Here is a 56,605-nt window from a genome sequence, read left to right as displayed (position 1 = left end):
GGACGTTCAAAAAGATACCCGAAAAGATCACAGCGGCCCCCAGCAAGGTCCAGTGATCCAGCGGTTCGTGATACAGAACCATGCCGACGACGGCGATTGTGGGTAGGCGGGCAAAGTCAAACGGCACCACCACGGTTGCCGGGGCGATGGCAAGCGCGTTTGTGATGCAGTAATGCGCCAGCAGCCCGGCCAGTCCCACCAGCAACAAAAACGGAGCTGTGCTTGCCGAGGGCAGGGTGATTTGTCCGTCGATACCCGATGCGATCAGCCCCAGCACGGCTTGCATTACTGTCAGCCAGAACATGATGCATCCGATGCTGGCAAAACGAGTGAGGGACTTTGTTGATATCGTTGTTAAGGCAAAGAAAATAGCGGACATAGCAGCGGTCATCACACCTGCACTGAGAGGCACGGAGCCCGGCCGGGCGACCAGTAGAATTCCGGCAAATCCGATCAGCGCCGATAGCATGCGCACGGTCGTCAGGCGCTCTTTCAATAGAAGTGGAGACAGCAGTATGACCCATATGGGCTGAGTAAACTCCAGCGCAAACACCTGTGCCAACGGAATGACGCTAACCGCATAGAACCAGAGGTTTTGCCCGGTGAAATGCAATACGTTCCGGATTCCGTGCAAGCCGATCCGTTCAGTCGAAACCTGGTGCCACTTTCGCGTCAGAGTCAGGATCAGGGCGACCACGCAGATGCCGACGAGGCTGCGGTAGAACATGATCTCGAACGTGTCGTGGGTCACGCTTAGTTCGCGGCCCGCAATTGCCATGGACGAGAAAGAGGCAATCGCCCCGGTCATCCAGAGCGCTGCCTTGCCGATCTGTGGTCTGGCGGTTTCCATCCGGGCGCCTGTAGATTTTGGTTATACCAATTTGATTGCTATCGATTTTTTCACGGCGTGAAAAACAAAAAAGCCGGGACAGAGCCCGGCTTTCGCATTATTCCCACTCGATGGTTCCGGGTGGTTTTGATGTGATGTCATAGGTGCATCTGTTGATGCCTTTGACCTCGTTGATGATCCGTGTGGCCGTTTCGCTCAAAAACTCATGGCTGAAAGGGTAATAGTCTGCGGTCATGCCATCCACGGATGTCACCGCGCGCAGGGCACAAGCGTAGTCGTAGGTGCGACCGTCGCCCATGACGCCAACAGTACGCACGGGCAGGATGGCCACAAAGGCTTGCCAGATGTCATCGTACAAACCGTGCTTGCGAATCTGGTCGATATAGACCGCATCCGCTTCGCGCAGGATATCCAGCTTTTCACGGGTGATCTCACCGGGGCAGCGAATCGCCAGACCGGGACCGGGGAAGGGGTGGCGGCCAATAAAGCTCTGGGGCAGGCCCAACTCGCGACCCAGCGCGCGGACCTCGTCCTTGAACAGCTCGCGCAGCGGCTCGACCAGTTTCAGGCCCATCTTTTCGGGCAGGCCACCAACGTTGTGGTGCGATTTGATCGTGACCGAGGGGCCGCCCGAGAATGACACCGATTCAATCACGTCGGGATACAGCGTGCCTTGCGCCAGGAATTCGGCGCCGTCGATCGTGTCAGCGTGTTTCTGGAACACGTCGATGAACAGCTTGCCAATAATCTTGCGTTTGGTTTCGGGGTCGCTTTGACCTTCGAGTTCACCAAGGAACAGATCGCTTTCGTTCGCGTGGATCAGCTGGATGTTGTAATTATCGCGGAACATGCCGACGACTTCTTCGGCCTCGTTTTTGCGAAGCAAGCCATGGTCCACGAATACACAGGTCAGCTGATCGCCGATTGCCTCGTGGATCAGGATCGCCGCGACCGAGCTGTCGACACCACCGGACAGACCGCAAATGACCTTTTTGTCGCCGACCTGCTCGCGGATCTTTTCGATCATTTGTTCGCGATAGGCACCCATGGTCCAATCGCCCTTGAACCCGGCAAGTTTGACGAAATTTTCATACAGCTTTGCACCCTTTGGGGTGTGGTGCACCTCGGGGTGGAACTGAACCGCGTAAAAGTGACGGTCGCTGTCCGCGGTAATCGCGAAAGGTGCGTTTGGCGAGGTGCCGTAAACGGTGAAGCCGGGCGCGATTTCGCTGACGTGGTCGCCGTGGCTCATCCAGACCTGCTCGTCACCGTTTAAAAACCAGCCTTCCAAAATATCCAGCTTTGCCTGCGGGGTAACAAAAGCACGCCCGAACTCGGCCGTGCCATGTCCGCTTTCAACCTTACCGCCCAGCTGGTGCATCATCACCTGTTGGCCGTAGCAGATACCAAGGATCGGAACGCCGTAATCAAAGATCTCCTGCGGTACACGGGGCGAACCCTCACGTGTCACGCTGTCAGGACCGCCCGAGAATATCACGGCCTTGGGGGCCATTTCCCGCACAAAGTCCATCGTGACTTTTTGATAGGGGTGGATTTCGCAATAGACATTCAGCTCGCGCAGGCGGCGCGCAATAAGCTGCGTAACCTGGCTGCCGAAGTCGATGATCAGAAGGCGGTCATGGGTGTCTTTGGTCATGGTTGGCTATTAGGTCGCAAGACTTGCATGTGCAAGCGCTATGACGTCATTTGTGCAATTGAGCCTCAGGATAATACAGAAAGAGCGCGAGATGCCCGAGATCGTACTACGCCGCGCAAGTGCTGCTGATACCGAAGCGGTCGCAACCTGCATTGCGGCGGCCTATGCGGAGGCATTGCGCGATATTCCTGATCTGCCCGATGTCACGGACGGCGTTGGCGACGACATCGTCGCGCATCAGGCCTGGGTTGCCACGCAGGATAAAGACATCGTCGGGTTTATTGTTTTTGACCAGGTCGATTCTGCGGTGATGATCTTTAACCTTGCCGTATCGCCAAAGGCACAAGGGGCAGGGTTGGCGAGGCGGTTAATCGGAATAGCTGAACAAGAAGCCAAGGGAACGGGCACCGCTAAGCTCAGGTTGCGAACGCATAAATTGATGCAAACGACAGTCTCCATGTACCTCTATTTGGGGTGGCACAAGAAAGAAGTGAGCGGAAACACAATCTTGATGGAGAAGGAACTTCCCTGATCAGAGCAAGTGCCTGACGGTTTTGGTTTATGCAGATGTCGCTTTTCCCCCTATAGCGCCGTAAATTAGATGCATTGCCCCAAATGCTTGCTGTAACAAACTGATCAAACCAACCAATAGACGGGATCTTCTCATGGCAGAGGCAAACACCCGGCGTCGGGCAAGAGGTGGCGGTGGCGCCGCCCGCCGGGCCGAACGTACCGCGGTTCGCATCGAAACGGCGAAATACATCGAACGGAATATTCCGAACTTCGAGGTTCTCAACGAAGAAGCGTTGGAAATCATCGAAACCAACGCGGAAACCATTCTGGCCGAAGTCGGCGTGAACTTTGTCGACAACCCAGCGGCGTTGCAGCGCTGGAAAGATGTCGGTGCCGATGTCGATGGTGAACGCGTCCGCATTCCGCGCGGTCTGGCACGTCAGCTGATCAAAACCGCGCCCAGCGAATTCACGCAGCATGCCCGTAACCCCGAGAAATCGGTTGTCATCGGTGGCCGCAATCTGGTTCTGGCCCCGGTGTACGGCCCACCCTTTGTGCGGGACGCCCAAGGTGGCCGTCGCTATGCGAACATGGAAGATTTCAACAAGTTCGTGAAACTGGCGTATATGTCCAAGTGGTTGCACCATTCGGGCGGGACCGTGTGCGAGCCGACAGATATTCCGGTGAACAAGCGTCACCTTGACATGCTGATGGCGCACATGACCTTGTCGGACAAGCCGTTCATGGGCTCGGTCACCGATCCCAGCCGTGCGCAGGATTCGGTTGAGATGTGTGAGATTCTGTTCGGCAAAGAGTTCGTTCAGGAAAACACAGTGATGACCTCGCTGACCAACATCAACTCGCCGATGACCTTCGACGACGTGATGATGGGCGCGCTGGAAGTTTATGCGAAGAACAATCAGGCCTGTATCATCTCGCCCTTTATCGTGGGTGGTGCGATGGCGCCTGTTTCGATTGCAGGGACACTGACGCAGGTTCTAGCCGAAGTTCTGGCTGGTGTAGCGTATAGTCAGATCATCCGTCCGGGCGCGCCTGCGATTTTCGGTGCCTTCGTGTCATCGATCGATATGAACTCTGGCGCGCCGACATTTGGTACGCCCGAGGCATCGATGGTTACCTACGGTGCGGGCCAGCTGGCGCGACGTCTGAACCTGCCGTTCCGCTCGGCCGGGTCTTTCTGCGGCTCAAAATTGCCTGATGCACAGGCGGCTTATGAGACCGCAAACTCGCTGAACATGGGGCTGATGGCCGGCGTGAACTTCATGCTGCATTCCTGCGGCTGGCTTGAAGGCGGTCTTGTTGCAGACTTCGAAAAGTTCGTCATGGATGCCGACCAGTTGGGCGTTCTGCACGGTCTGGCCAAGGGCGTGGCCTATGATGAAAACGCGCAGGCGATGGATGCGATCCGCGAAGTTGGCCCGGGCGGTCACTATCTGGGCTGTGCCCATACGCAGGCGAATTTTAAAGAAGCGTTCTGGAAGTCCGAGGTCCTGGATTACAAACCCTTTGAGACCTGGGAAGACGAAGGCGGGCGCGACACACGCCAATTGGCCACGTCGCGGGTCGAGCATCTGCTGGCCAATTACCAGCAACCGCAACTCGACCCCGCCGTCAACGAAGCATTGAACGCATACGTGGCGGAAAAGAAAGCATCCATGCCGGATGCCTTCACCTGATCATTGATATTGCGAGGCGCGACTGGCTTTGAACAGTTGCGCCTCGCCCAACAGCGCGATCAGCAGGTCCAGATGGCGGACCAGCGAATAGGCGGCGTCTTCGGCCAGCCTTTGGGCGTTAACCTCTCGTTCCAATTCCAACAGACGAACCAGCGCAGACCCTGTGCCGGGCAGTGATCCGTAACCCATAACACGCTGAAGATGCCGGTCCCGATCATACTCCTGCGCCCCAATTTTTGCGGCCCGAGCCAACAGGCGTGGGCGGCGGAGCGTTGTAATCATGGTCATCAGGTCCTGCATTTCGGTGATCCCTTGGTTGAACAGAAGATAGCCATTTGTCACGCAGCCTAAGCGAGTGTTGCCCTGTGCGGATTCTCTCCGAACTCTGATTTCATGAGTGTTTATGATTTTGAATCAAATCTGGTTGTTGTCTCTCCCGGTTGACGAACGAGTAACGAAAGCGGCTCTAGTTAGGATTGGTTAACACATTCACCGGGGGCGATTGAGAACCGATTGTTTTGTCGACGAGGGCAAGTGACTATGCAAGAAAACATGGCTTTCACCATTCCGGCGTGGGTGCCTGAAGGGGCGCAGAGATACCTGGCGCATACCGAAACCGGTCAATCGATCCGCGACATCGCGCGATCCGCGGGGTGCCATGCGTCAACCATACACAGACAGATCCGACGTATTGAAATGCGCCGGGACGATCCGTTGGTGGATGCTGCGCTGCAAGCGTTGGCAGAGGTCCATTTCACGGATCAACAAGGGCGCGCTGGGTCTTTGAACGAGCCTTTGGGGATTCAGGCCAACGATGCAGCAAGCAAGGACGATGAGTTTAACCGTGAAGCTCTTCGAATACCGCGCTGCCATTGCGAAACCGGCGCGGTCCTGGCCGTGGCGGTAGAGATGAACAAGGCCGTGGTCGTTCGTGACACCGGCGACAGCGGGACCGCAAGAACTGCGGTCGTCAATTGCACGATTGCGCAAGCGCTGGCTTTGAATGATTGGATATCCTGCGATAATCCTGGACGTATTTCCCGGTATCGCATCTCTTCCTCTGGGCGGTCGGCCTTAAGCCAACTGATCGCCGAGGCCGAGAACAAAGCGCGCGCCAGAAACGAGTTCGGCATGGCCGAGGCGCAATCGCCGTTTCAGACGCATCGCAAACAAAGACAGGACGGGTCGTCGCACGGCGCCAGACGTATTCGGTACAGTGCTGCCGAAAGTCCGCTGATCGCGTTGGCGCGCTGGCGGGACAAGGACGGAAAGACCTTTCTCGACGAAACTCTGGTCGGCGCTGGCGAACGGCTACGCGAAGACTTTGAACTGTCGCAGATCGGTCCGCAGGTTGCCCAAAACTGGGATCACTTTCTAACGGCCGGGGGGCGGGGAAGTTTCGCAAATGGAACGTATACAGGCCAGGGATCTTCAGACGCGCGCGCTCGGGTTGAACGTGCCCTGTCGGATCTGGGACCGGGGTTAAGCGACGTGGCACTGCGGTGCTGCTGTTACCTTGAGGGGCTCGAATTAGCCGAAAAACGCATGGGGTGGTCGGCGGGTTCCGAGAAGATGGTGTTGCGCATCGCCTTGCAACGCCTCAAGCGCCATTACGAAGATCAAGCAGAGAAAACTCGCCTGATTGGGTGGAAATTCCATAATTCTCAGTTGAGGTTTCAGGTGGTAGTGATAGAAATTGCCTATGAATTTTACCCTCAGACAGCTTCAGTATTTCAATGCGGTGGCAGATCAGCGCAATTTTGGTCGTGCGGCTCAGGTCTGCCATGTCTCACAACCCGCGCTGTCGGTTCAAATCAAAGCGTTGGAAGAGACTTTGGGCGGGCCGTTGTTCGAACGTCAGGCGCGCGACATACTGCTGACGCCGTTGGGGCGCGACGTGCTGGACTACGCCCGTCAAGTCCTAGGGGCAGCGGACCGTCTGGACCAGTTCGCAAAGGATCATTCCGTTGGGCATCGGTCGTTGGCAATTGGGATCATTCCGACGATCGCGCCTTATCTTTTGCCTGGTGTGCTTGCCGGGCTGCGCACAGCCGACGTCTCCTTGCGGGTGCAGATCCGCGAAGCCCGGACCGAGCGCTTGCTTGCCATGCTGCGGGCCGGGGAAATCGATGCCGGTTTGATGGCCTTGCCAGCCGGTGGCAGCGAATTGTTCGAATTGCCGCTTTTCGAGGATCGTTTTCTGCTTGCCGGAAGCGCGGGGCGGCTTGGGACAGTACACTCAGACCCGGATGCCTTGCGCCCAGTGGATCTGCAGACCGCGCAGTTGATGTTGCTGGATGACGGGCATTGCCTGACGGATCAAGCGCTTGAGGTCTGTGGTCAGGACAGAAGCAGCGGTTTGATCAATATGGGGGCGTCCTCATTGGCGACTCTGTCGCGACTGGTTGCCGAAGGGTTTGGTCTGACACTCATGCCTGAACTCGCGGCCCGCTCGGAGACCGAAGCTGTTTCGGGGCTCAAGCTCATGCGGTTCGGGGCACCGCAGCCAGCGCGGACGGTGGGGTTGGTCCGGCGCCTTTCGACGGGACATGAAGACTGGTTCGACAGTCTTGCGGAAGTCATCCGGCGTGTTGGCGATGATATCGTAACCGCGACCCGTCATTAAAAAAGGCCCGCCAAAGGCGAGCCTTTGATACGTCAGCCTGACAATTCTTATGCCAGTGCCGGTTCTTTGGCTTCTTCCAGGTGCTTCATCAGGGTTTCCGGGGACGAAACGCCATAGGGGTCTTCGGGGCAGTTATCCATCAGGCCGGGCTCTTCGAACCAAGCTTCGACTACACCATCGGTTACGATGGCAGCGTAGCGCCATGAACGCATGCCAAAGCCCAGGTTTTCCTTGTCGACCAGCATGCCCATTTTGCGGGTAAATTCGCCCGAACCGTCAGGGATGACTTTGACGTTTTTCAGGCCCTGATCCTGTGCCCATTTGTTCATGACAAAGCTGTCATTCACGGACATGCAGTAGATTTCATCGATGCCCTTGGCAGTGAAATCGGCATACCCGTTTTCGAAACCGGGCAGTTGAAAGGTAGAGCATGTGGGTGTGAAAGCACCGGGCAGGGAAAACAGGATGACGCGCTTGCCTGCGAAGTAATCCGCGGTTGTTTTGTCTTCCCAACGGAACGGGTTGGATCCTTCGATTGCTTCGTCGCGGACACGGGTGTGGAAGGTAACGGAAGGCAGTTTTGCGCCGGTTTTCATCTACGGGCTCCTGTGATTCACATTAGAATTAATGGTGACTTAAAACAGTTCTAAACCGCCTTCAACGCTAGAAATGCTGCATTTGCGATATAACTTTAAGTAACAGTAAACATAAGATAAATCCTGCTACTATGTTTGAAGCGCGGCGCGGCTTCTTCGGTTGCAAACCTACTATGCATGGCGGGTATGCCCGGGTGGCATAGTCTGCGCGGGCGTATTATGTTAGGGCAAAGCAAATTGACCCAAAGTCAGGAAAGCCAGCCGTGCGTGATCTGAAGATCCCAGAACAACGTCATCCCGAAAAAGCGCATCGTCCAGACAATGCGCAGCCCAAAAAGCCCAAGTGGATACGCGTCAAGGCACCCGGCGGTAAGGGCTATGCTGAGACGCACAAGATCATGCGCGAGAATAATCTGGTCACTGTCTGTGAAGAGGCCGGATGCCCGAATGTCGGCGAATGCTGGAGCCAGGGCCACGCCACCATGATGATCATGGGCGAGATCTGCACGCGCGGCTGTACCTTCTGTAACATTGCAACGGGACGTCCGGACACGTTGGATGCGTTTGAACCAGGGCGCGTGGCGCATGCGGTTGAAAAGCTGGGTTTGAACCACGTCGTGATCACATCCGTTGACCGCGACGATCTGAAAGACGGCGGTGCCGATCATTTCGCACAGACGATACGTGCGGTGCGGCACCGGTCGCCGAAGACGACCATTGAAATCCTGACACCTGATTTCCTGAAATGTGACTCTTCCGTTCTTGAAACTGTCGTCGAGGCCAAGCCGGACGTGTTCAACCACAATCTGGAAACCGTACCCGGCCTGTATCTCGAAGTGCGTCCCGGTGCGCGTTATTTCCACTCGCTGCGGCTGTTGCAGCGCGTCAAAGAACTGGACCCGTCTATTTTCACCAAATCGGGAATCATGGTCGGCTTGGGTGAGAATGAGCAAGAAGTTCGGCAGGTCATGGATGACATGCGCGCCGCCGATATCGACTTTCTAACCATCGGTCAGTATCTGCAGCCCACGCCCAAACACCATGGTGTGGATCGGTTCGTGACGCCGGAAGAATTCGCATCCTATGAAAAGGCAGCTTATGGCAAAGGGTTCCTGATGGTGTCCGCGACACCACTGACCCGGTCGTCCTATCACGCGGGGGATGACTTTGCCCGGTTGCGTGAGGCTCGCCAGAAAAAGCTGGAACAGGGGTGACACCCGAAGCGCACGCGCGGCTGACACGCCTGCGCCACGACCTGCATCAATATCCCGAACTTTCCGGGGACGAGCGTGAGACCGCTGCCCGCATGACAGAGCTTTTGCGGGGATTCGGTGCGGACCGTGTGCTTACCGGACTGGGGGGGCATGGCGTTGCCGCGGTTTTTGACAGTGGGCAGGCCGGGCCAACCATTGGTATCCGGTGCGAATTGGACGGGCTGCCGATTCAAGAACTTGGCGCGCACCCCTATGTGTCGAAGGTTCCGGGCAAAGGGCATCTGTGTGGCCATGATGGGCACATGGCGATGGTGCTTGGCGTTGCCGAAGACTTGGCGCGCCACCGCCCCCAAAAGGGCCGGGTGGTATTGATCTTTCAACCGGCTGAGGAAACCGGGCAGGGCGCTATCGCCTTTCGCGCGGACCCCCAATTCGCGCAAATCGCGCTGGACTATGTGTTCTCTTTGCACAACCTGCCGGGGTTGGAACTTGGTGCAGTTGAGTTGTGTCAGGGTTCGGCCAATTGCGCCTCGCGCGGGATGAAAATTATCCTGACCGGCAAGACATCCCATGCGGCTGCGCCTCAGGATGGGATTTCCCCGGCTGAGGCGATGTCCAAACTGGTTTCGAAGCTGGCGGGTTTAGGCGCAGGCGGCGCGTTAGATGCCGATTTTGCGCTGACAACTGTGACGCATGCCCGTTTGGGAGAGCCGACTTTCGGCGTCGCTCCGGGGCAGGCCGAGATCTGGGTAACTTTGCGCACTGTTTCAGACGCTCGGATGCAAACGCTGATGACCGAGGCCGAGGCGCTGGCGCGCCGCGCCGTATCCGCCGACAGTCTGGGGGTTGAGATCACCTATGACGATGTCTTCGAGGCCTGTGTCAATCACAGCGACGCGGTGAACATCATCGCAATGGCCTGCGCCGAGCGTGGAGCACCGTTCCATTCAACAAAGACACCGCAAAAGTTCTCAGAAGATTTCGGGCAATTCGGCAAAGGCGCGAAGGCGGCGATGTTCTGGCTGGGCGCAGGGCAGGGTCACCCGCAATTGCATAACCCCGACTATGATTTCCCGGACGCGTTGATACCTGTTGGAACCGGGGTTTTCCTGTCGGCTATCCGACAGGTTTTAGGCGACGCCCAAGCCTGATCAGAGGTTGCCCGGTTCAGTCTTCGACAAAACGAACTTTGCCAATGAATGGCAAGTTGCGATTGCGCTGCGCGTAGTCGATCCCGTAACCCACAACAAATTCGTCCGGAATTTCAAAGCCGATCCAATCGGAACGGAAATCGACCTCGCGCCGGCTGGGTTTGTCCAGCAAGGCAATGGACTTAAGTCGGCTTGGCTTGCGGCTGCGCAACAGTTTTGTGACGTGGTTCAGCGTGTGGCCGGTGTCGACGATATCCTCAACAGCCAAAACATCGCGCCCTTCAATCGCGCCACGTAAGTCTTTGAGAATGCGTACTTCCCGGCTGCTTTCCATCGCGTCTCCATACGAGGATACTTCGAGGAAATCGACTTCGATCGGCAGGTCCAGCTCGCGTACCAGATCCGCGATGAAGACGAAACTGCCGCGCAGTAGGCCGACCACGATCAGCTTGTCGGTATCTCCGAATTCTGCCGTGATTTCGCGGCATAATTCCTCGACTCGGGCTGCAATCGCCTTGGCCGAGATCATCGTATCTATCACATATGCGCGGTCGCTCATCGCTGCCCCCTTGATCTTTGGCGCGCAACATACGACATGACGCGCCATTGTCACCTGAAAAACCGGACGCCATGCCTACTCATTCGGAAACACGTCACCTTCCTTACACTGCGCAGCAGATGTACGAGCTGGTCGCGGACGTGGCAAAGTATCCCGAGTTTCTGCCTTGGTGCGCAGCCGCCCGCATTCGTCGGACCTATGCGGCGGGTGAGGCGCAGGTCATGGAAGCGGATCTGGTGATCTCGTTCAAAGTGTTCCGCGAACGGTTTGGTAGCCGGGTGACATTGTTTGCCGATCAGAAAAGAATCGACACTGAATATCTGGACGGCCCATTCAAATACATGAAATCCGACTGGCAGTTCGCCGACGCTGATGATGGCGGATGCAACATCACGTTCCACGTGGATTTCGAATTCAAGAACGCGATCCTTCAGGGGATCATCGGCGTGGTCTTCAACGAGGCTATGCATCGGATCGTTCAGGCCTTTGAGACCCGCGCGAAGGACTTGTACAGCTAGGTCTTTACCCCGGGTTGGCGGTCGCTAGACTGCGCCCATGACCGATTTCACCACATCACTGGCAGCCTTCGCGGCGGGGCCTATCACGACGACTTTGCAGACGCGGGTCGTTACGTCTCTTTCTGTTTTGGACTGGATTGCTGTCGGGCGTGCCGGAGTTGATGAGCCTGTTTCCCGGACAGTGCGCGACCTCGTGCTTGGCGAAGGAGGTGCGGAACAAGCACGCCTTTATGGTGGAGGTGGGGCACCCCTGCGCGGTGCTGCATTGGTAAACGGCACCGTGTCGCATGCCCTGGATTATGACGACACGCATTTCGCCCATATCGGGCATCCATCGGTTGCCGTCCTTCCGGCGGCGCTGGCCCTAAGCGAATGGGACGATCGTATTCTGGTCGATCTCCTTGAAGCCGCGCTGGTTGGGATGGAGACGTCCATTCGGATCGGCCTCTGGCTGGGGCGCGATCACTATCAGGCGGGCTTTCACCAAACGGCAACGTCCGGTGCGTTTGGTGCGGCTGTCGCTGCAGGGCGCATACTGGGGTTCGACGTCGAACAGATGCGAAAAGTTCTGGGCCTGACGGCGACTAGGGCTGCCGGTCTAAAGGCGCAATTCGGAACGATGGGAAAACCTTATAACGCGGGTCTTGCGGCCTCTGCCGGGGTTGAGGCAGCTTTGTTGGTGGCATCGGGATTCGATCCCAATTCAGACGCGCTGGAAGGGTCCTATGGATTTGGCGCGACGCATAAAGGTCAGTCTGACATTGCAGCCTCATTGGATGGGCTGGGCGAGGAATGGCTTTTTGAAAGCGTCAGTCACAAGTTTCATGCCTGTTGCCACGGATTGCACGCCGCGCTTGAGGCCGCGCGCGACCTGGATATCGCCGAACCGGAAGTCGCCGAGATCAAGATCAAGACGCATCCAAGGTGGATGAGCGTCTGCAATCAGACATCCCCGACAACTGGCCTTAGTGCCAAGTTCTCATATCGGACGGTGATTGCGATGCAGGCGCTTGGCTATGATACGGCCCTGCCAGGCAGCTATTCGGACAAGATATGCGCCGACCCGCGGCTAGTATCCTTGCGGGACCGAGTCTCTGTCGAAGCGGATAACAGTTTGTCAGAAACGCAGGCGCAACTGACCTTGTTGCGCCGGGATGGGGCAAGGCGCGAGGCCACGCATGACCTGTTGGCCCCGATGACGCTGTCGGACCGTGAGGACCGGGTGCGCGGCAAAGCCAACAAGCTGATCGGAACAGATGACGCGGACGCGATCTGGTCGATGCTGCGCACCGGAGGCCGCGCCCGCGATTTATCTGCGTTGCTGGAGGGTTAAGTCACGCGCCAGTGTAGCGGGAAACCCGGTTCAAACACTGTGACCGGACCTTCGTCGCAGTCGATCTTGTCCGGGTATTCCAACGGTTCGCCCTTGGTCAAGGTGATGGTTTCCTCATTCACCGGAAGGCGATAGAAGGCCGGGCCGTTCAGAGACACAAAGCCTTCCAGCTTGTCCAAAGCGCCCTCGCGGTCAAACATCTCGGCCACAAGTGACATTGTATTGGTCGCCGTGAAACATCCCGCACACCCGCAGGCCATTTCCTTGTTGGCGTCGGTATGGGGAGCGCTGTCAGTACCCAGGAAATACCTCGCATCGCCCGATGTCGCAGCCGCCAGCAGAGCCAGTCGATGTTCTTCGCGCTTGGCGACAGGCAGGCAATAGTAATGCGGCTTGATTCCACCAACGAGGATATGGTTGCGGTTGATAATCAGGTGGTGTGCCGTGATCGTTGCACCCAGATCCTTGTCATTGGATTTGACATAATCGACACCGTTCGCGGTCGTGATGTGCTCCATCACCACACGCAGTCCGGGAGTGGCCTTGCGGATCGGATCCAGAACACGGTCGATGAACACAGCTTCGCGGTCAAAGATGTCGATCTCGGCGTCGGTAACCTCACCATGCACGCACATGGGCAGGCCAATCTCGGCCATCTTTTCCAGCACCGGACGCACTTTGTCGAAATCCTGCACGCCGGAGGCAGAGTTGGTCGTCGCGCCCGCCGGGTACAGTTTGACGGCTTTGACCAGACCGCTGGCGTGGGCTGCTGCCATATCATCGGGGTCCGTATCTTCAGTCAGGTACAGGGTCATCAACGGCTCGAACGTCATGCCTTCGGGCAGCGCGGCCAATATGCGGTCGCGATAGGCGGCGGCCTGATCGCCGCGCACGACGGGCGGCACAAGGTTCGGCATGATGATCGCGCGGGCAAAATGACGCGCGGTTTCGGGCAGGACGGCCTGCAACATCGCGCCATCGCGCAGGTGCAGATGCCAGTCGTCGGGGCGGCGGATCGTGAGGGTATCGGTCATGGCCTTCCGCTAGCACAGCGGACCCGGCGGTGAAAGACCTTCAATTCGGTCCCAGACCTTGTCAATCAGTCCGAACGTCGTAAGTCCCGGAAAGAACACGGCCTTGACGCGCGCGGGTGGTCATGACCTGTTGTGCCAAGGGAGAGATCGAAACATGACACAGCCAGAATCCATCGACGCCGTCCAATCCATGTTGGGTTCACAGGGCTATGTCTGCGGGCGCGCGCTGGCGACGGTGGTGTTTCTGTCCCTGAAACTGGGCCGACCACTGTTTTTGGAAGGTGAGGCCGGGGTGGGCAAGACCGAGATCGCCAAGGCCCTTGCCGCCGGTCTGAACCGGCGCTTGATTAGGTTGCAATGCTACGAAGGACTGGATGCCTCTTCCGCTGTTTATGAATGGAACTTTCCGGCGCAGATGGTGGCGATCCGCACGGCCGAAGCCTCGGGCGGGGCGGATCGGGGCAGATTGCAGACCGAACTATTCTCGGACGAGTACCTGATCGAACGCCCGCTGCTGCAGGCAATGCGCCCGGATGAGCATGGTGCGCCGGTCCTGTTGATCGATGAGCTTGATCGCACAGACGAACCGTTCGAGGCGTTCCTGCTCGAAGCGCTCAGCGATTTTCAGGTCACGATTCCTGAACTGGGCACGGTCAAAGCACCGGAGCCGCCCATCGTTATCGTCACCTCGAACCGCACACGTGAGGTGCATGATGCACTAAAACGACGCTGCCTCTATCATTGGGTCGACTACCCCGATTTCGACCGAGAGATCGAAATCCTGCACGCGCGCGCGCCGGAAGCTGCCGAAGCGCTTAGTCGTGAAGTCGTGGCCTTTGTTCAGCATCTACGCACCGAAGACCTGTTTAAGAAACCGGGTGTGGCTGAGACGATAGATTGGGCCAAATGCCTGCTTGCGCTGGACGTCATTAACCTTAGCCCCGAAATCATCGGAGATACTCTGGGTGCGATCTTGAAATACCAGGACGACATCCAGAAATTGCAGGGGTCGGAGGCGAAACGAATACTGGATCAAGCCAAAGCGTCGCTGGAACCAGCCTGATGGCTGAACAGCTTCCGATCGACATTCCGGACAACCCCAAGCTGGCGCAAAACATCACCCATTTCGCACGCGCATTGCGTAAGGCCGGGCTACCGATTGGGACGGGTCGAGTGGTGGATGCCATTCGCGCGGTGCAGGCGGCGGGGTTCACGGAAAAACAGGATTTCTATTGGACATTGCACGCCTGTTTCGTGAACCGCCCGGAACACCGCACTGTATTTGCGCAGGTCTTTCGCCTCTATTGGCGTGACCCCCGATATCTTGAGCACATGATGTCCATGATGCTGCCGGCTATTCGCGGCGTACAGGAAGAACGCAAGGCTGACGCAGCCGAAAAGCGCGCGGCCGAGGCGTTGTTGGACGGGGTTGAACGTGATCTGCCCGAGGTGGCTGAGCAGGAAGAAGAAACCGAGTTAGAAATCGACGCCTCGCAAACGGCGTCCTCCGAGGAACGTCTGCGCAGTCTGGACTTTGAGCAGATGAGCACCGCCGAGATCGCGCAAGCTAAGCGCATGCTGTCGCGGCTTGCTCTGCCGGTGAAGCCCATTGATTCCAGACGTGGTCAGGCTAGCCATCTGGGGCATCGCATCGACCGGGCGCGGACATTGCGCGCGGCGATGCGTCAGGGTGGAGAGTTGCGCGATATTGCTAAGCTCAAGCCGAAACCTCGATGGCCCAATCTTGTCGTGCTTTGCGATATCTCGGGGTCGATGAGCCAGTACAGCCGGATCGTCCTGCATTTCCTGCATGCGGTGTCGAACGCCAAAGGGGCAGGCTGGGCCAAGGTTCACGCATTTACCTTTGGGACGCGTCTGACGAATATCACCCGTCATCTTCAGCAGCGCGACGTAGATGCCGCGCTGGCCTCTGCCGGGGCCGAGGCGCAGGATTGGGAAGGGGGGACGCGGATTGGCGAATGCCTTCATGCGTTCAACCGCGACTGGTCGCGGCGGGTCATGGGGCAGGGTGCTGTGGTCCTATTGATCTCGGACGGGCTGGATCGCGGAGACCCCGAGGCGTTGGGTAAAGAGACGGAGCGATTGCACCTGTCTGCGCGTCGTCTGATTTGGTTGAATCCATTGCTACGGTGGGATGGGTTCGCGCCCAAAGCGCAGGGCGTCGCGGCCATGCTGCCCCATGTTGACAGTTTCCGCGCCGGCCATTCGATTGCTTCGCTGGAAGATCTAGCTGCCGTCATCTCGAAACCCGATGACGTGGGTGAGAAAGCGCGGTTGTTGTCCGCGCTTTCCGACTGAGTATCAGCTCAGCTGTTCTTCGTTGCACTTGCGGGCCATTTCCATGGCTTTGTAAGTACCGGTCAGATCAACGGTGAAGGCAAATTCCTTTTCCGGGAATACAACCATGACCTTTTGCTTGGCGAGATCATCGGCGAATTGGGGATCGTCGGACAGAACGTAACCACCGGAATAACCCTTGGTGATGTTTCCCTTCATGCCGGTCGCTTCGCCCACATAGATATTGTCGCCCAACAGGACCGCCACGGCTTCTTTCTCGCCACGCTTGATATCAGTCTTGGCTTTGGTGAAGACACCAACATAGCCCACGCCACGATCTTCGGTCAGGCCCATCTGAACGACGTTTTCAGCGTCATCAACAGCTTCGATCAGGCAGGATTTCTTGTCCTCGTCAATAAATACTTTCCAACCTTCAACCTCGCCATAACGCAGGAACGTGTCTGCGGATGCAACGCTTGCGGTGAACAGGCCAAGTGCCATTCCGAGTGTAAAAATGCGTTTCAACTCTCTGTCTCCATTGTCAAAAATTAATATGCGCATATTGGAATGCAGCAGCTACGCATGTAGGCTAGAATCTGGGCCGGGTGCAATCAATGATTTGTGGGCTGCTTGGCAATCTGGGCTTGTATACGCCGATGCAATTCTGAGTTTAACAGACAGGCCGAACATCCGGTATTCGCCTTAAGGCTTACTTTTCATTGCGCCAAACCTGCCTATGTTGGTTCAGAACACGCCGGGAGGGTGCAATGGACAGATTCGACAACAGCCCAGAGACGGCCCTGAAATGGCATGACGAAGGTCATCCAACAGCGTTGGCCACGGTGGTTGAAACCTGGGGTAGCGCGCCGCGCCGTGTCGGGGCTCAGTTGGTGATTGCAGCAGATGGTTACATCGAAGGCTCGGTGTCCGGTGGCTGTGTCGAAGGCGCGGTCATAGTCGAAGCGCTTGAAGCGATGGACGAGGGTGATGCGCGGCTGTTGGAATTTGGCGTTAGCGACGAAGATGCTTTTGCCGTGGGTCTGGCCTGTGGCGGAACGATCCGTGTTTTAGTGGAACCTGTTGGTTCGGTCCTGCCAGAATCCATGTTGCGAGATCTGGTCAAAGCCCGCGCACAACGGGAACCGGTGGCCTATGAAGTTAATACCGAGACCGGTCATCGGGCTTTACGCCGCAAAGCCTATTCAAACCGAATGCGCATGGACCGATCAGGTTTTGAAGAGGACGGACAGACATTTGTTGCGGTCCACAACCCTCCGCTGCGATTGATAATTGTGGGAGCAGTGCATATTGCGCAGGCGCTGGTTCCGATGGCCCGGATCGCAGGATATGATCCGGCCATCATCGACCCGCGCGATGCCTTTGCCTCTGGTGCCCGATTCCCGGGCGAAACGATCCTGACTGATTGGCCGGACGAGGCGGTCGCCAAGCTGGGCATGGACACGCGAACTGCTGTTGTCTTGCTTACACATGACCCCAAATTGGACGACCCGGCTTTGGAATCTGCCTTGAAGGCGGGCGTGTTTTATATTGGCGCTCTGGGGTCCACGCGTACCCATGCCAAGCGGGTTGCTCGCATGAAAGAGGCGGGTTTTACGGACGATCAGATTGCTCAGATCCACGGACCTATTGGATTGGACATCGGCGCGGCGGATCCGTCCGAGATCGCGGTGGCCATCCTTGCCCAGATGACGGCCGTGCTGCGGGGCAAGGCGTGAAATTCGGTCCCGTTCCTGTCGCCAAGGCCACCGGCGCGATCCTCGCACACTCCGTCCAGGTTCAGGATGCCAAGTTGCGCAAAGGATTGCTGCTGACTGCAGATCATGCGGCTCATCTGGGTGCAGCTGGGTATGATGAGGTCACGGTTGCGCAACTTGAGCCCGGCGATTGCCACGAAGACGAGGCCGCCGAAATGTTGGCCGCTGCACTTGCGCCTGATCCAAACGCTGCCGGATTACGGGTAACGCAGCCGTTTACCGGGCGCGTGAACCTGCTGGCCGACGGGCCGGGTGTTGTCGAATTGGACGTTGCGGCCCTGCAGGAGTTCAACTGCGTCAACCCGATGATCACAGTAGCGACGGTGCCGCAATATCAACAGATGGGCCCGGGCGGGATGGTCGCCACGATCAAGGTGATATCCTACGCCGTTCCAAAGGATGACGTCGTGCAGGCCGCTAGTCTGGCCAGGGCTTCGATTCGTCTGATGGCACCGGTACATAAAACGGCAGGGCTGATCGTCACGGATATTCCGGGCGGTCCCGCCAACGAAAAGGGGATCGCCGCTATTCGCGGCCGGGTAGAAACCCTTGGCATGGACCTCAGCGATGTACGAATCGTTCCACACAAAGCCGAACCGCTGTCGCAGGCTATTTCAGAGGCTGCCGGTGACATTGTGATGATCCTGACCGGCTCTGCGACATCTGATGTTTTTGATGTTGCACCTCAGGCCGTGCGGGCGGCTGGCGGTCAGGTGGATAGGTTCGGCATGCCAGTCGATCCCGGTAATCTGCTGTTTCTTGGATCACTCGGCCCAAGGCCAGTAATCGGATTGCCCGGATGCGCCCGTTCGCCTGCATTGAACGGCGCGGATTGGATCCTGTCGCGGGTTGCTTGCGGCATCGAAACAACCGGCGCGGACATTGCTGGGATGGGGGTTGGCGGGCTGTTGAAAGAAATCCCGACGCGGCCGCAACCACGCGCGTCGCGCAAAAGGTGATGTGGCAGATTTTAGCTTTTCTTCTTAGGCGGCTGAGATAGAAAAGACGACCCCTACGAACGTCGGATATTGGCGCTAAATATTTTTGTTCTCAAACAAATTTTCCCGTGTTTAACTCGGCGACAGCGATAAAAGCCAATAGGGGAGGATCTTATGACCAAGGTCTCAATGACCGTGAACGGTAAGACCGTGAGCGGTGAGGTGGAAGGGCGGACGTTGTTGTCCGGTTTTCTACGCGAGAATCTCAATCTCACTGGCACTCATGTGGGTTGCGATACAGCGCAATGCGGCGCGTGTGTTGTTCATGTGAACGGCGAGGCCGTGAAGTCCTGCAATATGCTGGCGCTTGAAGCAGACGGGGCTGATGTGGGCACGATCGAAGGCCAGGCTAACCAAGATGGCTCGCTGAACGTGATTCAGCAGGCATTTCAGGACCATCACGGCCTGCAATGCGGTTTCTGCACACCGGGAATGGTCATGAGTGCTGCAGCACTGCTGAAAGAAAACCCGCGCCCGACCGAAGCCGAGGTGCGCAAGTATCTGGAAGGCAACCTGTGCCGTTGCACCGGCTACCACAACATTGTCAAGGCGATCATGGCCGCATCTGGTCAGGACGTCAGCAGCATCGCTGCCGAATGATGCCGCTGCGGGCGTCCGATGAAGCGCCCGTGGGAAGACATAGGATGCACAGCATCCGTTTATGGGAGGAGAACAAGCAATGCCCAAAGACAGTGGCATCGGAGCCAGTTCCAAGCGGCGCGAAGACGTACGCTTTCTGACCGGAGCGGGCAATTATACCGACGACATCAACGTACATGGCCAGGCCTATGTACATTTCCTACGGTCCGACATCGCGCATGGACGGATCAAAAGTATCGACACCTCTGCAGCTGAAGGCATGCCGGGCGTGGTGAAGGTTTTCACCGGCAAGGATTTCGAAGGCGTGGGCGGGATGCCCTGCGGTTGGGAAGTGACCGACAAGCACGGCGCGCCGATGCAGGAGCCGCCGCACCCCATTTTGGCACAAGGCAAGGTGCGCCATGTGGGCGACCCGATTGCGGCCGTTGTGGCAGACAGCCTCGAACAGGCCCGTGATGCGGCCGAGGCGATCGATCTGGATATCGAAGAACTGCCGGCTGTCATGAACATGAAAGCTGCTGCTCAGGATGGGTCGACGCTGGTTCACGACGATCTGAAGAACAACATCTGCTATGACTGGCAATTGGGTGAGACGGACGACGCCAAGGTCGATGAGGTCTTTGCCAATGCAGCCCACGTAACGACGCTGGATCTGGTCAACAACCGTCTCGTCGCCAACCCGATGGAGCCGCGCGTGGCGGTGGGTGAGTACAAGCGTGGTACGGACGAATACACGCTCTTCACCACGTCGCAAAACCCGCATGTGATCCGTCTGCTGATGTGTGCTTTTGTTCTGGGCCTGCCCGAACATAAAGTGCGCGTGGTGGCCCCGGATGTAGGTGGTGGTTTTGGAACCAAGATTTTCCACTATGCGGAAGAAGCGTTCTGCACCTTTGCCGCCAAGGCCTGCAATCGCCCGGTCAAGTGGACCTCAAGCAGGTCCGAGGCGTTCATGTCCGATGCCCATGGCCGCGACCATGTCAGCAAGATCGAACTGGCGCTGGATGCAGACAACAACTTCATCGGTCTGCGCACGAACACATACGCCAATCTGGGTGCGTATCTGTCGACCTTCTCCAGCTCGGTTCCGACCTGGCTGCACGGCACGCTGATGGCAGGCAACTACAAGACGCCGGTCATTCAGGTGAATGTGAAGGCGATGTTCACCAACACGGTGCCGGTGGACGCCTATCGAGGCGCTGGCCGTCCTGAGGCGACCTACCAGCTGGAGCGTGTCGTTGACAAAGCTGCACGCGAGTTGGGTGTTGATCCGATTGCCCTGCGCCGTCAGAACTTTATCACTCAGTTCCCCTATGACACTCCGGTCGCACTGACTTATGACACCGGGGATTACAACGGGACGATGGACAAGCTTGAGGTCGCTGCCGATCTGGCGGGTTTCGCCGCGCGTCGGGCCGAAAGCGAAGCCAACGGCAAGCTGCGTGGTCTGGGCATCAACTGCTATATCGAGGCCTGCGGTATCGCGCCTTCGAACATCGTCGGCATGTTGGGGGCCCGCGCGGGTCTTTATGATGCCGCAACTGTTCGGGTGAACGCCACCGGTTCGATAAGCGTCATGGTGGGCGCACACAGCCACGGGCAGGGGCATGAGACAGCCTTCCCGCAGGTTGTGGCCGACATGATCGGTATCGACGAATCGATGGTCGAGATCGTGCATGGCGACACCTCAAAGATCCCGTTTGGCATGGGCACCTATGGCTCGCGCTCGCTGGCGGTTTGTGGTTCGGCCATGGTCAAAGCGACCGAGAAGGTAATCGAGAAGGCCAAGAAGATCGCCGCCCACCTGCTGGAAGCGTCCGAGGCGGATATTGAACTGAAAGACGGTCAGTTTAGCGTCGCGGGTACCGACAAGTCGGTGGCTTGGGGTGATGTAACCCTGACGGCTTATGTACCACACAATTATCCGCTGGAAGTTGAACCCGGGTTGGAGGAGACCGCGTTTTACGACCCGGCCAACTTCACTTACCCGGCCGGTGCATATGCGTGCGAGGTCGAGGTTGACCCAGAGACCGGTCAGGTGACCGTCGAGGCTTTCAACGCCGCAGATGACTTTGGCAACATCGTCAATCCTATGATCGTCGACGGTCAGGTCCATGGCGGCATTGGTCAGGGTATAGGTCAGGCTTTGCTGGAGAATTGTGCCTATGATGAGAACGGTCAGTTGCTGAGCGCGTCCTTCATGGACTACGCGATGCCGCGAGCGGATGACGTTCCATTCTATGGTGTGGATCATTCCAGCCAGACGCCCTGTACGCATAACCCATTGGGTGTGAAGGGCTGCGGTGAAGCCGGTGCAATTGGCTCGCCGCCGGCGGTGGTCAATGCGGTGTTGGATGCGCTGAACTCGGGAGGCAAGGCGGTCGATCACATCGATATGCCGGTGAGCCCGTCCCGCGTGTGGGCGGCGATGAACAGCTGATTGGTCGGGTGGTCTGGGGGCTCTGCCCCCAGACCCTCGGGATATTTTTAGCCAGATGAAGGGCGGATCCGCGCCTTTCGGAAAGGAAAGCGAAATGTACAATTTCGAGTTTGAAAAGCCCTCGACCGTTGCTGACGCCGTTTCGGCGCTGGGAGGCGAGGATGCACAGGCGTTGGGGGGCGGCCAGACGCTGATCCCAACGCTGAAACAGCGATTGGCAGCACCGTCTACGCTGGTGTCGCTGGGTGGGATTCCCGACATGCAGGGGGTCTGCATCGAGGATGACGGGTCGGTGGCCATTGGTGGCGCAACAACCCACGCAACGGTGGCGGCAGAGGCCGCCGGCAGCTATCCGGCGCTGGCCGCACTGGCTGGGCAGATCGGCGATCCAGCGGTGCGCAATCGAGGAACAATCGGTGGCTCACTGGCCAACAATGATCCGGCCGCTTGCTATCCGGCGGGCGCTTTGGGATCAGGTGCGACGATCATCACCAATACGCGCCAAATCGCGGCGGATGATTTCTTCGAGGGTTTGTTCAGTACAGCCCTGGAGGAAGGTGAGATCATCACCACGGTCAATTTCCCGGTGCCACAAGCGGCCAGCTATCAGAAATTCCTGCAACCCGCATCGCGCTTTGCGCTGGTCGGAGTGTACCTGGCACGTTTCGCCGACGGTGTTCGCGTTGCGGTAACAGGGGCCAGTGAGGATGGTGTGTTCCGCTGGTCCGAGGCAGAAGAAGCCCTGAACAAGGAGTTTCGGCAGGATGCCTTGACCGGGCTGAGCATCAATCCCGCGAATATGATTGCCGATTTGCACGGCAGCAAGGCATACCGCGCACATCTGGTCAGTGTCATGACCAAGCGGGCCATTGAAGCCTGCATGTAAGCTTAAAACTGTCAAAAAAGCCCCGGTCCTTATGGCCGGGGCTTTTTTTATGTCCGTCTTATTTTGGGCGGCTGGGATGGTTGCCAGTATGCGCCTGTGTCTTCTCGGGACTTTTGGTAATTGTCCACGCGATCGCGCGCGACGTCTCCGCCCGATTGAAACAGGTGACCCAGTAGGCATTCCAGAACCACCATGGCCCCGGCATAGTTTGAGAAGTGGTGCAGAGATCGCGTGCTGATGGGGAAAACCACGTCAGGCTCGATCCCGGGTGCGATCACTTCGCTGTCGGCAATCAGGATGAGCGGCACATTCATGCGTCGCGCCAATCGCATTGATTGGATGGTGTCGGCGGAATAGGGATGGACGGTGATTGCAATCAGGCAATCGTTGGGGCTTGCGTCCAACAGATCATCCGCCGCGGACCCCATGTGGCGCGGAACAAGTTGCAGACCGGGGTGTGCCATGCGTCCGGCGTATGAAAAATAGTAAGACAAGGCATAGCTGGCGCGCGTGGCGGTGACAAAGCACCTGTCAGAAGATGTCATAATTTCAATGGCGCGCTTGACGCGTTCAGGGTTCATTAATCGCAGGGATCGCATGACGACGTTCTGTGCATTCTGGGCAAGTTTTGCCTGGGCAGCGCTGAAAGAATCACCGTCTTGCATGTCGGCAAGCCAACTTTGGCTCAGATGGTCCTCACCATCTGTGACCAACGCATCGCGGAACGGAGCGCGCAGGCCGTCGAAGCGGTCATATCCCATCCGATCCGCCAGCCGGACCAGAACGTTTGAGCTGACGCCGATCTTTGCTGCGGTTTCTCGAATTGAGTCCAGCCCGAAATCTCCGGGATGGTCGAGGATGTATTTTGCCGCCATCTGCAATCCGGGAGGCAACTGGTCAATCTGCTGTCGCAGAGCTTCGGTAAGCTGGCTCAAAGACTTGGTCATCCGCGAAAGAAAACAAATGTTATGAAAGATGTAAATTGAAAACGCGCCTAAGGTCCTTAACTAGGTTAAAAGTTGAAAAGGGTGCTCTTATGTCCAAAACACTGCCGCAATCGCATTCGCCCTATGTTCTGGTGGCGCCGAACGGTGCCCGGAGGGGGCATGCGGATCACGTTCAGCTTCCGGTGTCGGTGCAGGAGATCGAATCGACTGCACAAAGCTGTTTTCGGGCCGGTGCAGATGGGATTCACCTGCATGTGCGCGATGAACAGGGGCAGCATTCTCTGGATGCCGGGCGTTATCTTGAGACGATGTCCGAGCTGCGTCGTGCCGTGCCTGAAATGGACATTCAGATTACTACCGAGGCGGCGGGTATCTTTGATGTCCCGGCCCAATTGCACTGTTTGCAGCACGTAAAGCCAAAATGGGCTTCGATCTCGGTCCGGGAAATCGCGCGCGCGCCGGACCTCGCGGATAATGTTTACGGTCTGTGTGCCGAGCAGGGAACGCGCGTTCAGCATATTCTCTATGACGATGCAGATGCTGCGTTTCTGGCAGACTGGCAGGCCCGCGGGATCGTCCGCGACGGGCAAACTGATCGGCTGTTGGTTCTGGGGCGTTACACCTCGGGGCAGGAATCTGCACCGGAAGACCTTGATCACTTTCGGCAAACCCACTCCAGTTGGATGGTCTGTGCATTCGGAAAGCAGGAACATGCTTGTCTAAAAACGGCTGCGGACCGTGGCGGGGATGTGCGGGTTGGATTTGAAAACAGTTTGACCGACCAGGACGGAAGTATCTGGGCGAACAACGCAGCGTCGGTATCCGCGCTGGTCGCGGTTTTGAAAGGACCTCAGCAATGAGCCACGTTTTTCCTCGTCATACCAAATCGAACCTGCCGGTCGCCGTTGGTGGCGACGGGTGTTACCTGATCGACGATCAGGGGCAACGTTATCTGGATTGTGGTGACGCTGCGGTGTCGTGCCTCGGGCATTCGAACCCGGCGGTTATCGAGGCCGTGCAGCGGCAGGTCGAACAGATCGCTTTTGCACATACCGGTTTCATGACATCCGAACCTGCCGAGGCGTTGGCTGATCTGTTGGTGGAACACGCGCCTGGTGATCTGGAGCGTGTGTATTTCGTCTCAGGCGGATCCGAGGCGACCGAGGCGGCGATGAAACTCGCGCGGCAGTACTTTCTTGAAATTGGCCAGCCCGAGCGTCGCCGGGTGATCGCGCGGCGGCAGAGCTATCACGGGAACACTTTGGGCGCGTTGTCGGCTGGAGGTAACGAATGGCGACGCGCGCAATTTGCACCGATGTTGATCGAGATGACACATATCGCGCCCTGTTTCGAATACGCTGAAAAGCCGGATGCCGAGAGCAGTTTTGACTACGGCCAGCGCGTCGCGAATGAGTTGGAGGCCGAGATCCATCGCTTGGGTCCTGAAACGGTTATGGCTTTCATGGCGGAACCCGTTGTGGGCGCAACGCTGGGCGCGGTTCCTGCCGTTGAGGGGTATTTCCAGCGTATTCGCCAGATCTGTGACCAATATGGCGTTTTGTTGATTCTTGATGAAGTCATGTGTGGCATGGGGCGGACCGGGCATTTGTTTGCCTGCGATCATGATGGGATTTCGCCGGACATTCTGTGCATCGCCAAAGGGTTGGGTGCTGGATACCAACCGATTGGTGCGATGATGTGCACCGGGAAGATCTATGATGCAATCCGCGACGGGTCCGGGTTCTTTCAGCATGGTCACACCTATATTGGTCACCCGGTTGCGACAGCAGCGGCCCTGGCTGTTGTCACCGAACTGACCGCGCGCGCGTTGTCCGCGCGCGCCAGCGTGATGGGCGATAAGCTGCAAGAGGCGTTGCAGGCCGAATTCGGTCAGCATCCAAATGTCGGCGATATCCGCGGCAGGGGCCTTTTCCGCGGGCTGGAGTTGGTGGCTGACCGCGAAACAAAAACGCCGTTTGATCCGGCTCACGGCGTTGCGGGTAAAATCAAGAAAGCCGCCTTGGCCGAGGGGCTGATCTGCTATCCCATGTCCGGTACGCGGGATGGTCGGGTTGGGGATCATATCCTGCTGGCCCCGCCGTTCATCATTGAAGACGCGCAGATAGACGAGCTTGTGGGCAAACTTAGTCGGGCAATCTCGACCTCGATCCCCGGCTGAAGCGCCGCGTGGCCTGTACCTAAGAACCAACAAAAAAACCCTGTCAGAGCTGATCTGACAGGGTTTTGAATTCGATATGCACAGGGGTTTATTTCTGTGGCAGCGGACCGATCAGCATGATCATCTGACGGCCTTCCATCTTCGGCATGTTTTCAACCTTGCCGATTTCCTTGGTGTCGGCCGCAACACGTTCCAAAAGCTCACGACCCAGATTTTGGTGCGCCATTTCACGGCCTCGGAAACGCAGGGTCACTTTGACCTTGTCCCCGTTTTCAAGAAACTTGAACACATTCCGCATTTTCACGTCGTAGTCATGAGTATCAGTGTTGGGTCGGAATTTGACCTCTTTGATCTCAATGATCTTCTGTTTTTTGCGGGCTTCGGCTTCGCGTTTCTGCGTCTCGTATTTGAACTTACCGAAGTCCATGATTTTGCAGACCGGCGGGTTTGCGTTGGGCGAAATTTCGACCAGATCAAGACCGGCATCAACTGCCATCTGCATGGCTTTGGCGGGATGAACCACCCCGACATTTTCACCTTCAGCGCCAATCAGACGGATTTCGGGGGCACGGATCTTATCATTGACGCGGGGGCCGGTGTCTCTTTGCGGCGGCGCGTTGTGAGGTCTGCGGGCTATGGGTTCATTCCTTTGATGATTGCAGAAATTCAAGGCCGGAATTTAGACTGGCCTGCACGCCGATTCAAGCGGCATAAGTGCAGGCCAGCCCGAAAAATCGGGGTTTGTCAGAGGTTTTTCGCCAGTCCGGGGCCAAATACCTCGGATCCGGTGCATCGGGTTAACCAACAAAGGCTTTTTCGATGACAAATTCTTTGGGTTCGGAATTAGCACCTTCGCGCAGGTCGAACTCTTCCAGAATCTTTTTGATGTCCAGGTTGAAGGCCAAAGACCCGCAGACCATCGCACGGTCGGTTTCTGGCTTGATTCCGCCTTCGATGCCCAGATCAGCAAAAACCGTGCCGTCTTTCAGCAATTCGGTGATGCGGCCCATCTTGGGGCTCTCTTCCCGTGTGGTGGTCGGATAATAGCGGATCTTGTCGGCAAAGCCTTCGCCCATCAGCTCGGCCAGCATCTCGTCCTGGCGGATGCTTTCGATTAGCTGACGGCCATATTCCAATTCACCCACTTCGCGGCAGGTATGGGTGATGATAACCTCGTCGTAATCCTCATAGGTCTGCGGCTCGCGCAGCAACGAGGCGAAGGGCGCAAAACCGGTGCCGGTGGCAAAGAACCACAGGCGCTTGCCTGGCAACAGCGCGTCATGCACCAGCGTACCAACAGGCTTGGGGCGCAGGATGATCTGATCGCCCGGTTTGACGTGCTGCAGCTTCGAGGTCAGCGGACCGTCCTGGACCTTGATCGAATAGAACTCCAGCTCTTCGTCCCAGGATGGCGACGCGATGGAATACGCGCGCAGCAACGGCTTGCCGTTGTCGCCCAGCAGGCCGATCATCACGAACTCGCCCGAACGGAACCGCAGCGAGGCGGGACGCGACACCTTGAAGGAAAACAGGCTGTCGGTCCAATGTTTGACGTCTGTTACGGTCTGTGCGTCCGGAAGGACGGGGGCCTTGACGGCGGTTACTTCGGTCACGGGTTTCATCTCTGTCATCGTTTCACTATCGGCTGGGTAAACCGACATCTCCGTTTAATCTTTGATCCAAGTCAGGAAAAGGGGCTAAATGCCCCTTTGAAGTCACAAGCTGGCGATTGGCTATCTTAGCCGCGCAGGCGGGCCTGATAGTTGTGGTCTTTCCAATCGGCGCGGGCCAGCCACTGATCTTCGGGCTGGCGGTTGGCAAGCGCGTCGTCGATTTCGACCTCATCGAATCCGCTGCGGCGCGCCATGGCATATTGGTCAGCCAGAACATGGCCTCTGGCCCGCAGGCGGCCTGTGAAACCTTTCAGGCGCAGTACGCGCGCGATGGTAAAGCCGCGGCCATCCGCCGAAGACGGGAAGTCCACGCGGACCATGCAGGCGCTGCCCAGGCGGTCGACAAGCTCATCGGGGTCTGTGTCCGATGCCACGTCCAGCGCAACCACATCATTGGCCGCGTCCTCAAGCGTGACAAAGCCATCTGTCCAGTCGTCGGGGGCGAACCCCTCATCCGTTACGATTACGTTCATGTTTTCTCTCCAGCGCGCACCATCTTGCCGTCGACAAAATGGATGCCGCATTCTTCTTTGTTCTGATCGCGCCAGCGTCCGGCACGGGGGTCTTCGCCTTCTTTGACCGGCGAGGTGCAGGGCGCACAACCGATCGAGGGGTAACCTTTGGCCACCAGCGGATGCCGGGGCAGGTTGTTTTCATCCATATAGGCGCGCACGTCTTCGGGCGCCCAATGGGCCAGCGGGTTTACCTTGATCCGACCGGTGCCGTCTTCGACCTCAAAGAAGTCAAGTGCGGCGCGTGTGCCAGACTGGAACCGCTTCCGACCCGAGATCCAGCCGTCATAGCCCGCCAAAGCACGTTGCAGCGGGAAAGTTTTGCGCAGGTTGCAGCAGGCATCTGTGTCGCTCAGGCGCAAGGCGCCGTATGGGTCTTCGCGCTGAACATCCTCATCATCTGCGCGGATGATGTGGACGTTCTTCAGGCCAAGCCGATCTGATACGTCCTGCTGGTATTCCAGCGTTTCGGTGAACAGCATCTGCGTGTCCACGAACAGGACCGGCGTAGCTTTGTCGACCACGGCTGCCATGTGCAACAATACCACCGATTCCGCCCCAAAGCTGGAGACCAAAGCAAGCTCTTCGATTGCCTCCAACGCGCCATGCATGACGTCATGGGCACTGTGGTGGCGGAACTGGGTGTTCAGCGCTTCGACCTTTTCGGTCAGCTCTGCGCGGTCAGCCCCCAGTTCCGTCTGGATCAGGTCAAGCGGCATTGGCCTGTGCCTCGGGGTAAAGCGCCGCTTTGAAAGGCGCCATGCCTACGCGGCGATAGGTTTCAAGGAATGTCTCTTCGGCGCTGTCACGCTGTTCCAGATAGGTATCGACAATGCGTTCGACGGCAGGCACGATCTCATCATAGGCAAAGCCCGGACCGGTACGGTCACCAACGGCCGCAGTTTCAGTCGCGTCACCACCCAGAGTGATCTGGTAGTTCTCGACGCCTGCGCGATCCAGACCCAGGATGCCGATGTGACCCACGTGGTGATGACCACATGCGTTGATGCAGCCCGAGATCTTGATCTTCAGGTGACCGATATCATGCTCAAGCTTCAGATCATCGAAACGGGTCGCGATTTCTTGTGCAACCGGGATTGAACGAGCCGTTGCCAGTGCGCAGTAATCCATGCCGGGGCAGGCGATGATGTCGCTGATCAGGCCGATATTGGCGGTGGCCAGTTCGTACTCTTTCAGCTTCGCATGGATCGCAGGCAGGTCCGACTTGTGGACATGGGGCAGGATCACGTTCTGCTCATGGCTGATGCGCAGCTCGTCATAGGCGAACTCTTCGGCCAGGTCGGCCATTACGCGCATTTGCTCAGCAGTCGCATCGCCCGGCGTCTGACCGTGCTTCTTGATCGAGATTGTGACGATCGCGTGGTCCGCGTTCTTGTGCGGCGCAATGTTGGTGTCGACCCACGAGCGGAAGACCGGATCGTTGGTATAAGCGCTTTCAAACGACGCGACCGAACCCTGACGGAAATCAGGCGCAGCAAAGTGGCCCTTGATCTTTTCCAACAGGTTCATATCCGCGCCTTTGAACTGCGGGCGGACCTGCAGGAAGCGCTCGTTGACCTTGGCGCGGATCGCGTCGATGCCATGCTCATGCACGGTGATCTTGATGCGGGCTTTGTACTTGTTGTCACGGCGTCCGATCTGGTTCCAGACCGAAACGGTGGCTTCAAGATAGGCCAGCAGGTCGTCAAACGCGACGAAGTCTGACAGTTCCTTGCCGATCATCGGGGTGCGGCCCAAACCACCACCCACGATGACACGTGCGCCCAATACGCCGTCACGCTCGACCAGTTGCAGGCCGATGTCATGCGCTTTGATCACGGCGCGGTCGTTTTCCGAGCCAGTGATTGCGATCTTGAACTTACGCGGCATGAACTGGAATTCCGGGTGGTCGGTCGACCACTGGCGCAGCAGTTCGGCATAGGGGCGCGGATCGGCGACCTCATCCGCAGCGGCGCCGGCGAAATGGTCGGCGGTCACGTTGCGGATGGTATTGCCCGAGGTCTGAATGGCGTGCATGCCAACCTCGGCCAGCGCGTCCAGCATATCCGGCACATCATTCAGTTTCGGCCAGTTATACTGAATGTTCTGACGGGTGGTGAAATGGCCATAACCTTTGTCCCACTTCTCGGCCAGCAGGGCTAGCTGACGCATCTGAGCGCTGGAGAGCGTTCCATATGGAATGGCTACCCGCAGCATATAGGCGTGCAGCTGCAGATACAGGCCGTTCATCAGGCGCAGCGGTTTGAATTCATCTTCGGTCAACGAGCCGTCAATGCGGCGCTCGACCTGCGCGCGGAACTGCGCGTTACGTTCTGCCAAAAATGCTGTGTCGAACTCGGAGTAGCGATACATGATTAGCTGTCCTTAGTTGCAGCCCCGAACCTTGGGGCCTTGAGAAGGGGAGAGAGAAGGGCCAGAGGTCAGGCCCGGGGCTGCGGGGAGGATTCCTGTTTGCCGTGGGCATAGTTGGACGGACCAGTGCGGCGGAAGTCTTCCCGGAAATGGGTGGGCTCGGGGCCGTTGTCGCCGGCGACGGCATCGGCAAGATAAGCACCAACGATTTTGCTGGCCTGACTAGAGGCATCCAGCAAGCGCACCTGCGCGTGCGCTTCATCGGTGATCAGCTCGGCCTCGGACAACTCCCGAGACCACTGGTCGTCTTCAGTCAGATAAATAACGTCACCTTCCAACAGGTCGTTGGCGGTCACTACTTTGGGGGTAAAAGCGCGGGCCATCAGGCGTGCTCCTTCTTAAATTCGGTCAGGGCCGCGGTCGCTTGGCGCGGGGCGAGGCCATAAAAGGTCAGGGTGGGGCCATCCATATCGGCGGCGTTCAAATCGGTGGGCAACTGGTCCAGCGTTGTTTCCAGAATGCGCTGATCGGGACGCGTGGCGTTTTCGATCAGCGTCACCGGTGTTTGGCGATCTGCGCCGTGCATGATCAGGCGGCCCTGAATGAAACGAGCGGACTTTTTGCCCATGTAGATCGCGGCCACCGAACCGGTGCGCGCCAGCGCGGTCCAGTCGTGATCGGCAAAGCCCTTCATGTCGTGGCCTGTCAGAAAGCGGACCGACGAATTGCGACCGCGGCGTGTCAGGCTTTGACCAATTCCGGCAACGGCCGCCGACGCGGCTGTGATTCCGGGTACGATCCGCCACGAGATGCCAGCAGCCTCAACCGCCTCGATCTCTTCATCTAGTCGGCCAAATACGGTCGGGTCGCCGGACTTCAGGCGCACGACGCGCCGGCCCTTCAAGGCGTGCTCAACCAGCAGGGCGTCAATGTCTTCCTGTTTCCACGACGGGCCAAAGCCGGCCTTGCCAACATCGACCAGAGCAGCGGTCTTTCCGGCCAAGGCCAGGACCTCATCACTGATCAGACGGTCATGCAGAACAACATCTGCGCGCTCGAAGGCGTTCAGTGCCCTGAGCGTCAGCAATTCCGGATCGCCCGGACCCGCGCCGACAAAGTCGACATGTCCTGTGCCATCATATGATTGCGTAAGCTGCATTTCGTGTCCCGAGTGTGGTTTGACTTGTGTTGCAATATAGGAAATATTCCCGCCAATACGCCATATAGGCGATCAAATAAGGACAAATGCTCCACGCCAGCGGCAAAACGGGACATTGGTTTCGAAACGAAGGGGAATTTGGAATGTCGGTGCGGATTGACGATACGGATCGGAAAATTTTGGTTGAGCTGCAGCGGGACGCCAGTCAATCGCTGGACGAAATAGCCGCTCGTGTCGGCAGTTCCAAGACGCCTGTCTGGAATCGGATACGCAAGTTGAAAGGGGCCGGAGTGATCGGCCAGCAGACCGTTTTACTTGACGCCGAAGCGCTGGGATTTGAAGCTACGTTTTTTGTTCTGATCCGAACGTCGGAACACGAGGCTGACTGGCAGCATAAATTCCTGAAAGCCCTGCGGGACAGGCCCGAAGTGCAAGAGGCGCATCGGCTGGCCGGGGACATCGACTATATCCTGAAGGTGCGGGTCAAGAACGCGCGTGCCTATGACGAATTCTATCAGGCGCTGATTTCAGAGGTGCGCGTGCACAACGTGACTGCCTTGCTGTCGATGGAAGAGATCAAGTCCACCACCATGTTGCCTCTGAAAGCGCTGATCGAAAGCTAGGTCTGCACCATCAGTTTAGTCAGCCCGTGGAAATGGTACGTGTTCGAAAACTCGGGCTCGGTGCTCAGGCGCAGGTTCGGATATCTGTCGAACAGCGTGGACAGTGCGATGCGCATTTCCATCCGTGCCAGAGGGGCGCCAACGCAAAAGTGCAGGCCGCCACCGAAACTGGTGTTCGTGACGATGGCGCGGGTGGGATCAAACCTGTCCGGGTCGCTCCAGACGGCAGGATCCCGGTTCGCAGCGCCCAGTAGTAGCGCGACCTCATCACCACGTTTGAAACTGTGCCCAAATGCGTCGATGTTTTCATAAGCATAGCGGGTGAACATGTGCAGCGGCGGGTCAAAGCGCAAAATCTCTTCTACTGTGCGGTCGATGCTGTCCGGCGCAAAGTGTTGCGGTCCGATGCCATTTTGCAAAACGGTCTTCACGCCGTTTCCAAGTGAATGCACGGTCGCCTCATGCCCGGCGTTCAAAAGCAGGATGCAGGTGGCGACCAGCTCTTCGCGTGAGAGCTTTTCGCCATCTTCTTCAGCCACGATCAACCGTGTGATCAGATCGTCCTGCGGATCGCTGCGGCGCTGCTCGATGTAGTCGATCAGAAAGTCGGTGAATGCTTGAGATGAGGCTGCGGCAGTGGTCTCAGTCTCCGGCGTACGGCTGGCTTGATACATTGCCACCATATCATGTGACCAGCGGAGTAGGCTGGGTGACATATCCTCGGGCACGCCCAGAAGGCGGCAGATCGTGATGACCGGAACTTGGGTGCAAAAGGTAGAGAGCAAATCGAACGGTTGGTCGGGAAATGCGTCAATCAAAGAATGGGTTAGGTCGTGAATCGAAGGTTCCAGCGCCGATATGGCACGCGAAGTGAATGCCCGGATCACCAATGCGCGCAAACGTGTGTGTCTTGGCGGTTCGGCTTCCAGCAACGAATGCGCCTCGACCGCCAGCCAAGGGGCAAGATGCGCCGGACCTGGGGTTCGCATTTCTTCGGGTGCTTCCCGACCAAAGCGGCGGTCTTTCAAAAGCGCCGAGACCGCCCGGTGTGATACAGCCGCAACTTTCCCATAGTCCTCCCAATAGACCAGATCACCGCAAGCGCGGGCCTGATCATAGAACGGGTAGGGGTTCTGCACGAATTCCGGATCGACCGGAGATTGAAATACCGTCTTCATGCGGCGCAGACTTGCCATGCGGCGCGCCGAATGCAAGACCCTATGTCATGCAACGCGTTTGGGTCATTCTGGGATTTTTGTTTGCTGTCGGCCTGTTGACCGCAGGGGTCTGGTCCTATGGCTACCGTCAAGCGCTGTCGCAGCTCAGCGAAAAGGCCGAGGCTGACCTTGAACTGGCTGCCGACCGGCTCAGCACTCAGATGCAGGTCTATCAGGAACTGGCCGTGCTGATGGCCACGCATCCGGTCCTGCGTGCCCTAGAGACACCGGTGCAACAACGGGCAGCGCGCGCGATATTGCTGGACGTCGCCGACAAAACCTCGGCCGTCAACATGATGTATCTTGACCGAAGCGGGCAGGTGCTGGCCTCGGCGCAGCCGGTTGTGTGGCCAAACATGGCGGACCACCCCGCGTTTCGACGCGCATTGCAGGGCGCAATGGGCAGCGCGCATGGGGTTGTGGAAAGCAGCGGAGATCGCACCTATTCCTACGCCGCCCCGGCCTTTGGCGATGCTGGTCAGGTCGAGGGTGTATTAATCGTTGTGGCCGATGTGCAGGATGTGGAACAGACCTGGCGCGGCAGTACCGAGGCGGTGTTCTTCACCGACGGGGACGGTGTCGTGTTTATCTCAAACCGATCGGATTTGTTGTTTTGGCACCGGGATGAGGGTCAATTGGGCCTGACACCTCCAGACGGCGGGGTGGTCGATTTTGCCTCGGTTCTGGTCGGTCCGCACGAGGTCTGGCAACTGAATTGGGGGCGGTATCTGCCTAGCCGCGCTTTACACCTGATGCTGGACTTGCCGGTGATCGACATGACGGCTGAGGTTCTGGTCGATGTGGCCCCCGCGCAGCGTTTGGCGGGGTTGCAGGCGGCGACCGTTGCTGCAATCTGTCTGGCCTTCGGCGCGCTGTTGTATCTGGCGACCGAACGCAGGCGCACATTGGCCGAGGCCAACACGATTCTGGAAAGCCGGGTCGCGCAACGGACGCATGCGTTGACAGCTGCAAACACGGCACTGCGCCATGAAGTGCGTGAACGTGAAGACGCAGAAGCGGCGCTGAAACACGCTCAGGAAGAGCTGATCCAGGCCGGTAAACTCAGCGCGTTGGGTCAGATGTCGGCTGGTATCAGTCACGAACTGAACCAACCGTTGATGGCAATCCAGCAATTCGCAGATAATGGCGCGGCTTTTCTATCCCGGGGCCGGGATGAGAAAGCGTCGGAGAACCTGACGCGTATCTCTGCCATGGCGGCGCGCATGGCGCGTATCATCAAGAACCTGCGCGCCTTTTCGCGCAACGAAAGTGAACCGATGGGCAAGGTTAACCTGGTTCAGGTGATCGATACGGCGGTCGAGTTGACCGAGGCGCGGTTGCGAACTGAGGATGTCCGTATGGATTGGGTTCCGCCCAATAACCCGGTTTACGCATGGGGCGGCGAAGTGCGGTTGGTTCAGGTGTTCGTCAACCTGATTAACAATGCCGCTGACGCCATGAGTGGGCAAGACGGCCGCCTCATTCGCATTGCGATCGACCGCGGCGACAAGCTGGCCGTGACTGTCCGCGATATCGGCCCCGGCATCGAAAACTCGGAAAAACTGTTCGAACCGTTCTATACGACCAAGGCTGTCGGAACCTCGGAGGGGATGGGGCTTGGGCTTTCGATCTCGTATGGTTTGGTGCAAAGCTTTGGGGGTAATATCCGGGGTGCAAATCTGGACACAGGGGCGCTGTTCACGGTCGAGCTTGAGCCTTTCACGGAGCACGAGGTCGCATGACGCGGAAAATTCTACTGGTTGATGACGACGCTGCCGTCCGCGAAGCTTTGGCGCAAACGCTTGAGCTGGCAGATTATGATCCGGTTACGGCGGGATCCTTTGTGGCAGCTAAAGACCATATTCGCGCCGACTTTCTGGGTGTGATCGTTTCGGACATCCGTATGCCGGGCCGGGATGGTTTTCATCTGCTGAACTACGCGCGTGAGGTAGATCCAGATTTGCCAGTTGTTCTGTTGACCGGTGAGGGCGACATCCCGATGGCGGTGCAGGCTATGGGACAGGGAGCTTTTGATTTTCTGGAAAAGCCATGTGCGGCGACGGACCTGCTGCCCGTGTTGGAACGTGCCTTTGACGCGCGCGCGCAGGTGATCGAACAGCGTGCCCTCAAATCAGAGCTTGAGCGCGGCGATCCAGCAGCGCGGCTTTTGTTCGGCCTGTCCGCACAGGCCGAGGCCCTGCGTGAACGAGTCCGATCCGTCGCCCCCACCGGGGCAGAAGTTCTGGTAACCGGGCCACCGGGCAGCGGGATATCGAAAGTGGCCGAAGTCGTTCATCTGATGTCGCCGGTCGGGCAGGGGCCGTTCGTCAAGCGCCCGGCCTCAGGGCTGACGCCCGAGGGGTTGGTACGCGTGTGCGAAGATGCGGCCGGTGGGTCGTTGTTCCTGGATGAGGTTTCGGCCATGCCAGACGCCACGCAATACGCCGCGCTTGAAATGATAGAGCAGGGCACCGGTTCACGGATTGTCGCGGGAACAACCGCAGATCTGGCGGTGCTGTCAGAGCAGGGCCAATTCAATGCCGACCTGTTTTATCGTCTGGATGTCATGCGTGTGCGCATCCCGTCGCTGGCGGAACGACCGGAAGATATTCCAGTGATCTTTCGCCATTATGTCGCGCAAGCGGCAGAACAGGCGGGCATTGCCGAACCCGAGATTACCTCGGAGCAACTTGCGTCTTTGATGGCCAGCGATTGGCCGGGCAATGCCAGATCGCTGATGTCGGCGGCGATGCGGTTCGTGTTGGGGATGCCGGAAGAGGTGGCACGTGCCGCTGATCTGGGGCTGAACGAGCAAATGGCGCGCGTAGAGCGGTCGTTGTTGATTGCGGCGCTGGGTCGGCACAATGGCAAAGCCTCGGATGCGGCAAGTGCGTTGAAACTGCCGCGCAAGACTTTTTACGACAAACTGGCGCGCTATCAGATTCGCCCAGAAGACTATCGGCGCTAACGGGGGCACCCGCCGCCTTTGACTGCATTATCATGCATTTATAGGCGTTGGGCCGGGCAGCCTGCATTCGCAGGCTGCGGGTAGTCACCAGAGAATCAGGGGGCGAGTCGTTCGATCTGATTCGAAGTGCGTGCGGAAATCCGCACAGCCGGGGAAATAAATGTGCGGATTTTCGCACAACGGGTAGTATCACTGCCTTTTGATGGCGATGAAGTGCCTACTAAGGCTGTGAAGTAAAACAAAAATATTTGAATTTTCCGAATTTCGAACAAAAAGTTGAGCGGCGCCCCTTGATTCGCTTCACTGCGCCACATGAGACGCCGATCTGGCGTTGACTGAAGGTTTCATGGAAGTCTGGGAGGAAAAGACAGATGAAATTCCTGACAACTGCCGCGACCGCGCTGGCGTTGAGTGTTACAGCAACCGCCGGTATGGCCGCGTGTGATGACGGCGAGATTGTCGTCAAGTTCGCGCATGTGACGAACACGGACAAACACCCCAAGGGCATCGCGGCATCGCTGCTGGAGCAGCGCGTCAATGACGAGATGAATGGCGTGATGTGCGTTGAGGTCTATCCGAACTCAACGCTCTACAATGATGACAAGGTGCTTGAAGCAATGCTTCAAGGCGACGTCCAGCTGGCCGCGCCGTCGTTGTCGAAGTTCGAGAAGTTTACCAAACAGTTCCGTCTGTTCGACCTGCCGTTCATGTTCAAGAACATTGACGCCGTGGATGCGTTCCAGGCCTCGGCGGATGGTCAGGCGATGAAAGACAGCATGCAGCGCCGCGGCCTGCAAGGGCTGGCGTTCTGGCACAATGGTATGAAACAGATGTCGGCAAATAAACCGCTTGAGGCTCCGTCGGATGCCGAAGGCCTGAAATTCCGTGTTCAATCCTCGGACGTTCTGGTTGCCCAAATGGAAGCCATTGGCGGCAGCCCGCAGAAGATGGCGTTCTCGGAAGTTTACGGCGCGCTGCAACAGGGCGTTGTGGATGGCCAAGAAAACACTTGGTCGAACATCTATGGCAAAAAGTTCTTCGAAGTGCAGGACGGTATCACCGAGACCAACCATGGCATCATCGACTATCTGGTCGTGACATCGGTTGACTGGTTGGACAGCCTTGATCCCGAGGTGCGCGATCAGTTCCTGACCATTCTGGGCGAAGTGACCGAGACACGGAACAAGGAAGCCTTCTCGGTGAACGAAGCAGCCAAGGCTTCGATCACTGATGCCGGCGGCATCATCCGCGAACTGAACCCCGAACAGCGTCAGGCCTGGGTCGATGCGATGAAGCCCGTTTGGGACCAGTTTTCCGACGACGTAGGTCAGGATAAGATCGACGCCGCTCAGGCCATCAACGCCGGGTTCTGATCCCGGTTGAGGCCGCGTGTCCAAAGACTGGGGAGTTGCGGACACACAGGCTGGGCGGGCCGTAATTTGGCCCGCCACACCTAACTCTCATCACCAACAATGTGGGGGCAGAAAAATGTCTGGTTCGAAACCCGGCCAAGGCGGGCTGGTCGACCATATCGAAGAGACCATGATTGCCGCTCTGTTGGGCGTGATGACGGTCGTAACCTTCGCCAACGTGATCGCGCGTTTTGTTTTCAATTCCAATATCTTATGGGCGCTTGAGCTGACGGTTTTCACCTTTGGCTGGCTGGTGTTGCTGGGGGCTTCTTATGCGGTCAAGAAGCACGCGCATCTGGGTGTTGATGCAATCCTGAACATGCTGGCCCCGGCGCCGCGCCGCATTCTGGCGCTGATATCGGTAGCGTGCTGTCTGGTGTTCTCGCTTCTGCTTCTGAAAGGGTCGTATGACTACTGGGCCGTGTTTGCGGACCTGCCGCCAACATCGGGCCGCTGGTTCCCGACCGGGTTCAATTTCGACGCACGCAGCCAGAGTTTTTACGAAGTGGACGATATTCCGATGGTCGCGCCGCTGCGCTTCCTCGAGGATCTGATCAACTACGGCGAGGGGTATGAGAAATTGCCCAAGGTGGTGCCGTATTTGGTGTTGCCGGTGTCGATGCTGCTTCTAGTGATCCGCTTTGCTCAGGTCGCAGTACAAATCTGGCGTGGTGAGACCGACCGTCTTGTTGCCAGCCACGAAGTCGAGGACGAGATCGAAGAAGTCCGGGCTCAGCAAGGAGAGCATGACTAATGGACGTCGTACTTCTATTCTCTATGGTCATCGGCCTGTTGCTGATCGGTGTGCCGATTGCGGTGGCCCTGGGTCTCAGCTCGACCCTGTTTCTGCTGATTTATTCCGACAGTTCGTTGGCTTCGGTCGCGGGAACCCTGTTCGAAGCCTTTGAAGGCCACTTCACTCTGTTGGCGATCCCGTTCTTCATTCTTGCGTCGTCCTTCATGACGACCGGTGGAGTGGCGCGTCGGATCATCCGCTTTTCCATCGCCTGTGTCGGGCATTTGCCGGGCGGTCTGGCGATTGCGGGTGTCTTTGCCTGTATGCTGTTTGCCGCGCTGTCGGGGTCGTCTCCGGCGACTGTTGTAGCCATCGGTTCTATCGTCATCGCCGGTATGCGGCAGGTTGGCTATTCTAAGGAATTCGCTGCGGGAGTGATCTGTAACGCGGGTACGCTGGGAATCTTGATCCCGCCGTCCATTGTCATGGTGGTCTATGCCGCCGCCGTTGAGGTCTCGGTCGGGCGGATGTTCCTTGCGGGCGTCATTCCGGGCCTGATGGCGGGTCTAATGCTGATGGTTACGATCTATGTGATGGCCAAAGTCAAGAACCTGCCCAAGGGTGAATGGAAAGGTTGGGGCGAGATCTTTATCTCGGCCCGCGAAGCCGGTTGGGGTCTGTTCCTGATCGTCATCATTCTGGGTGGAATTTATGGCGGTATCTTCACACCGACCGAAGCCGCTGCCGTCGCTGCCGTCTATGCCTTCTTTATTGCCAGCTTTGTCTACAAGGACATGGGTCCGCTTAGCACCAATGGGGATGGGCAGAACATTTCGCTTCTGAAGAAACCCTATGCTCTGGTCACGGCGTTCTTTCACCCCGACACCAAGCACACGCTGTTTGAAGCCGGTAAACTGACGGTGACTTTGCTGTTCGTCATCGCCAACGCGCTGATCCTCAAGCACGTGCTGACCGATGAACAGGTGCCTCAGCACATCGCAAGTGCAATGCTATCGGCGGGATTGGGACCAGTCACCTTCCTGATCGTGGTCAACGTAATCCTGCTGATCGGTGGCCAGTTCATGGAACCTTCGGGACTGTTGGTCATCGTGGCACCTCTGGTGTTCCCGATCGCCATCGAGTTGGGCATCGACCCGATCCATTTGGGCATTATCATGGTGGTGAATATGGAGATTGGGATGATTACGCCTCCGGTCGGACTGAACCTGTTCGTGACTTCGGGCGTGGCCGGTATGCCGATGATGAGCGTTGTGAAGGCGGCGCTGCCGTTCCTGGCCGTGCTTTTCGTCTTCCTGATCATGGTGACTTACATACCGTGGATTTCGACCTTCTTGCCCAATACCTTCATGGGGCCAGAGATCATTACGAACTAGCGGTTTCTGTGAAAGAATAGAGGGCCGGGTCTTTCGTCAGACCCGGCCTTTTTTTTGCGTGCGGAATCGATCCAGACAACCGGAAACCCATTCGATACCACCCTAAACGCGAACCCATCAGTTTCGTATCACCGGTTGAATTGCCGCATTAAAAGTTTCATCTCGTCAATCGGGCGTCGATCGTTTGCTCGCCCGGGTGTCCTTAGGTGCTCAATTAAGTGTCCGACCTCTTGAACCCGGGTACAGTGGGTATATCTTTCAGCCGAGGACGACCTCGCCTTGTTGGCTGATCATTCGGGACGACCCGAAGAGATATGAGGTGTCCAAATGCCCTGGATATTATTGCTATTCGCTGGCCTGCTGGAAATTGTCTGGGCCGTCGCCATGAAGCAATCTGCCGGCTTCACACGCCTATGGCCTACGGCCCTGATGGGCGTGTCGATGATCGGATCGTTCGGATTGCTTGCCCTTGCGATGCGCGATCTGCCTTTGGGCACGGCCTATACGATCTGGACCGGAATCGGTGCAGTCGGGGCCTTTATGGTCGGCGTAATGTTTCTGGGTGAGGCGCTGACTGCGCCCCGCCTAGTCGCGGCGGCCCTGATTGTGGCCGGGCTGGTGACGATGAAATTGGCTTGACCTCAGGCCTTTTGCAGGGCGTCGATAATGCCAGAAAAGTCTTCGGCTTTCAGGCTTGCCCCGCCCACCAGCGCCCCGTCGACGTTGGAGACTGCAAAGATTTCGGCCGCGTTGCCCGGTTTGACCGAACCGCCATAAAGTAACCGGACCGAGCGGCCGACACCTTCGCCAAATCGACGCTCAAGCCGGGCGCGGATGAAGTCGTGCACTTCTCCGATCTCGTCCAGTGTGGGGACCTTGCCGGTGCCAATGGCCCAGATCGGTTCATAGGCGACAACCAGGTTCTCACCGGTCGACTGATCCGGGATCGAGCCGGACATCTGACCGCCGATGATGTCCAACGTGTTCGCGGCCTCGCGCTGTTCCAGGCTTTCGCCGACGCAAATGATGGCTTTCAGACCCGCTTCCATTGCGGAACGTGCCTTGGCGCGGACATCCTCATTCTGCTCGTCGTAATCTTCGCGCCGCTCTGAATGCCCAAGAATGACGGCGCTTGCCCCTGCATCAACCAGCATCTGAGCACTGACATCGCCGGTATGTGCGCCGGATTCGGCTGCATGGCAATCCTGACCGCCGACATCAATTCCGGTGTCTTTCACCGCCTCTGCCGCGCGATGCAGTAGGGTTGCCGGTGGGCAAATCAGGACGTCCACCGATGCATCAGGAAACGATGTAGCCAGCGACTGAAGCTCAGGCAATGCAGCCGCAGTTCCGTTCATTTTCCAGTTTCCAGCTGCCAGCTTGCGCCGCATAACGCGTACCCCCAAATAAGTCGTTGTTTGCTCATCGGATAGCACCACCAGCCGAGCCTGACAATTCCGGTTGCAAAGGTCCGACCACAACGGCAGGTTCCGCGGTATTGTGGAGGGCGGCATGATCGACGATCTGGATCTGAGAAAACTGGATGAACGCGAGGCTTCAGAGATGGCAATGCTGCAGCATGCCATTGGTGAAGTTGGGTTTTTAACGGTGTCGAACACCGGGTTGGACGCCGATCAAGTCCGAAACGTGATCGAGGCGTATCGCGACTTCTTCCATTTGCCGAACGTCCAGAAAAAAACCGTTGATATGGTGATGACGGGTTCAAACCGAGGGTGGGGCGCGCCGCGATCAGAACAGGTCGACCCCAAGGCCAACCCGGATTTCAAGGAAGTGTTCGACTGTGGTTTCGAATTGCCTGCGGGAAATTTTTATGCCGGAAAAGGGCTCAGTGTGTATGCTCCGAACCTGTGGCCGAATAATCCTGTAGAATTTCAAGGTATTATCAGAGCTTACTACATTGACGCTTGCAATGTGGCGATGCGCGTTCTTCAGGCCATTGCGGTCGCTTTGGGCCGGGATAAACTCAGTTTTGATCGTGCCTTTGACACTCCAATGGCCCTATTGCGCGGGAACTACTATCCAGAACGCCCGGCATGGGCAGGTGATCGGGATTTTGGCATCGGGGCGCATACTGACTATGGGTGTCTGACATTGCTGGCCACAGACGGGGTCTCAGGGCTTGAGGTCCGCATGCCGGATAACAGCTGGCAACCTGTCTCTGCGGAGCCTGGTACATTCATCATCAACTTTGGAGAGATGCTTGAATTCTGGACCGCGGGAAAAGTCAAAGCCACCGGGCACCGCGTCATAGGCGGGACGCAGGAACGCATTTCGGTCCCACTGTTCTTTAACCCGTCCTACGACACCAACGTTGCTCCGCCAAGCTCAGGCAAAACGATCAGCGCAGGTGACCATCTTACGCGGCGCTACAAAGAAACCTATCTGCACCTGCAGGCGACTTAGTTTTGTGTGGAAAGCGTCTCGTCAAATTTGATGGATTCGCCGCAACCGCAAGCGTCCACAACATTCGGGTTGCGGAACTTGAACCCGGCTTCCAGAAGCGAGACCTCATAGTCGATTTCAGTTCCGAACAGAAACATCTGCGCCATTGGCGCGATCATGATGCGGGCACCGTCCTGTTCGACCACTTCGTCGTTGGTATCGGCTTCATCCACGTAGTCCATGGTGTATTCCATGCCAGCGCAGCCGCCTTTCTTGACGCCAATGCGCAACCCGGCGTGACCGCCGGTCGCCATCAGGCGTGCGATCTGCTCGGCCGCTTTGGTCGTCATTGTCACGGCTTGTTTGCCGGGAATGCCAAACATGATGGTCTCCGTTGCGCTGTGTTATCCCCAATCTAGGGCCGAGAGGCGTCAGGCTCAAGACATAGCAGACCTGCTGACCTAAGTTTTACCGGCGGTGACGCTGCCAAACGACCAATTGCCACAGCAAACTTGCGTCCCTCACGGTCTTCGCCTTAGCCTGACGGTTGTAACAAGATATTTGAGCGAAGGGCGAATGAAGATGGTAAAGAACAGGTATTTCCGCAGAAAAATTATTACGATGCAAGCTGTTGTTACAGTCTTTCTGACCGCGGGCTTGGCACATGCAACTACGGATGGCGCACGACATCCAGTGAATTGCGCAACTGCCGAGGGGGATCTTCGGGCCATCGCCGCAGAAAAGAAGCACGCAGAAGACCAGCAGGCAGAAAGTATCATTGCGATCACTCCTGCCGGTGCATTGCTGGGACTGGTCACGGGAACCGAGCAAAAAAGGCTCAGCATGTTGAATGGCGATTACGTCAAAGAGCTGGATCAACGCGCGGCCGAGATAAAATCGACCTGCGGCGTGGAATAGGCTGCTCGGGCCCTTTGATGCAAAAAGGGCTGCCCCGGTTCATGGACAGCCCTTTTGTTATCTTTCAATGCTTTACTCGGTAAAGCTAAGCGAAATTCTACATGAATCCCAGTTCAAGACGTGCTTCGTCTGACATCATCTCCATGCCCCAGGGGGGCTCCCATGTCAGTTCGACGTCAACTTCTTTGACGCCAGCGACCGGTTCGATGGCCTCGACAATCCAGCCCGGCATTTCACCGGCGACCGGGCATCCGGGTGCGGTCAGTGTCATGATGACCTTCACCGCGTTTTCCTTGGTAATATCGATCGTATAGATCAGACCCAGATCGTAGATATTCACCGGAATCTCGGGATCGAAGACGGATCTGCAAGCCTCGACCACGGAATCGTAGAGTGGATGATCGATGGTCGAAGGCGCGATCAGCGGCGTACCTTCGAACTGTTCACTTGGATGGGTCATTCGTGCCTCGGGGCTGTTACCTGAGAAATTATATAGGGAAAGGCTGGGGCAGCGTCCAGTGGTGCCGTGTGGCCCCCGGGACGCTGCGTCGATTTGGATCAATCGTTGATATCGTGGCGGAAGGTTTTCACCTGGCCATGGGGCAGGGCGAACATGCGCCGCAGGATCAGCCAGGCCACAAGCGAAAGACCCGCAAAGATCAAAAGCAAGACCGCCAGGCTCGGGGCAAAACCGGGGATCACAAGCAAAAGCCCTGTGACCGCCGCTCCAATCGCAAAGCCAAGAAAGATGAACCCCGGCAAGACGATCTCAAGTATGCCCAGAGCTAGCGCTCCGGCCAGCCAGAGCCACCATGTCAGCCAGAAGGGATCAGCCATTACTTTCCTCCTTTTAACATCTTGAAGGCATCGCCAAAGGCCTCAAGCGCATTGGCGGGAACCACGATGGTCTGCGACCCGGTGCCGTTACCCAGCGCGTTCAGGGATTCGACCTGCTTCAACGCGACCTGATACTGGGCAGCCTCGATACCATTGTCCTGAATGGCCTTGGCGACCACGCCGGTTGCATAAGCTTCGGCCTCGGCCTGAATACGGCGGGCTTTTGCGGTCTGCTCGGCCGCATAAAGTTCCGCGTCGGCATTCAATTCGACCGAACGTTTCTGACCTTCAGCCTCGGTCACCTGCGCGCGGCGGGCGCGTTCGGCGTTCAACTGCTGCAGCATCGCATCGCGTGTGGCCTGATCCAGGTTTACGTCCAGAATCTCGGCGCGGGTGACTTCGATCCCCCAGTCGTCAACGGCAGTTTCGACGCTTTCCTGAATGCGTTCAATCAGTTGCGCGCGATTGGACTGCACCTCATCCAGATCCATTTTACCGATTTCGGCACGGACGATACCTGCAACGGTTGTTGCAATCGCTCCGTCGACGTCACGGATACGGTACACGGTCTTTTCCGGTTCAAGAATGCGGTAGAACACCGAGGTATCGATCTGAACCAGAACGTTGTCCTTGGTGATCGCGTCCTGCGTCGCATTCGGTAGCTGGCGTTCAAGAATGGATATCTTGTGACGCGCAACATCAAGAAAAGGAACGATAAAGTTGATTCCGGGGCCAAGCACCGAGTGCAGGCGGCCAAAGCGTTCAACCACGTATTTTTCCGACTGAGGCACAATTTTGATGCCTTTGAAAATAACGACGACAATCAGAACTGCCGCAAGCAGGTAAATGATGTTCGATGTTAGCAACCCAATGATCTGTTCTTCGGTCATATCTGTCCTCTGTATTATTGTGTACTATGGTATACACTTGGGGATTGACTCGCCCATTTTCAACTCTGGTATGGCGGGAATGGGGATAGATGCAAATCTCTGAAAACCACAATGTAGCGTGGAATATGTTGAATGTGGCTGCTTTGCATCCGGTTGTGATTGCGCTATCGGGCGGGGATGAAACTGATAATTGACACAGATCCGGGCATCGACGATGCGATGGCCATTGCCTATGCCGCCGCTGCACCAGAAATAGACCTGATCGGCCTGACCACGGTTTTCGGCAACACGCATGTGCACCAATCCAGCCGCAACGCGCGGTTCTTGCTCCATAAACTGGGACTGGACGCGCCAGTGGCTGAGGGGGCGCCGCTTCCAGTTGGTGCGACCACATACGACCCGTCCGAGCACGTGCACGGCCCCGAAGGATTCGGTGATTTGACTGACATCCCGCAGATTGGGGAAAATCACCCCCTGACGGCGGCCGAATTCCTTGTCGAGCAGGCGCGGGAACACAAGGGTGAACTGGTCGTCTGCGCCATTGGTCCGTTGACCAATGTCGCCGATGCCATGCGGTTGGACCCAGAGTTTGCAGGCAACATCAAGCGACTGGTGATCATGGGCGGTGCCGTGTTTTGCCCCGGGAACATCACAGAGCATGCTGAAGCCAACATCTATCACGATACGCAGGCTGCGGATGCAGTGTTCGCAGCTCCGCCGGATACCGTTCTGGTTGGCTTGGATGTCACGCTGAAAACTCTGTACGAGACTGCGGATTTTGATGCGTTGGCCGCTCGCTCTGCTGACATGGGCGGTTTCCTGCGCGACATCTCGAAATTTTATCTGAAGTTCTACAAGGATATCGGCGGTTTGGAGGGGTGTGGCCTGCACGACTCGACGGCCGTGATTGCCTGCACCCACGAACCCATGTTCGAGATAGTCGAAACCGGGCTTCAGGTTGTGGTGGATGGTCCGCAAATCGGGGCAACCCAACCGGATGGCAACAGACCAACGGTGCGCGTTTGCCGGGATGTGGATGGGGCAGGGGTTGTCAGCCTGTTCACTGACCGCGTTGCGTCATTGCCCTGACGGCTTGCAATACCAGCGAAGATCGGGCAATTGCTGCCCGGTTCAGCGACCCTGAGGCATCTACATGACAGACCGTTTCTCTTTTGACCTGAAGGCCACGGATGGCAAGGCCCGTACCGGAGTAATCAACACTCCGCGCGGAGAAGTTCGCACGCCGGCTTTCATGCCGGTTGGCACTGCGGCAACGGTCAAGGCGATGATGCCGGAAAGCGTACGCGCCACAGGGGCGGACATCCTGCTGGGCAACACCTATCACCTGATGCTGCGCCCGACCGCTGAACGGATCGATCGTTTGGGCGGATTGCACAGGTTCATGAATTGGGAACGGCCGATCCTGACGGATTCCGGTGGGTTTCAGGTTATGTCGCTGGCCGGGTTGCGCAAGCTGACCGAAAAGGGTGTGACCTTCAAATCTCATATCGACGGCTCGCGCCACGAATTATCGCCTGAGCGATCGATGGAGATTCAGCGCCTGTTGGGGTCCGACATCGTCATGTGTTTCGACGAGTGCCCGGCGCTGCCCGCTGACCGGAATCGCATTGCCGAGTCGATGCGCCTGTCGATGCGGTGGGCCGAGCGGTCGCGTGACGCTTTCGGGGATCGTCCCGGTCACGCTTTGTTCGGCATTCAGCAGGGCGGGCTTGAGCAGGATTTCCGCAAGGAATCGGCCGAGGCGCTGAAAGAGATCGGTTTCGAAGGTTACGCCGTCGGTGGTCTTGCCGTGGGTGAAGGCCAGGAAGCGATGTTCGACGTGCTGGACTTTGCGCCGGATATGCTGCCGGTCGACAAACCTCGTTATCTGATGGGCGTTGGAAAACCGGATGATATCGTCGGTGCCGTTGCGCGTGGCATTGACATGATGGATTGTGTGCTGCCGTCCCGTTCGGGGCGCACAGGGCAGGTATTTACGCGCTACGGCGTGGTGAACATCAAGAATGCCCGTCATTCAGATGACCCGCGCCCGTTGGATGAACACTGCACGTGTCCTGCCTGTACAAACTACTCCCGCGCTTATCTGCACCACGTGTTCCGTTCGAATGAAATGATTTCTGGCATGCTGCTGACCTGGCACAACCTGCATTATTTCCAAGAGATCATGCAGGGGATGCGTGACGCCATCGCTGCCGGAACATTCGATGCGTGGCAGGTCGAGTTCCATGCGCAGCGCGCGCAAGGCGATATTGAGCCTGTTTGATAGGCGCTTGGCGTTTTGGTGATCAAAATCACCGAATAGTCCATCAGGTGCCTTGCAGTCCCGAACACCTCAGGTCATTCTCACCATGAGAGATGGCGGTAAGGTTGAAATAGGGCGTTAACTGCCCCACCTTTATCGTCCAAGACAGGAGACGGCCGGGCGTTGCCTCGATGAGGGACCAGAGCCGTCTTGCCAATGATAAGGATAGAGCATGCAAGAGCCCCTGAACTCCTCATACCCAGTGCTGCCGCTGCGCGATATCGTGGTTTTCCCGCATATGATCGTGCCGCTGTTCGTCGGTCGGGAAAAATCCGTCCGGGCGCTGGAAGAAGTGATGCAGGACGACAAGCAGATTCTGTTGTCCAGCCAGATCGACCCTAGCGACGATGATCCAACCGAGGACGGCATCTACCGTTCCGGTGTGCTGGCCAATGTACTGCAATTGCTGAAATTGCCGGACGGCACCGTGAAGGTGCTGGTCGAGGGCCAAGCCCGTGTGATGATCACGGAATTCCTTGAAAACGAAGAATTTTTTGAGGCCCGCGCCGAGTATCTGACCGAAATTCCGGGCGACGTTACGACAACCGAAGCACTGCAGCGCACTGTTGCGGATGAATTCGAGCGTTACGCAAAAGTGCGCAAAAACATCCCCGAAGAAGCGTTGACCGCAGTTGGAGAATCCACCGAACCGGCAAAGCTGGCTGACCTTGTGTCGGGTCATTTGGGGATTGAAGTCGAACAAAAGCAAGACCTGCTGGAAACCCTAAGCGTCAGCGAGCGACTTGAGAAGGTCTATGGCCTGATGCAGGGCGAAATGTCGGTTCTGCAGGTCGAGAAAAAGATCAAGACCCGCGTCAAAACCCAGATGGAGAAGACGCAGCGCGAGTACTATCTGAATGAGCAGATGAAGGCCATTCAGAAGGAACTTGGCGATGGCGAAGACGGCAGCAATGAAGTTGCCGAACTGGAAGCCAAGATCGAAGAGACCAAGCTGTCGAAAGAGGCCCGTGAAAAGGCCGAAGGCGAGCTGAAAAAGCTGCGTAACATGAGCCCGATGTCGGCTGAGGCCACCGTCGTACGCAACTATCTGGACTGGATTCTGGCCTTGCCGTGGGGCACCAAATCCCGCGTGAAAAAGGATCTGGGCCGCGCGCAGGACATTCTAGATGCCGATCATTATGGCCTTGAGAAGGTCAAGGAACGGATCGTCGAATATCTGGCTGTTCAGCAGCGGTCGAAAAAGCTGAAGGGCCCGATCATGTGCCTTGTTGGCCCTCCGGGTGTGGGTAAAACCTCGCTTGGTAAGTCGGTTGCACGTGCGACGGGGCGTGAGTTCATCCGCATCTCGCTGGGTGGTGTGCGCGACGAATCCGAGATCAGGGGACACCGTCGGACCTATATCGGTTCAATGCCCGGTAAGATCATCCAGGCGCTGAAAAAGGCGAAGACCACAAACCCGCTCATCCTGCTCGACGAGATCGACAAGATGGGGCAGGACTTCCGTGGTGACCCAGCATCGGCGATGCTCGAGGTGTTGGATCCGGAACAGAACAGCACGTTCATGGACCACTACCTGGAAGTGGAATATGACCTGTCGAACGTTATGTTCCTGACCACGTCCAACAGCTACAACATGCCAGGGCCCTTGCTGGACCGGATGGAGATCATTCCGCTGGCCGGTTACACCGAGGACGAAAAAAGCGAGATCGCCAAGCAGCATCTGATCAGCAAGCAGGTGAAGAACCATGGCCTGAAGGCCAAAGAGTTCGAACTGACCGATGACGCGCTGCATTCGATCATCCGCACTTACACGCGGGAAGCTGGCGTTCGGAACCTAGAACGTGAAATCGCCAAGGTGGCCCGGAAGTCGCTGACCAAGATCATCAAAAAAGAGGCGGAATCAGTAACGGTGACGCCAGAAAATCTTGATGAGTTCCTGGGTGTGCCAAAGTTCCGCTATGGCCTGGCCGAACAGGACGATCAGGTTGGTGTCGTCACCGGTCTGGCGTGGACATCGGTCGGTGGTGATCTGCTGCATATCGAGGCACTGAAACTGCCGGGCAAGGGCCGGATGAAGACCACCGGCAAGCTGGGCGATGTGATGAAGGAATCCATCGATGCGGCGTCGTCTTATGTGCGGTCAATTTCGCCTCAGATTGGGGTGAAGCCACCCAAGTTCGACAAGATAGACATCCACGTGCACGTGCCGGATGGTGCGACTCCGAAAGACGGGCCTTCGGCTGGTCTGGCCATGGTGACCTCAATCGTATCCGTGCTGACCGGTATTCCGGTTCGCAAGGACATCGCTATGACGGGTGAGGTTTCGTTGCGTGGCAACGCGATGCCGATTGGTGGTTTGAAAGAGAAACTGCTGGCGGCCCTGCGCGGTGGCATCAAGACTGTTCTGATCCCGGAAGAGAACGAAAAGGACCTGGCCGAGATCCCGGACAACGTGAAAGAAGGTCTGAAGATCATTCCGGTAGAGCACGTGTCCGAAGTTCTCAAGCTGGCACTGGTACGTGAGCCAGAAGCGATTGAGTGGGATGAGGCCGCCGAAGAGGCTGCCGCAGCCGCTGCAAAGGCCACTGAAAGCGCAAGCCCGTCTGCCACAACGCACTAAGCGATAGGCAATAGAAAAAGAAGAGGCGGGGTCTTCCCCAAGGCCCTACAGGTAAATGTTGAAAGAGGCTGAGAGTTCAGCCTCTTTTGCAATTTTATTTTAGATGAGCGGATTTGACACTTTTAGTCCAAGGCAAGCATTGGGTTTTTTAAGTTCAAAAGTCTGCTCCCTGATGAAAGCTCGTTCTTTAGAGTGCACTTCACACCTCAGATTAAATTAGTGCTCCAAGAGCATTTCCTTCGGTCAGTCGGACCTGGAGATCTCAAGAGCTGCCTGCACCAGATTTTTCCAAATTGCCTCTACAGACGACCTCTCATTGTTCATTTTGCGAGCGATGCATATGTTCCAACTTGGAGCTCCTTTGACGTTCACCTGGACTAGCTTGCCAGCCTTGATGGCGTCGGAGAACAAGTCTTTTGTGCCGCCACTCAAGTATCCACCTGACCGAACCAAGTTCTCAATGAGCGAAAAGTCATCTGTCTCTATGGCAGGTATCTCTCTCCATCTTGGATCAATTCCGGCTTTGACCAAGATTGCTTCAAATTCAGATTTCCAGTGTTTGTGTAGGAATGGCGATGCAATGGGATAGTTGAATGCCTCTGCAAATAATACCGGCCCCTTTTTTGTGATGGGGTGTCCAGGGGGCGCCACAACGACCAATTCCTTTGATGATACTTTTACGATTTCTAACCCATCTGTGGACGCTGTATGAGTCAGATCTCCGACAAATATGTCGACACTGCCGCCTGACGACAGTTCCTCAGAGTCCGTATCTGCTGAAACTTTGACAGACACCTGAACTTTTTGGATATCCTCTTCAGCCATCTTTAGCGCCGGTGCAACAAGTGACAGGGTCGTTAAAGGCCCGCATACAATCTCTACGCGATCTACACCGCTTGCCGCCCGCGCGATATTCTTGCGAAACTGATCGTTCGAAATTTTCTGTTGCCTACAAAGTTCGACAACCTTCTGTCCGGCGTTAGTCAGCTCAATCCTTGCACCAGAACGCTTAAATATGACCAGGTCTGCATCCCGTTCGGCCTTCTGTATGAGCCTCGTCAACGTAGGTTGTGACAGGTCAAGTTCTCTTGCGGTGGATTTGAAGTTCAGTGTTCTGGAGAGGCTCAACAGTGCACTTATTGTTCGGTCGTCATACATCTTGCGTCCATTTCACAATTTGCAACAATTGTCAAAAAACTTGAAACGCGCGCAGTTGCCAATGATTTTTTTGCTCAGAACGCTAAGGTTGAAAGGAACGATGGCCAATCAACATCGATTTTATGGGTCGCTGACCACTTTTGCCAACGAAGGGAACATCAGATCATGACACGCTGTATGGCAAAGCTGATGCCACTTATTTTCACTGTGTTTTCAACGCAAATCGTAATGGCGGATGAGCGCCCCAATATTCTATTGATCTTAGGCGATGACATGGGTTTCGCAGATATTGGGCCCTTCGGCTCCGAGATTGAGACACCGACGCTGGATGAACTTGCTTCGGAAGGACTCAAGTTTACTAACTTTCGCGCGACTCCTGTTTGCTCCGTCTCGCGCTCTGAGATCCTGACAGGTGCAAACAACATTCAGGTTGGCTTGGCGGCCTTTGACTATGCCGTTTACCCGGATGCTGAAGGAAAGCCAGGCTATGAAGGCTATTTGACCGACAATGCTGTCACTATCGCTCAATTATTGCAGGACGCAGGATATAACACCTACACCACAGGTAAGTGGCACCTTGGGCATCCCACCCGAAACACCGGCAAAGGTCCGCAATCCTGGGGTTTTGATCGTAGCTACGGGATTTACGTCGGCGGCTCCAATCATTGGAACCAAGAGGTCATGCTTCCTGATGAAAAAGACCCTGCAACAGCAGAAGCAGTAGAGAAGGGGCAAATTCCCAAAATATCTCAAGAGGAATTCCATGAAGACGACCGTTTGGTAACTCGCCCTGACGGGGTGTACTCAAACGACCTATACACTTCAAAAATGATCGAATACTTGGAGGGTGGTCGCGGATCTGGCAAACCTTTCTTTGCCTATATGGCTTTCACAACGGCCCACTTCCCAATCCAAGCACCAGCAGAGCTTATCGATAAATACTACGAAATGTATCTGGAGCTGGGGTACGAAGGATTGAGGGAAAAACGTTATGACTCGCTTATAAAGCATGGCGTGATCTCTCCGTCCTCAAAGTACCATGATGGTAAAGAAGACAATTCTGATAATCTTGTTGTACCTTGGTCATCACTGTCGGATGAGCAGCAAAAATACCAAGCAAAGATCATGGCGACCTACGCCGCAATGATTGACTCGCAGGATCAGCACATCAAGAAACTATTCGATTACCTCGATTCCATCGGCGAGCTCGATAACACCCTGATCATTTACCTTACCGACAATGGACCGGAAGGGACGGACTTCCGCGGCAAGTTAAGCAATCCACTATTGAGCAAGTGGGTAGAAGCAAACTTTGACCAAAGTCTTAAGGCCATAGGATCGGCCGACGCACTTTGGCAAATCGGAACAACGTGGGCGAACTCTACGACGGGTGTTTTGACTTTCTGGAAAGCCTATGTTTCCGAAGGCGGAGTGCGAGTTCCTTTCATGATCAAACCACCTTTGGGCTATGAATTTGCCCACTTAGGTCAGAGCACAAATGCTGTTACGAGCATCAAGGACGTTCCTATGACAATCTTGGATTACGCCGGTGTTCAGGCTGATGGCCCAAGGTACGACGCCCCCAATATGGTGAAACCCTCTGGTGTCTCAATGAGGGACTTCGTTGAAGGCAAACAAAACTATGTTCGAAATGAAGATCAGTGGGTCGCCTTTGAGCTTTTTGGAAACACATATGTAATCAAAGGAAATCATAAAGCAGTTCGCATTCGCACTGGTATGTTTGGATCTGGCGAATGGCATCTTTACGACATCGTCGCTGATCCGGGTGAGACTACACCAATTGAGGAACAGTTTCCAGGAAAGCTCGAACAGTTGAAAAAAATCTATCAAGGCTATGCTGACGAGATGGGTATTGTTCCGGTGGCGGAGGATTGGAACCCGTGGACCGTCGTGGGTAAATAAACTGATTTGTTAGCGACCGCTGTCCTTGACATTGCTTTGGACGGCGGCTTTTTCCACAATGTCTGAGGTGTGCCTTGTCTCTCGCTCAATTACTGCTTCTCATATCGTCCGTCGGTCTAGTCCCTATAGCTCTAAGCTATGGCGCAAAACCCAAACTCACGATGAAGCTCCTGTATGGTGCCGACATTAACGACAATATTGCGCATATACTGCGTGCCGTAATGGGTCTTTATTTTGCGGTTATTGCCTCTTGGATAATAGGTATTGCTAATCCGGCATTCACCGATACGTCCCTGATCATTCTCGTGGTTTTTATGTTCGGTTTGGCCGGCGGGCGGGTGCTAAGCCTATTTGCGGAAGGCCGCGTGCACTTTCTTTTGCATGTCTATATGGCGCTTGAAATATTGATTGGCACCGCGGGCTATTACCTACTTTCAAAGTGAGTTCGGCAAGCGAAATCGGGCTCCCACAATGATGCGGAAATTTGGATTGGAGCTCGTCAATATTGCGGATCAAGGAGCGAAAATTGACAACCGTTGCTAACTTTTTTCATTCAGGATCGGATCCGAGTTGGGTACGCGCTGCTCGAAACTTTGCCAACTTGATCCTGACGCTTGTTGTTTTCGCGACCCTGGGCAATCCGGCTACTGCTCAAGATCAAGATGCCGCATCGTCCGCAGCGCAGGCGAATAATCCGCTTGCCAATTTCAAAGCAGTCAATGTCCAGAATTACTATATCGGCGAAATTACGGGAACACGCGAAACGGGCAATCAATTTTGGTTACGGTATGCGCAGCCGGTTAGTTTAGGTGACACGAACTGGATCTTGCGGGCTTCGTTACCGATAAACTCTTTCCCGAGGCCAGGCGGGAAAACTACGGGCGTTGGAGATCTCAATGTATTTGCGGCATATCTAATTGACATTGGAAATCCGGCGGTGAGCTTCGGTATTGGGCCTCAGTTAACCGCGCCAACTGGCTCTACTGACGGTTCGGGGTCTGAAAAATGGTCGGCAGGTATCGCAAATGTATTGTTCAATGCGTCTTCTCCCAAATTCCAATACGGTTACCTTTTGACTTGGCAAGCCAGTTTTGCCGGTGACAGTAATGCGAGCGACGTAAATACCGGAGCATTCCAACCGTTCCTGTTCTACCAGCTAGGAGGAGGTACTTACCTGAGATCAGCCCCGATCATGACCTACGATTTTGAAGCGGACAGCTTCAATGTGCCAATTGGCTTAGGCATCGGGCAGGTATTCAAGAAGAATGACATAACCTACAACGTCTTTGTCGAACCCCAATACTCAGTTGCGAGCAAGGGACCAGGACAAGCGAAGTGGCAAGTTTTTCTAGGCTTCAATACACAGTTTTGAGGGTGATTGTAGAGAAGTCATTTTGGACAGATTTTCTAAAAGCTAAATAAATCCCGATCATACACAAAGCCCTTTGCAATACCGAGCTTCATAGCTGGGCTCTTGTGTTCTTTTACCATGAGGTCGGTGTAGTTATGGGCAAACCTCAGGATATCCACCAGCTTCATGACCATAACCGGATTGTAGTACTGCTTGTAGTACCACAGGCTTTTGCGGCCCGAGGTTGACAAGCCACGCTCAAATCCCATGACCTTGGTCCGTGCCCGAGCGTGATACATGTCTACCGGATGCGTTCCCGCCCGAACTGCGAACTGGGCCATCTGGGCATAGTCTAATCGTGTCGGGTCAGTGCGGAAAATCACCCGCTTATGCGGCTCATTAATGAAGTGGAACGGATAGTGAATGCCGGCCGTTTCAGACTGACCGGTATGATCCATTAGGAGCTCCCTGATATCGGAGAGTGCCATATTGCCAAAGGAGGCTTCCAAAAGGTACTCCATGGCGCCGTCCTGTGGCCTGGAGACAGCCTGATCACCACCTCCAGGCAAGAACCCTGCCTGACGCATCAAATACTCCACGCGCTCTAATTCCCTGTTACCATCAGCCACAAACCCCAGGCGCCGCGGATGGCTTTCATTCTTTGCCATGGTGACGTCTGCAATCCGCACCACTCTCTTCTGCACTTCATTTTTGAACACAGCCAAAAAGGCTGAAGAGACACCCGTATCGCGGTCAACTGAAAAGTTCAGCAGCCGATACTTCCGACCCATCTTCTTCTTGAGCAGCATGATATGCGCAAACTCGGCCGCGTCTTGTCGAACCCTCGCGGCCATCTCAAGGAGCCTGATATCGTCATCAAGCTCTCTTGGCTTTTTGTTACGGTGCCACCTACTTGATTTTGGGTTGGTCGCCTCGTGTCGTTTGCAAATGTACTCGATGTACTCACTGGCAAACCAAATCCGAGCGTTCTCCCGCATAGAACGAGGCTTGTCTTTGTCACCGACAATGTCCATCGCCCTTTCGACGGCAAGCGGGTGAACGTCGGGATCAACATCTGTTGTAGATGCGATGACATACTTGCTATCACTGTGGACGGTGCACATGTGGCGCACTTCTACAAGTTTACGAATACCTTTGTCGGGCCAATTCACCTGAAGGATTTGTGTGTCCGTGGCGAAGTGAGGACAGTCACCTTCAAAAACTTCGGGCAGTCGCTTCTCCCGATCTGCTGCAAAGGCTTGGCATTGCTCATGGATGAAGTCGATCTTTGAATAGACTTCCGGAAGTGATGTATCGAGTAATCGTGAGATAGCTGAAAGTGTCACGCCATTAACCAGCGATCTAAAGACTTTACCATTTAGATCGCTACGCTTTTGTCGCCTCGTTGAGCGACCAATCGAAAAGGTCTTCTTACACGCTTTGCACTGATATCTTGGATCTCCTTTGGCCGTCGTACCGAACTTTCGATACCGGCTCGGCATGAGCCCAACGGTCGCTCCATGATTGCTACATGCAACACTCGGACAACTTTCACGTTTTGTTCTTCTATTCAGGCGGGAGAGCCTTGCGTATTCTTCCGCCAATGCCTTGTTGGATTTGAGGATGCTAGACCGTCCGCAACTTGGGCAAACATAGGTGCGCTGATCTCCGGATCCGGAGACCTTGCCCCGCGCCAAATTCGAACCAGGAGTAGCTGGTCGGCCGCGCCCATCTCGTGGGTCAGGTAATACGCCGTAAAGGTCACAAAGTGGATTGCGGCAAAAATTGACTGAGAAACCTCCAGGCAGGCGAGGAAGTCGAGTTCTCATTTTGTTCGCAGATTTTTGCGAAGCCTTCTTGGGTTCCGGCACGTCACAAGCTCATATTTCTAAACGAAAACGACCAGCAGCCTAACTGCTGGTCGGTAGCTCGTCAACATTTACCTATAGTGGCTTGGGGTCTTCCCCGCCTTTTTCCTTTTCAGAAGCCGATAACAGGCTTCTTCGGGTCCAGAACCTCTTCCTCGGCGATGTAAGTCTGAAACTTTTTGGCGGACAGGGAGGATCGGACCGCCAGACCGAAAATGACGATTGAAAACAGGACGCACAGCAAAATATCCCAACCGAAGGGGATTTGCTTAAGCGCACCTTCCCCGAACTGTCCCAGGAACGAGATCAGGCCGATCCCTCCGAAATAGGGAACCAGCCACAGGGCCTCGGTCACGTCCATTTCGTCCAGCCGATTGTGGAACCGTGCCAGAAGAAGAACAAATCCGACGATCAA

55 protein-coding genes and 1 pseudogene (2 of these 56 running past the window's edge) are annotated in these 56,605 nt (G+C 56.4%); 32 read left to right on the top strand and 24 right to left on the bottom strand.

The features are described 5' to 3' along the window. A protein-coding gene (locus tag DK510_RS08090; protein WP_109311626.1) for a DMT family transporter crosses the window boundary here: on the bottom strand, window positions 1–850 show its 5' portion. The gene continues 56 nt to the left of window position 1, outside the view; 850 of the gene's 906 nt are visible here — the first part of the coding sequence; the start codon lies at window positions 848–850; the stop codon falls past the left edge of the window. Window positions 851–947: 97 nt separating this feature from the next. Next, on the bottom strand, window positions 948–2,507 hold the full coding sequence (gene guaA, locus DK510_RS08085; RefSeq protein ID WP_109311625.1) for a glutamine-hydrolyzing GMP synthase: 1,560 nt from the start codon (window positions 2,505–2,507) through the stop codon (window positions 948–950). A gap of 91 nt (window positions 2,508–2,598) precedes the next feature. Between guaA and DK510_RS08080 the strand changes: the two genes are divergently transcribed. Then, window positions 2,599–3,039 carry a GNAT family N-acetyltransferase gene (locus DK510_RS08080; protein WP_109311678.1) on the top strand — a complete coding sequence of 147 codons (441 nt, stop codon included), beginning with the start codon at window positions 2,599–2,601 and terminating at the stop codon, window positions 3,037–3,039. A 133-nt stretch (window positions 3,040–3,172) separates the two neighbouring features. Continuing rightward, the gene (locus DK510_RS08075; protein ID WP_058271464.1) at window positions 3,173–4,717 is read left to right on the top strand and encodes a trimethylamine methyltransferase family protein; all 1,545 of its coding nucleotides are present in this window, start codon (window positions 3,173–3,175) and stop codon (window positions 4,715–4,717) included. Here DK510_RS08075 and DK510_RS08070 read toward each other — a convergent pair whose 3' ends face one another. Then, complete coding sequence (locus DK510_RS08070) at window positions 4,718–5,017, bottom strand: DUF6477 family protein (RefSeq protein WP_109311677.1); 300 nt, start codon at window positions 5,015–5,017, stop codon at window positions 4,718–4,720. Between the two features lie 240 nt (window positions 5,018–5,257). Here DK510_RS08070 and DK510_RS23260 point away from each other — a divergent pair. Together DK510_RS23260 and DK510_RS08060 are read left to right on the top strand one after the other, a co-directional pair. Beyond that, window positions 5,258–6,364: pseudogene (locus DK510_RS23260) on the top strand (DUF6456 domain-containing protein); the annotation flags it as partial. A gap of 55 nt (window positions 6,365–6,419) precedes the next feature. Then, on the top strand, window positions 6,420–7,343 hold the full coding sequence (locus DK510_RS08060) for a hydrogen peroxide-inducible genes activator (protein ID WP_109311624.1): 924 nt from the start codon (window positions 6,420–6,422) through the stop codon (window positions 7,341–7,343). Between the two features lie 47 nt (window positions 7,344–7,390). Here the strand turns inward: DK510_RS08060 and DK510_RS08055 are convergent, their stop codons facing one another. Beyond that, window positions 7,391–7,939, bottom strand: a complete 549-nt coding sequence (locus DK510_RS08055) for a peroxiredoxin (RefSeq protein ID WP_109311623.1) — start codon at window positions 7,937–7,939, stop codon at window positions 7,391–7,393. A gap of 263 nt (window positions 7,940–8,202) precedes the next feature. On the opposite strand from DK510_RS08055, the gene lipA reads away from it, so the two are divergent. Both lipA and DK510_RS08045 read left to right on the top strand, forming a co-directional pair. Beyond that, on the top strand, window positions 8,203–9,153 hold the full coding sequence (lipA, locus tag DK510_RS08050; RefSeq protein ID WP_058271469.1) for a lipoyl synthase: 951 nt from the start codon (window positions 8,203–8,205) through the stop codon (window positions 9,151–9,153). Next, window positions 9,150–10,304 carry an amidohydrolase gene (locus tag DK510_RS08045; RefSeq protein WP_109311622.1) on the top strand — a complete coding sequence of 385 codons (1,155 nt, stop codon included), beginning with the start codon at window positions 9,150–9,152 and terminating at the stop codon, window positions 10,302–10,304. The genes lipA and DK510_RS08045 overlap by 4 nt, the downstream gene beginning before the upstream one ends. 16 nt (window positions 10,305–10,320) lie before the next feature. On the opposite strand, the gene hpt is transcribed toward DK510_RS08045, so the two are convergent. Beyond that, on the bottom strand, window positions 10,321–10,863 hold the full coding sequence (hpt, locus tag DK510_RS08040) for a hypoxanthine phosphoribosyltransferase (RefSeq protein WP_109311621.1): 543 nt from the start codon (window positions 10,861–10,863) through the stop codon (window positions 10,321–10,323). Window positions 10,864–10,934: 71 nt separating this feature from the next. On the opposite strand from hpt, the gene DK510_RS08035 reads away from it, so the two are divergent. Then, window positions 10,935–11,381, top strand: coding sequence for a type II toxin-antitoxin system RatA family toxin (locus DK510_RS08035; RefSeq protein WP_058271887.1), 447 nt, complete (start codon window positions 10,935–10,937; stop codon window positions 11,379–11,381). Window positions 11,382–11,418: 37 nt separating this feature from the next. Beyond that, window positions 11,419–12,714 (top strand): MmgE/PrpD family protein, encoded by a 1,296-nt coding sequence (locus DK510_RS08030; RefSeq protein WP_109311620.1) that lies wholly within the window; start codon window positions 11,419–11,421, stop codon window positions 12,712–12,714. Here the strand turns inward: DK510_RS08030 and pyrC are convergent. Next, a complete protein-coding gene (pyrC, locus tag DK510_RS08025) occupies window positions 12,711–13,748 on the bottom strand; it encodes a dihydroorotase (RefSeq protein WP_109311619.1) in 1,038 nt (345 codons plus the stop codon). The genes DK510_RS08030 and pyrC overlap by 4 nt on opposite strands. Window positions 13,749–13,902: 154 nt before the next feature. On the opposite strand from pyrC, the gene DK510_RS08020 reads away from it, so the two are divergent. Next, on the top strand, window positions 13,903–14,811 hold the full coding sequence (locus DK510_RS08020) for a MoxR family ATPase (RefSeq protein WP_109311618.1): 909 nt from the start codon (window positions 13,903–13,905) through the stop codon (window positions 14,809–14,811). After that, window positions 14,811–16,067 (top strand): VWA domain-containing protein, encoded by a 1,257-nt coding sequence (locus DK510_RS08015; protein ID WP_109311617.1) that lies wholly within the window; start codon window positions 14,811–14,813, stop codon window positions 16,065–16,067. The genes DK510_RS08020 and DK510_RS08015 overlap by 1 nt, the downstream gene beginning before the upstream one ends. 3 nt (window positions 16,068–16,070) lie before the next feature. Here DK510_RS08015 and DK510_RS08010 read toward each other — a convergent pair whose 3' ends face one another. Further along, a complete protein-coding gene (locus DK510_RS08010; RefSeq protein ID WP_082637106.1) occupies window positions 16,071–16,571 on the bottom strand; it encodes a hypothetical protein in 501 nt (166 codons plus the stop codon). A gap of 242 nt (window positions 16,572–16,813) precedes the next feature. Between DK510_RS08010 and DK510_RS08005 the strand changes: the two genes are divergently transcribed. From DK510_RS08005 to DK510_RS07985, 5 genes are all read left to right on the top strand, one after another. Next, complete coding sequence (locus DK510_RS08005) at window positions 16,814–17,782, top strand: XdhC family protein (RefSeq protein ID WP_109311616.1); 969 nt, start codon at window positions 16,814–16,816, stop codon at window positions 17,780–17,782. After that, window positions 17,779–18,780: a molybdopterin-binding protein gene (locus tag DK510_RS08000; RefSeq protein ID WP_109311615.1), complete on the top strand. Its 1,002-nt coding sequence runs from the start codon at window positions 17,779–17,781 to the stop codon at window positions 18,778–18,780. Before DK510_RS08005 ends, DK510_RS08000 begins: the two co-directional genes overlap by 4 nt. Before the next feature lie 153 nt (window positions 18,781–18,933). Continuing rightward, window positions 18,934–19,419, top strand: a complete 486-nt coding sequence (locus DK510_RS07995) for a (2Fe-2S)-binding protein (protein ID WP_109311614.1) — start codon at window positions 18,934–18,936, stop codon at window positions 19,417–19,419. 79 nt (window positions 19,420–19,498) lie between these two features. Further along, window positions 19,499–21,859: a xanthine dehydrogenase family protein molybdopterin-binding subunit gene (locus DK510_RS07990; RefSeq protein WP_109311613.1), complete on the top strand. Its 2,361-nt coding sequence runs from the start codon at window positions 19,499–19,501 to the stop codon at window positions 21,857–21,859. A gap of 94 nt (window positions 21,860–21,953) precedes the next feature. Further along, complete coding sequence (locus tag DK510_RS07985) at window positions 21,954–22,745, top strand: xanthine dehydrogenase family protein subunit M (protein WP_109311612.1); 792 nt, start codon at window positions 21,954–21,956, stop codon at window positions 22,743–22,745. A gap of 47 nt (window positions 22,746–22,792) precedes the next feature. Here DK510_RS07985 and DK510_RS07980 read toward each other — a convergent pair whose 3' ends face one another. After that, window positions 22,793–23,680, bottom strand: a complete 888-nt coding sequence (locus DK510_RS07980) for a MurR/RpiR family transcriptional regulator (protein ID WP_370246250.1) — start codon at window positions 23,678–23,680, stop codon at window positions 22,793–22,795. A 101-nt stretch (window positions 23,681–23,781) separates the two neighbouring features. Here DK510_RS07980 and DK510_RS07975 point away from each other — a divergent pair, with 101 nt between their 5' ends. Together DK510_RS07975 and DK510_RS07970 are read left to right on the top strand one after the other, a co-directional pair. After that, window positions 23,782–24,552 (top strand): 3-keto-5-aminohexanoate cleavage protein, encoded by a 771-nt coding sequence (locus tag DK510_RS07975; protein WP_109311610.1) that lies wholly within the window; start codon window positions 23,782–23,784, stop codon window positions 24,550–24,552. Beyond that, window positions 24,549–25,871 carry an aspartate aminotransferase family protein gene (locus DK510_RS07970; RefSeq protein ID WP_109311609.1) on the top strand — a complete coding sequence of 441 codons (1,323 nt, stop codon included), beginning with the start codon at window positions 24,549–24,551 and terminating at the stop codon, window positions 25,869–25,871. Before DK510_RS07975 ends, DK510_RS07970 begins: the two co-directional genes overlap by 4 nt. 88 nt (window positions 25,872–25,959) lie before the next feature. On the opposite strand, the gene infC is transcribed toward DK510_RS07970, so the two are convergent. From infC to cobA, 7 genes are all read right to left on the bottom strand, one after another. Then, window positions 25,960–26,508 (bottom strand): translation initiation factor IF-3, encoded by a 549-nt coding sequence (infC, locus tag DK510_RS07965; RefSeq protein WP_058278178.1) that lies wholly within the window; start codon window positions 26,506–26,508, stop codon window positions 25,960–25,962. Window positions 26,509–26,668: 160 nt separating this feature from the next. Further along, complete coding sequence (locus tag DK510_RS07960) at window positions 26,669–27,502, bottom strand: ferredoxin--NADP reductase (protein WP_109311676.1); 834 nt, start codon at window positions 27,500–27,502, stop codon at window positions 26,669–26,671. 107 nt (window positions 27,503–27,609) lie between these two features. Next, window positions 27,610–28,017 carry a DUF934 domain-containing protein gene (locus DK510_RS07955; protein WP_109311608.1) on the bottom strand — a complete coding sequence of 136 codons (408 nt, stop codon included), beginning with the start codon at window positions 28,015–28,017 and terminating at the stop codon, window positions 27,610–27,612. After that, window positions 28,014–28,775, bottom strand: a complete 762-nt coding sequence (locus DK510_RS07950; RefSeq protein ID WP_109311607.1) for a phosphoadenylyl-sulfate reductase — start codon at window positions 28,773–28,775, stop codon at window positions 28,014–28,016. The genes DK510_RS07955 and DK510_RS07950 overlap by 4 nt, the downstream gene beginning before the upstream one ends. Continuing rightward, window positions 28,765–30,429 (bottom strand): nitrite/sulfite reductase, encoded by a 1,665-nt coding sequence (locus DK510_RS07945; protein WP_109311606.1) that lies wholly within the window; start codon window positions 30,427–30,429, stop codon window positions 28,765–28,767. Before DK510_RS07945 ends, DK510_RS07950 begins: the two co-directional genes overlap by 11 nt. 68 nt (window positions 30,430–30,497) lie before the next feature. Next, the gene (locus DK510_RS07940; RefSeq protein ID WP_058271487.1) at window positions 30,498–30,812 is read right to left on the bottom strand and encodes a DUF2849 domain-containing protein; all 315 of its coding nucleotides are present in this window, start codon (window positions 30,810–30,812) and stop codon (window positions 30,498–30,500) included. Next, on the bottom strand, window positions 30,812–31,588 hold the full coding sequence (cobA, locus tag DK510_RS07935; RefSeq protein ID WP_109311605.1) for a uroporphyrinogen-III C-methyltransferase: 777 nt from the start codon (window positions 31,586–31,588) through the stop codon (window positions 30,812–30,814). The genes DK510_RS07940 and cobA overlap by 1 nt, the downstream gene beginning before the upstream one ends. A 143-nt stretch (window positions 31,589–31,731) precedes the next feature. Here cobA and DK510_RS07930 point away from each other — a divergent pair, with 143 nt between their 5' ends. Next, entirely contained in the window at window positions 31,732–32,211 is a 480-nt protein-coding gene (locus DK510_RS07930; protein WP_058271489.1) for an Lrp/AsnC family transcriptional regulator, read from the top strand. Here DK510_RS07930 and DK510_RS07925 read toward each other — a convergent pair. Then, complete coding sequence (locus DK510_RS07925; RefSeq protein ID WP_109311675.1) at window positions 32,208–33,389, bottom strand: cytochrome P450; 1,182 nt, start codon at window positions 33,387–33,389, stop codon at window positions 32,208–32,210. The two genes, DK510_RS07930 and DK510_RS07925, sit on opposite strands and share 4 nt — an antisense overlap. A gap of 47 nt (window positions 33,390–33,436) precedes the next feature. On the opposite strand from DK510_RS07925, the gene DK510_RS07920 reads away from it, so the two are divergent. From DK510_RS07920 to DK510_RS07895, 6 genes are all read left to right on the top strand, one after another. Continuing rightward, entirely contained in the window at window positions 33,437–35,170 is a 1,734-nt protein-coding gene (locus tag DK510_RS07920; RefSeq protein ID WP_109311604.1) for an ATP-binding protein, read from the top strand. After that, window positions 35,167–36,396, top strand: a complete 1,230-nt coding sequence (locus DK510_RS07915; RefSeq protein ID WP_109311603.1) for a sigma-54 dependent transcriptional regulator — start codon at window positions 35,167–35,169, stop codon at window positions 36,394–36,396. Before DK510_RS07920 ends, DK510_RS07915 begins: the two co-directional genes overlap by 4 nt. 371 nt (window positions 36,397–36,767) lie before the next feature. After that, window positions 36,768–37,769, top strand: coding sequence for a DctP family TRAP transporter solute-binding subunit (locus DK510_RS07910; protein WP_109311602.1), 1,002 nt, complete (start codon window positions 36,768–36,770; stop codon window positions 37,767–37,769). A gap of 115 nt (window positions 37,770–37,884) precedes the next feature. Then, on the top strand, window positions 37,885–38,562 hold the full coding sequence (locus tag DK510_RS07905; protein ID WP_058271493.1) for a TRAP transporter small permease: 678 nt from the start codon (window positions 37,885–37,887) through the stop codon (window positions 38,560–38,562). After that, window positions 38,562–39,938: a TRAP transporter large permease gene (locus tag DK510_RS07900; RefSeq protein WP_109311601.1), complete on the top strand. Its 1,377-nt coding sequence runs from the start codon at window positions 38,562–38,564 to the stop codon at window positions 39,936–39,938. Before DK510_RS07905 ends, DK510_RS07900 begins: the two co-directional genes overlap by 1 nt. 327 nt (window positions 39,939–40,265) lie before the next feature. Continuing rightward, a complete protein-coding gene (locus DK510_RS07895) occupies window positions 40,266–40,577 on the top strand; it encodes a multidrug efflux SMR transporter (RefSeq protein WP_058277821.1) in 312 nt (103 codons plus the stop codon). 2 nt (window positions 40,578–40,579) lie between these two features. Here DK510_RS07895 and tpiA read toward each other — a convergent pair whose 3' ends face one another. Beyond that, window positions 40,580–41,329, bottom strand: a complete 750-nt coding sequence (tpiA, locus tag DK510_RS07890) for a triose-phosphate isomerase (RefSeq protein WP_109311600.1) — start codon at window positions 41,327–41,329, stop codon at window positions 40,580–40,582. Between the two features lie 121 nt (window positions 41,330–41,450). On the opposite strand from tpiA, the gene DK510_RS07885 reads away from it, so the two are divergent. Continuing rightward, entirely contained in the window at window positions 41,451–42,362 is a 912-nt protein-coding gene (locus DK510_RS07885) for an isopenicillin N synthase family oxygenase (protein ID WP_109311599.1), read from the top strand. Here DK510_RS07885 and DK510_RS07880 read toward each other — a convergent pair. After that, a complete protein-coding gene (locus DK510_RS07880) occupies window positions 42,359–42,724 on the bottom strand; it encodes an iron-sulfur cluster assembly accessory protein (protein WP_058271498.1) in 366 nt (121 codons plus the stop codon). The two genes, DK510_RS07885 and DK510_RS07880, sit on opposite strands and share 4 nt — an antisense overlap. Window positions 42,725–42,923: 199 nt before the next feature. Here DK510_RS07880 and DK510_RS07875 point away from each other — a divergent pair, with 199 nt between their 5' ends. Beyond that, window positions 42,924–43,259 (top strand): hypothetical protein, encoded by a 336-nt coding sequence (locus DK510_RS07875; RefSeq protein WP_234998974.1) that lies wholly within the window; start codon window positions 42,924–42,926, stop codon window positions 43,257–43,259. 97 nt (window positions 43,260–43,356) lie between these two features. On the opposite strand, the gene DK510_RS07870 is transcribed toward DK510_RS07875, so the two are convergent. The 3 genes from DK510_RS07870 to DK510_RS07860 form a co-directional block, all read right to left on the bottom strand. Continuing rightward, a complete protein-coding gene (locus tag DK510_RS07870) occupies window positions 43,357–43,719 on the bottom strand; it encodes an SUF system Fe-S cluster assembly protein (protein ID WP_058271500.1) in 363 nt (120 codons plus the stop codon). 98 nt (window positions 43,720–43,817) lie between these two features. After that, entirely contained in the window at window positions 43,818–44,096 is a 279-nt protein-coding gene (locus DK510_RS07865) for an NfeD family protein (protein WP_108858729.1), read from the bottom strand. Then, window positions 44,096–44,986 carry an SPFH domain-containing protein gene (locus DK510_RS07860; RefSeq protein ID WP_058277825.1) on the bottom strand — a complete coding sequence of 297 codons (891 nt, stop codon included), beginning with the start codon at window positions 44,984–44,986 and terminating at the stop codon, window positions 44,096–44,098. Before DK510_RS07860 ends, DK510_RS07865 begins: the two co-directional genes overlap by 1 nt. 177 nt (window positions 44,987–45,163) lie before the next feature. On the opposite strand from DK510_RS07860, the gene DK510_RS07855 reads away from it, so the two are divergent. The 3 genes from DK510_RS07855 to lon all read left to right on the top strand — a co-directional run bounded on the left by DK510_RS07855 (window position 45,164) and on the right by lon (window position 49,890). Beyond that, the gene (locus DK510_RS07855) at window positions 45,164–46,075 is read left to right on the top strand and encodes a nucleoside hydrolase (RefSeq protein WP_109311598.1); all 912 of its coding nucleotides are present in this window, start codon (window positions 45,164–45,166) and stop codon (window positions 46,073–46,075) included. Between the two features lie 64 nt (window positions 46,076–46,139). Next, window positions 46,140–47,270: a tRNA guanosine(34) transglycosylase Tgt gene (gene tgt, locus DK510_RS07850; protein ID WP_109311597.1), complete on the top strand. Its 1,131-nt coding sequence runs from the start codon at window positions 46,140–46,142 to the stop codon at window positions 47,268–47,270. Between the two features lie 211 nt (window positions 47,271–47,481). Further along, the gene (gene lon, locus DK510_RS07845) at window positions 47,482–49,890 is read left to right on the top strand and encodes an endopeptidase La (protein ID WP_058271505.1); all 2,409 of its coding nucleotides are present in this window, start codon (window positions 47,482–47,484) and stop codon (window positions 49,888–49,890) included. Between the two features lie 243 nt (window positions 49,891–50,133). Here lon and DK510_RS07840 read toward each other — a convergent pair whose 3' ends face one another. Next, a complete protein-coding gene (locus DK510_RS07840; RefSeq protein ID WP_109311511.1) occupies window positions 50,134–51,048 on the bottom strand; it encodes a LysR family transcriptional regulator in 915 nt (304 codons plus the stop codon). Between the two features lie 177 nt (window positions 51,049–51,225). Between DK510_RS07840 and DK510_RS07835 the strand changes: the two genes are divergently transcribed. The 3 genes from DK510_RS07835 to DK510_RS07825 all read left to right on the top strand — a co-directional run bounded on the left by DK510_RS07835 (window position 51,226) and on the right by DK510_RS07825 (window position 54,343). Then, window positions 51,226–52,971 (top strand): arylsulfatase, encoded by a 1,746-nt coding sequence (locus DK510_RS07835; RefSeq protein WP_160116481.1) that lies wholly within the window; start codon window positions 51,226–51,228, stop codon window positions 52,969–52,971. A gap of 74 nt (window positions 52,972–53,045) precedes the next feature. Then, window positions 53,046–53,414 (top strand): DUF4345 domain-containing protein, encoded by a 369-nt coding sequence (locus DK510_RS07830; protein ID WP_160116480.1) that lies wholly within the window; start codon window positions 53,046–53,048, stop codon window positions 53,412–53,414. Window positions 53,415–53,497: 83 nt separating this feature from the next. Further along, a complete protein-coding gene (locus tag DK510_RS07825) occupies window positions 53,498–54,343 on the top strand; it encodes a hypothetical protein (protein WP_234998966.1) in 846 nt (281 codons plus the stop codon). Between the two features lie 35 nt (window positions 54,344–54,378). Here DK510_RS07825 and DK510_RS07820 read toward each other — a convergent pair whose 3' ends face one another. After that, window positions 54,379–55,668: a hypothetical protein gene (locus tag DK510_RS07820; RefSeq protein WP_160116479.1), complete on the bottom strand. Its 1,290-nt coding sequence runs from the start codon at window positions 55,666–55,668 to the stop codon at window positions 54,379–54,381. A 634-nt stretch (window positions 55,669–56,302) separates the two neighbouring features. Continuing rightward, on the bottom strand, window positions 56,303–56,605 hold the 3' portion of the coding sequence (locus DK510_RS07815; RefSeq protein WP_109311674.1) for an APC family permease. The gene runs 1,284 nt beyond the window's last position; the window shows 303 of its 1,587 coding nt (coding positions 1,285–1,587); its start codon lies beyond the right edge, outside the window; it ends in the stop codon at window positions 56,303–56,305.

Source organism: Ruegeria sp. AU67, assembly GCF_900312795.1.
Lineage (GTDB): Bacteria > Pseudomonadota > Alphaproteobacteria > Rhodobacterales > Rhodobacteraceae > Ruegeria > Ruegeria atlantica.
The sequence above is the reverse complement of the archived record's forward strand: the minus strand, read 5'-3'. Positions and strand labels throughout refer to the sequence as shown.

Coding starts and splice junctions, on each gene's coding strand:
- guaA (WP_109311625.1), bottom strand. CDS start 2,507: ATGACCAAAGACACCCATGACCGCCTTCTGATCATCGACTTCGGCAGC.
- DK510_RS08080 (WP_109311678.1), top strand. CDS start 2,599: ATGCCCGAGATCGTACTACGCCGCGCAAGTGCTGCTGATACCGAAGCG.
- DK510_RS08075 (WP_058271464.1), top strand. CDS start 3,173: ATGGCAGAGGCAAACACCCGGCGTCGGGCAAGAGGTGGCGGTGGCGCC.
- DK510_RS08070 (WP_109311677.1), bottom strand. CDS start 5,017: ATGCAGGACCTGATGACCATGATTACAACGCTCCGCCGCCCACGCCTG.
- DK510_RS08060 (WP_109311624.1), top strand. CDS start 6,420: ATGAATTTTACCCTCAGACAGCTTCAGTATTTCAATGCGGTGGCAGAT.
- DK510_RS08055 (WP_109311623.1), bottom strand. CDS start 7,939: ATGAAAACCGGCGCAAAACTGCCTTCCGTTACCTTCCACACCCGTGTC.
- hpt (WP_109311621.1), bottom strand. CDS start 10,863: ATGAGCGACCGCGCATATGTGATAGATACGATGATCTCGGCCAAGGCG.
- DK510_RS08035 (WP_058271887.1), top strand. CDS start 10,935: ATGCCTACTCATTCGGAAACACGTCACCTTCCTTACACTGCGCAGCAG.
- DK510_RS08030 (WP_109311620.1), top strand. CDS start 11,419: ATGACCGATTTCACCACATCACTGGCAGCCTTCGCGGCGGGGCCTATC.
- pyrC (WP_109311619.1), bottom strand. CDS start 13,748: ATGACCGATACCCTCACGATCCGCCGCCCCGACGACTGGCATCTGCAC.
- DK510_RS08020 (WP_109311618.1), top strand. CDS start 13,903: ATGACACAGCCAGAATCCATCGACGCCGTCCAATCCATGTTGGGTTCA.
- DK510_RS08015 (WP_109311617.1), top strand. CDS start 14,811: ATGGCTGAACAGCTTCCGATCGACATTCCGGACAACCCCAAGCTGGCG.
- DK510_RS08005 (WP_109311616.1), top strand. CDS start 16,814: ATGGACAGATTCGACAACAGCCCAGAGACGGCCCTGAAATGGCATGAC.
- DK510_RS07995 (WP_109311614.1), top strand. CDS start 18,934: ATGACCAAGGTCTCAATGACCGTGAACGGTAAGACCGTGAGCGGTGAG.
- DK510_RS07990 (WP_109311613.1), top strand. CDS start 19,499: ATGCCCAAAGACAGTGGCATCGGAGCCAGTTCCAAGCGGCGCGAAGAC.
- DK510_RS07985 (WP_109311612.1), top strand. CDS start 21,954: ATGTACAATTTCGAGTTTGAAAAGCCCTCGACCGTTGCTGACGCCGTT.
- DK510_RS07975 (WP_109311610.1), top strand. CDS start 23,782: ATGTCCAAAACACTGCCGCAATCGCATTCGCCCTATGTTCTGGTGGCG.
- DK510_RS07970 (WP_109311609.1), top strand. CDS start 24,549: ATGAGCCACGTTTTTCCTCGTCATACCAAATCGAACCTGCCGGTCGCC.
- DK510_RS07960 (WP_109311676.1), bottom strand. CDS start 27,502: ATGACAGAGATGAAACCCGTGACCGAAGTAACCGCCGTCAAGGCCCCC.
- DK510_RS07955 (WP_109311608.1), bottom strand. CDS start 28,017: ATGAACGTAATCGTAACGGATGAGGGGTTCGCCCCCGACGACTGGACA.
- DK510_RS07950 (WP_109311607.1), bottom strand. CDS start 28,775: ATGCCGCTTGACCTGATCCAGACGGAACTGGGGGCTGACCGCGCAGAG.
- DK510_RS07945 (WP_109311606.1), bottom strand. CDS start 30,429: ATGTATCGCTACTCCGAGTTCGACACAGCATTTTTGGCAGAACGTAAC.
- DK510_RS07940 (WP_058271487.1), bottom strand. CDS start 30,812: ATGGCCCGCGCTTTTACCCCCAAAGTAGTGACCGCCAACGACCTGTTG.
- cobA (WP_109311605.1), bottom strand. CDS start 31,588: ATGCAGCTTACGCAATCATATGATGGCACAGGACATGTCGACTTTGTC.
- DK510_RS07930 (WP_058271489.1), top strand. CDS start 31,732: ATGTCGGTGCGGATTGACGATACGGATCGGAAAATTTTGGTTGAGCTG.
- DK510_RS07925 (WP_109311675.1), bottom strand. CDS start 33,389: ATGAAGACGGTATTTCAATCTCCGGTCGATCCGGAATTCGTGCAGAAC.
- DK510_RS07920 (WP_109311604.1), top strand. CDS start 33,437: ATGCAACGCGTTTGGGTCATTCTGGGATTTTTGTTTGCTGTCGGCCTG.
- DK510_RS07915 (WP_109311603.1), top strand. CDS start 35,167: ATGACGCGGAAAATTCTACTGGTTGATGACGACGCTGCCGTCCGCGAA.
- DK510_RS07910 (WP_109311602.1), top strand. CDS start 36,768: ATGAAATTCCTGACAACTGCCGCGACCGCGCTGGCGTTGAGTGTTACA.
- DK510_RS07905 (WP_058271493.1), top strand. CDS start 37,885: ATGTCTGGTTCGAAACCCGGCCAAGGCGGGCTGGTCGACCATATCGAA.
- DK510_RS07900 (WP_109311601.1), top strand. CDS start 38,562: ATGGACGTCGTACTTCTATTCTCTATGGTCATCGGCCTGTTGCTGATC.
- DK510_RS07895 (WP_058277821.1), top strand. CDS start 40,266: ATGCCCTGGATATTATTGCTATTCGCTGGCCTGCTGGAAATTGTCTGG.
- tpiA (WP_109311600.1), bottom strand. CDS start 41,329: ATGCGGCGCAAGCTGGCAGCTGGAAACTGGAAAATGAACGGAACTGCG.
- DK510_RS07885 (WP_109311599.1), top strand. CDS start 41,451: ATGATCGACGATCTGGATCTGAGAAAACTGGATGAACGCGAGGCTTCA.
- DK510_RS07880 (WP_058271498.1), bottom strand. CDS start 42,724: ATGTTTGGCATTCCCGGCAAACAAGCCGTGACAATGACGACCAAAGCG.
- DK510_RS07875 (WP_234998974.1), top strand. CDS start 42,924: ATGGTAAAGAACAGGTATTTCCGCAGAAAAATTATTACGATGCAAGCT.
- DK510_RS07870 (WP_058271500.1), bottom strand. CDS start 43,719: ATGACCCATCCAAGTGAACAGTTCGAAGGTACGCCGCTGATCGCGCCT.
- DK510_RS07865 (WP_108858729.1), bottom strand. CDS start 44,096: ATGGCTGATCCCTTCTGGCTGACATGGTGGCTCTGGCTGGCCGGAGCG.
- DK510_RS07860 (WP_058277825.1), bottom strand. CDS start 44,986: ATGACCGAAGAACAGATCATTGGGTTGCTAACATCGAACATCATTTAC.
- DK510_RS07855 (WP_109311598.1), top strand. CDS start 45,164: ATGAAACTGATAATTGACACAGATCCGGGCATCGACGATGCGATGGCC.
- tgt (WP_109311597.1), top strand. CDS start 46,140: ATGACAGACCGTTTCTCTTTTGACCTGAAGGCCACGGATGGCAAGGCC.
- lon (WP_058271505.1), top strand. CDS start 47,482: ATGCAAGAGCCCCTGAACTCCTCATACCCAGTGCTGCCGCTGCGCGAT.
- DK510_RS07840 (WP_109311511.1), bottom strand. CDS start 51,048: ATGTATGACGACCGAACAATAAGTGCACTGTTGAGCCTCTCCAGAACA.
- DK510_RS07835 (WP_160116481.1), top strand. CDS start 51,226: ATGGCAAAGCTGATGCCACTTATTTTCACTGTGTTTTCAACGCAAATC.